Origin of the sequence: Pseudomonas sp. NPDC087697 (assembly GCF_044743155.1) — a bacterium.
Classification (GTDB): domain Bacteria; phylum Pseudomonadota; class Gammaproteobacteria; order Pseudomonadales; family Pseudomonadaceae; genus Aquipseudomonas.
Map to the genome: position 1 here is coordinate 1 of NZ_JBIUVW010000034.1, position 55,867 is coordinate 55,867.

Below are 55,867 nucleotides of genomic sequence, written 5' to 3' on the forward strand. Positions count from 1 at the left end.
GCACTTCGTTTACGGCGTGCTCAAGTCGGGTCAACCCTTTGACCCGAAACTTGCGCTTGCCCGGTGAGGCTCAAGACGGTATCTACGGATTTGCACTGGCCGCTATTGATCTTCAACGTCCTCGGCATCTTCAACAAAGTAGCAATTATTGCGCTTACCGCTTGGGTCGATAATGAACACGCCCTGCCCTTTGCCACACTCAAGCGAGTGGGTGACCGAGTACTGTTTTGTCTTGTCGATCCAGGCATTCAGCTGGGAGATATAGATGCCCATGCCAATGGCGATGCACAGCACCAGCAGTAGGCAAAGAACAAACTGCGTGGCGTAAGGGTCGCTTTCCTTTTCCGAGCGAGCGGGTTGCATGTCGAGGTCCTGTTGTTGAAACACGCCGTCACGATAAGGATCAGCGGGTTAACGTCAGGTGAACATTGTAGTGAAGAAAGGCAACTCCGCTATCCTCTGCCCCACTAGTGAATAACCGTGGGTCTTTCCGTGCATATTCATCTGCTGTTGGTCGAAGACAACATCGACCTGGCGAACACTGTCATCGAGTACCTGGAAATCACCGGGATCGTCTGCGACCACGCGAGCGACGGGCAACGGGGCTTGAACCTGGCGCTTGCTCAGCACTATGACGTGATCTTGCTGGATATCATGCTGCCGCGTCTGGACGGCCAACAGGTGTGCAAGAAACTGCGAGAGCACGGTAATCAGACACCGATTCTGATGCTCACCTCGCTGGATGCCTTGGCCGACAAACTCGCCAGTTTCTCGGTCGGGGCCGACGACTATCTGGTCAAACCCTTCGAACTGCCTGAACTGGTTGCACGGATTCGCGCCCTGAGCCTGCGCCGCAGTGGTCAGGCCAGCCGCTTGCAAGTCGCTGACCTGATCATGGATCTTTCAACCCGCAAGGTCAGTCGCAACGATCAGGAGCTGCACCTGTCACCGACCGGCTGGACGCTGCTCGAATGCCTGATGCGCGCCAGCCCCGCGCCGGTCAATCGCGAGCGTCTGGAAGCGGCGATCTGGGGCGACGAATTGCCGGACAGCAACACACTCAAGGTGCACATGCACCGTCTGCGCAAGGCTGTCGACAAAGATTTCGATGTGGCGTTGATCCAGACGTTGCCCGGTATCGGCGTTCAGTTGGGGGCCACGTGCGCAAAGGACTGAGCCTGAAGTGGGTGATCAGTGGCAGCCTGCTGTTGATCATTGCCGTGGTGCTGATCATCTACAACCAACTGCTGCCGGTGTACACCATGCGCGGGTTCCTGTTTACCGCTAGCGCGATGATGGAAGAGGAAGCGCAATACTTCGCCCGGCATTACCAGCAGGACCCGACGACTCCGCCGCCCGATAACTACTTCGTCAACAGCGCTATCGGCAAGGAAGCCCTGCCGAAAAATATCCGCGACCTGCTCGATACCACGCCAAGCATGGTCTTCGGCGCCGTGCAGTTTTTCGGCGACATGGATTCCGACGACGATGATGACGGCACGGCCATCCTGATTCACCCGTTGTACGACGGTAAAACGCTGTACATGTACGACACCAATCACGACCATGAAGAAGGTGGCGAGGTCGAGACGCCGTTGTCCGATGCCTACCTGGAACACGAGTTGTCGATGGTCAGCCTGATCGGTCTGGCGGTGTTCATTCCCGCGCTGATTATCATCGCCCTGCTGGTCTGGTGGGTGGTCCGGCCGCTCGGTCGGCTGACGCAATGGTCGACTACCCTGGAAAGCGTCGGTGCGGCACCGAATGGCCGACCGCATTTCATCTTTCGGGAGTTCAATGTGCTGGCCGATTCACTGGCCCACAGCGTGCAACAGGTCAAAGCCGCGAGCCTGCGTGAAGAGCGTCTGCTGCGCTACACCAGCCATGAACTGCGGACACCGCTGGCGGTGCTCAAGGCCAATGTGGAATTGCTCGCCGTACAGTCCGGCGGTGAACTGCCGCCGCCCTTGCAGCGGATCGAGCGCTCGGTGCTGAACATGCAGCGGATTGCCGAGACCTTGTTGTGGATGAGCCGCGAGAGCCCGGAAGCGCTGCCGGAAGAAGCGCTCGACATGCGCCAGTTGCTCAATGAACTGATTCAGGAACACCGCTACCTGATCGGCAAACGCGATATCGAGTTGATCCTGCACATCAGTGACGAGCCTTGCCGGTTGCCCCTGACCGCGTGCCGCATTGTCGTCGGTAACTTTCTGCGCAACGCCCTGCAATACGCCGACGAGGGCAGCGTCGAAATCACCTTCGAACAACTGCAACTGCGCATCGTCAACCGGATACGCGACACTCACCAGAGCGAAGAATCGGCCGATTTCGGTTACGGCCTCGGGCTCGAACTGATGCGCCAGCTCTGCGCAAAACTGGGCTGGCACATCGAGGTCGTGCCCGAAAAGAATCGCTTCACGGTCACCCTGAACTTTTCGGTTCAGGAACCGCAGCCACTCCCGGAGGCAACGGACGCCTGAGCCCCCGTCAGTGCGTTTCCTCCAACTCATCGTGCAGCAAGCCGAAGATCTCGCGCTTCATCTCGATGAACGAGCGTTCCATGACCATGTCCAGGGTGCGTGGGCGCTCGATCGGCACGTCGAGAATTTGTTTGATCCGCCCGGGTCTCGCACCCATGACGTAGACCCGGTCGCCGAGCAGAATCGCTTCGTCGATGTCGTGGGTGACGAACAGCACGGTCTTCTTGCTGTTGCCCCAGACCCGTAGCAGCAGTTGCTGCATTTGCAGGCGGGTCTGGCTGTCGAGGGCGCCGAAGGGTTCGTCCATCAGCAGGATTTGCGGATCGTTGGCCAGGGCGCGGGCGATGGCCACGCGCTGCATCATGCCGCCGGAGAGTTGTTTGGCGTAGTTGTCGGCGAAGCCGGTCAGGCCGACTTCGTTGACGTAGTAGTCGACGATTTCCTTACGCTGGGCCGCGGGCATGCCACGGCGCTTGAGACCGAATTCGACGTTCTGCCGCACGGTCAGCCAGGGGAACAGCGTGTAACTCTGGAACACCATGCCGCGATCCGCGCCGGGGCCCTGGACTTGCTGGCCACCGACGTAGATCTCGCCTTCCGTGGGTTCGGCCAGGCCAGCGGTCAGGTACAGCAGGCTGGATTTACCGCAGCCCGACGGCCCGACCAGCACGGCGAATTGCTGGTCCGGCACTTCGAACGAAACCTTCTCCAGTGCGGTGAAGATCCCGCCGTCGGGCTTCTGGTAGCGCAGACTGACCTTGTCCACTTGCAGCCGTGGCGCGGTGTGCACCTGCGCTGCGACGGGAGTGACGAAGCGATGATTGGCAGCGGTTACTGAGCCCATGCGGCGATCCTCAGTCGAAGGAAGCGGAACAGTTGATCGGTGATCAGGCCCAGCAGGCCGATGATCGCGATCGCCAGAAAGATCACATCCACCTGAAAGCCGCGCATGGCCTTGAGGCTCAGGTAGCCGAGGCCACTGGACGCCGCCACCAGTTCGGCGACCACCAGGTACGTCCAGGCCCAGCCCATGGTGACGCGCAAAGTGTCGAGCACACCCGGCAACGACGCCGGGGCGATCACGTGCAACACCGCGTCGCGACGGTTCGAACCGAGGGTGTACGAGGCGTTGATCAGGTCCTTGGAGATGCCTTTGGAGACATCGGCGATCATCACCAGTTGCTGGAAGAACACGCCGAAGATGATCACCGACACCCGTTGCTCCAGACCGATGCCGATCCACAGGATGAACAGCGGCACAAAGGAGGTCACCGGCAGGTAGCGGATGAAGTTGACCATCGGTTCGAGGAACGCCTGAACGATGCGGAAGCTGCCCATCAGCAACCCCAACGGCACCGCCACCAGCGACGAGACGATGAAGCCGACCATCACCACTTCCAGGCTCGCCCAAACGTGGACCCCGAGTGTGCCGTCGCGCGCCAGGCGCAGCGCGGCATCGAGCACCGCGCCGGGTGTCGGCAGAAACATGCCCGGCACCACGCCACCGTAAGACAGCCCGGCCCAAAGGCCGACCAGCAGCACCCAGGCCAGGCCGCTGGCGCTCCAGATCACCTTGACCGGCAAACCGGTCTTGGGCGTGATACAGCGGCTCAACCATGAATTTCGCTTGAACATGGTCACCTCCTAGAGCGGGCTGACGAAGCGGTTATCGACCAGTTCGTCGTGGCTGACGTTGTAGGGTTTGCCTTGCAGTTCGCTGGCGGTTTCGTTGGCGAGTTTGATCAGCGCTGCGCTGTCACCCGGTTTGCCCGGCGAGCCGAGAAGTTTTTCGCTCATGGCTTGATCGTAGAAGCGCACGCCTTTGGCGGCAGCGGCCAGTTCCTTCGGATCGGCGAGGTAACCGCCGACGCCCTTGGCCATGATCGCGTAAGCCTCGTCCGGATGGTCCTGGGTGTACTTCACCGCTTTGTACAATCCGGCGACCAGGGCTTTGACGTCTTCCGGTTGTTTCTCGATGACGTTGCAGTTGAGCGCCACCACGTCGACGATCACGCCGGGGGTGGTGCTGCTGTCGATCAGCACCTTGCCTTGCTTCTTGTCACGGACCATCGACAGATGGGGTTCCCAGGTCACGGCGGCCGGCACACGACCGGCGATGAACGCGGTGGCGGCATCGTCGGCGGTCATGTTCTGTACGGTGATGTCGCTCATTTTCATGCCGTTCTTTTTCAGCAGATAGGAGAGCCAGAACTGCGAGGTCGAGCCTTCGTTCACTGCCACGGCCTTGCCTTTAAGCTCTTGCAGACTCTTGACGTCCTTGCCCACCAACACACCGTCGCCACCATGGCTGTCATCCAGAGCCGCTACCGCTTTGAAGCAGAACTGCGGGCGATACTTGAGCACCTCATCGATGGTCGAGGCCGAGCCGGACAACTGACCCGAGGCCTGAGCGGCCATGTACATCGAGGCTTCTTCTACCACCGGCAGTTCGACGGTCAGGCCGTTCTCCTTGAAGTAACCCATGTCCTGGGCGAGGTAGAGGGTGCCGTAGCCAACCCAGGTGGTGTGGCCGATGGACAGGGTGCCGGCCTGGGCGCTGGTGGCGACCCCGGCAGCGATGGCGGTGATTGCGAGTGGCTGAGCAAAACGCGTTAGCAAGGACTTGATCATGGAGCACTCCCACAGCTGTTGATTTAGTTTTGTCTTGCGGGGCAGTACGGCCAGCGGCCTCGAACAGGTGTTGCGTGCGGTCTCTGAATGGACCTTGAGGTGGTCAGCGTTCGGCTGACTGGCGAGGTTGATGTTGGCCCAAGGAAGGCCATAGGAAAATGAGGAAATATGTCGCCGCGAATGAAGAAAAACCTCGGTAGCGCGCACTGCAAAAGGGCGCCGTGGGCGGGGATGCCCGGGGTGGGTGCAAGGTTGGGAAATGGGTTGAATGGACAATAGCTTTCGCGAGCAAGCCCGCTCCCACAAGGGTTCCGTGTCGACCTCATTAATTGGGTTCAACACAGTTCCATTGTGGGAGCGGGCTTGCTCGCGAAGAGGCCCGCAAGAACGCTACAAGGTTAGAGCCGGTCGTACTCTTGCGCCGTACGATCCACCGCCCGCAAGGTTTTAGCGATCAGTTCATCCACTTCTTCACGCGTGGCAATCAACGCCGGGGCCATGATCATCCGGCCCAGGGTCGAGCGAATAATCACCCCTTCTTCGAAACCAATCGTGCGGCAGCGCCAGGCAATGTCGTTCTCGTTGGCGAAGCGCTTACGGCTGGTTTTGTCCTCGGCCAACTGCAAGGCCGCGACCATCCCCACGCCCTGGATATCACCGACCAACGGGTGATTGCCGAACACTTCGCGCAGGCACTTTTGCAGGTACGGGCCGATGTCATCCTTGACCCGCGTGACCACGCCTTCATCACGCAAGGCCTTGAGGTTGGCGATGGCCACCGCCGCTGCCACCGGGTGCCCGGAATAGGTCAGGCCGTGGGCGAACACCCCGCCCTGCTCCACCAATACCTGGGCCATTTTTTTCGACAGAATCAGCCCGCCCATGGGGATGTAGCCCGAGGTCAGACCTTTGGCGATGGACAAGGTGTCGGGCTCGAAACCGAAGTGCTCATGGGCGAACCATTCACCGGTACGACCGAAGCCACCAATCACTTCATCGGCGCACAGCAGCACGTCGTACTTGCGGCAGATCCGCTGAATTTCCGGCCAGTAACTCTCTGGCGGGAAGATCATCCCGCCAGCGCCCTGAAACGGTTCGGCGATAAACCCGGCGACCTTGTCGGCGCCCAGCTCAAGAATCTTCTCTTCGAGTTGCCGCGCCGCCCGCCGGCCAAATTCGGCCGGCGTGAGGTTGCCTTCGTGGGCGAAAAAGTACGGCTCGTCGATGTGCGCGATGTCCGGAATCATTCCGCCCATCTCGTGCATGAACTTCATCCCGCCCAGCGCCGTGGCGGCCAGGGTCGAGCCGTGGTAACCGTTCCAACGGCCGATCATGACTTTCTTCTCGGGCTTGCCCAGCACCTGCCAGTAACGCCGCACGGTGCGGATCAGCACCTCGTTGGCTTCGGAACCGGAGTTGGTATAAATCGCGTGGCTGTAGTGCCCTGGCAGCAGACTGAACAGCAGCTCGGAGAGCTCGATCACCTGCGGGTGGGTCGTGTGGAAAAACATGTTGTAGTACGGCAACTGCTCCAGTTGCTGGCTCGCGGCGGCGGCCAGATCCTTGCGCCCATAACCGAGGTTGGTGCACCACAGTCCGGACATGCCATCGAGGTAACGCCGGCCATCGTTGTCCCACAAATGCAGGCGGTCGCCACGGACCATCACTCGTGGCCCTTCGTCGTTGAGGGCTTTCTGATCGACGAACGCATGGATGTGGTGCGCAGCATCGGCGGCCTGGTAGTCGCGGGTTTCACGTGGGGTGGTCATCGCCAGTTCTCCGTTTTTATTGTCAGCGCAGTTGAAACCAGGTGGTCTTCAACTGAGTGTATTTATCGAATGAGTGCAGCGACAGGTCACGGCCAAAACCGGACTGCTTGCCGCCGCCAAAAGGCACCGTCACATCGAGCGCATCGACGCTGTTGACCGACACGGTGCCGGCACGCAATTGCCGCGCCACGCGGTGGGCGCGATTGAGGTCGTCGGTCCACAGTGACGCCGCTAAACCATAGACGCTGTCGTTGGCCAATTGCAGTGCGCAGGCTTCGTCATCGAATGCGGTGACCGCCAATACCGGGCCGAACACCTCGTCACGAAACAGCGGCATGTCCGGACTCACGCCAGTGAAAATCGTCGGCTGAATGAAGTTGTCGGAGCCGTTGAAAGTCGACTGCTGACCACCGCACACGCGCTTCGCACCCTGGCGTTCAGCCTGCTGGATGAACGTCATGATTCGCGCCGTTTGACGGCTGTCGACAATCGCCCCGGCGGTGCTCGACGGGTCCAGCGGATCACCCGGCTGCCAGCGTTCGACCTGAGCTTTGAGGCGCTCGACGAACTCGTCATGGATCGAGCGCTCCACCAGCAGCCGCGAGTTGGCGGAGCAAACTTCACCCTGATTGAAGAAGATCCCGAACGCGGCTTTCTGCGCCGCCAGGTCGAGGTCCTGACAATCGGCGAACACCAGATTGGCACTCTTGCCACCGCACTCCAGCCACACCTGTTTGAGGTTCGACTGCGCCGAATACTGCATGAAATATTTGCCGACTTCGGTCGAGCCGGTGAACACCAGACAATCGATATTCGGGTGCAAACCCAGGGCTTTACCGGCCTGTTCACCGAGACCCGGCAGCACGTTCAGCACGCCCGGCGGCAACCCCGCCTCCAGCGCCAGCTCACCGAGACGCAACGCCGAAAACGGCGATTGCTCGGCCGGCTTGAGGATCACCGAATTACCGGCGGCCAGCGCAGGCGCAAGTTTCCATGCGGCCATGTCCAACGGAAAATTCCACGGCACCACGGCCGCCACCACGCCGAGGGCTTCGCGGGTGATGGTCGCCAGCACGTTCTGCGCGCTGGGGGCGACCTGGTCGTAGAGTTTGTCGAGGCTTTCGGCGTACCAGCGAAACACTCCGGCGGCGCCCGGCACGTCGATGGTGTAGGCGTCCATCACCGGTTTGCCCATGTTCAGCGAATCGAGCAGCGCCAGTTCTTCGCGATTGGCCATGATCAACTCGGCCAAACGCAGTAGCACCTGTTTGCGCTCACTGGGCGAACGCGCCGACCAGACGCCCGACTCAAACGCCCGCCGTGCGCTGATCACCGCCGCATCGACCTCTTCATTGCCGCACGCGGCCACGTCGGCCAACACGGCGCCGGTGGCCGGGTTGATCGCGGCAAAGGTCTGGCCGGACTGCGCCGACCGCTGTTTACCGTCGATCAACGCCTGCGTGCGAAACTGCAATGCGGCGGCCTGGCCTTGCCAATATTCAAGCTCGAACACGTTCGGATGCTCCTTGGGCTTTCTAGTGCAGTGGATGGTGGCTCAGGCCCGCGCCAGGGAAAAATAGTAAATATGTGTTCGCAGGCGATGAAAAAACTGGGCAGCCAACCTCCCCACACGCGCGCCATGTGGTTATTGTTCAAGCACAACAAAACCGTCGCCCAAGCGGATAAGGGCGGTGCGCACATTGCTTGGGTTCAACTGTCCAGACGGACGTCGAGCCCATCCACCCCGAGGTTTGCAGTGGCTGCCTACAATCTGCGTCAACTGAAGTACTTCATCACCACCGTCGAATGCGGCAGCGTCGCCGAAGCGTCGCGCAAGCTGTACATCGCCCAGCCGTCTATTTCCACGGCGATCAAGGGCCTGGAAGACAGCTTTGGTGTGCAGTTGCTGATCCGTCACCACGCTCAGGGCGTTTCCCTTACTCCCAGCGGCGCACGCTTTTATCGCAAGGCTCAGGAACTGCTGCGCATGGCCAAGGAGTTCGAACAGAACGCCCTGGCCGACAATGACGTGGTGTCCGGGCAGATCGATATCGGCTGCTTTGAAACGGTCGCGCCGTTGTACCTGCCGCAATTGCTTGCCGGGTTCTCGGCGTTGTATCCGGGGGTGGAAATCCGCATCCGCGATGGCGAGCAGCAAGAGCTGGTGCAGGGTTTGACGTCGGGCGCGTTCGATCTGGCAATCCTTTACGAGCACGATCTGGACGGCACCATCGAAACCGAACCGCTGATGCCGGCGCAACGACCGTACGCGCTGCTGCCGGCCGATCATCGTTTTGCCCAGCAAGCACAGGTATCCTTGCGTGACCTGTGCCTGGAACCGATGATTCTGCTGGATGTGCAGCCGAGCCGAACCTATTTCGTCAGCCTGTTTGAAGAGTTGGGGTTAACGCCAAGAATTGCCTTCAGCTCGCCGTCGATCGAAATGGTGCGCGGGATGGTCGGGCAAGGGTTTGGCTTTTCGATTCTGGTCACCCGGCCGCACTCGGAATGCACCTACGACGGGCAGAAAGTGGTGTGCGTGGACATTGTCGAAGAGGTCACTGGTTCCGGGTTGGTGGCGGCGTGGCTCAAGCGCGGGCAACTGACAAAGCCGGCGCAGTTGTTTGCGGATTATTGTCGGGAGCAGCTCACGGCAAAGGCCCAGAGATCTCTGTGATCTCGAGGGCCTCTTCGCGAGCAAGCCCGCTCCCACATTTGATCTTGGGTGCTCACAAAAAGTGTGTTCACAACAGATCTAGTGTGGGAGCGGGCTTGCTCGCGAAGCTTTTAAAGCGGCATCCGCAACCAATGAGTCAACCGCTCCAACATCCGCTCACACCCCAGCATCTGTTCGACGCTGACAAACTCATCCGGCTTATGCCCCTGCTCCATGCTCCCCGGGCCACAGACTACGGTGGGAATCCCGGCCTGATCGAACAACCCGCCTTCGGTGCCAAACGCCACGGTACCAAACTCATTGCAGCCGCTTAAGCGGGCAATCAGTTCGGCGGCGAAACCATCTGGGTTGGTCGCCAACCCCGGATAGCCACTCAACGGCTGAAAACGAATCGCCGTCTCGGGTTGCACCGCGTGCATCTTCGGCAGCAGTTGCTCTTCGGCAAACGCTTGCAGTTCATCCGCGACCCGCTGCGGATCGAAGCTCGGCAAGGCCCGCACTTCGAAGTCGAACTCGCACTGCGCCGGTACGATGTTGAGCGCTGTGCCGCCGCGAATCACCCCGGTTTGCACGGTCGAGTACGGTGGGTCGAAACGCAGGTCAAGGTCTTCGTTCTGCGCCAGCCCTTCGCCGATCTGCCCGAGCTTGCCGATCAGCCGCGCCGCGTATTCGATGGCGTTGACCCCTTGCGGCGCATACGCCGAATGGCAGGCCGCGCCCTGCACGCAACAGCGCATCGCCAGTTTGCCTTTATGGCCGAGTACCGGACGCAACTCGGTGGGCTCACCGATGATGCAGGCCAGAGGTTTGGGGGCGCGCTGCTGCAGTTCCGCGAGCAGCGAGCGCACGCCGAGGCAGCCGACTTCTTCGTCATAGGAAAACGCCAGGTGCACCGGCACCTGCAACGGCTGCGCGAGCAACGCCGGCACCGCCGCCAGCACACAGGCCAGATAACCTTTCATGTCCGCAGTGCCGCGCCCGTACAGGCGCCCTTCCCGCTCACTCAAGACAAACGGTTCAACCGTCCACGCCTGACCGTCCACCGGCACCACGTCGGTATGCCCGGACAGCACGATGCCACGCTGATCCGTGGGTCCGATGCTGGCGTAGAGGTTGGCCTTGGTCTTTTGCTCGTTGAAGAACAGTTCGCTGACCACGCCAAAATCCGCGAGGTAGTCGCGGATAAATTCGATCAGTGCCAGGTTGGAGTCACGGCTGACGGTATTGAAGCCGACCAGCCGTTCCAGCAGCGCACGACTTTTAAAGGTGCTCATTCATCACCCGGTACGCCGTAGCTCGGGGCCAGCGTCGGGTTCAAGGCACGGATCACGTAATCATCCATTTGCGGACGATAGGCCTGCCACAGCTGACTCAACTGACCAATCGGGTCCTGCTCGGCCCAGTCCACCCGCAGGTCGACCACCGGCCACAACAGATCACTGACCACCGACATCGCCGCCGAATGCACCGGCCCGGCTTCACCGCCAGCGGCCATGGCGGCCTGCATGGCCGCGAGCAAACGGTCGGCCAGCAACTCGCCGGCGCTGGCTTCAAACGCCGTGACCATCGCTTGAATCACTTGTGGATCAGCCAGCAAATTACCGGCAGCCATGCATTGCTCACCGGCCACTGCGTTGTTCACGCCCAGGGCCTGGCTTCCGCTGAAAAATGCCGTGGCGCCATGCTGATCGATCACCGCCACTTGCCGGTACTGGCTGAAGCCGTGTCGGGTCAGGGCTTTGTCGAGCGCGGCTTCAGGGGTTTCCCCGGAACCGAGCAGGTCAAGAATCTCCGGGCCCAGCGCCGGCAAGGTGATGTTCTGGGTCGCCACTGCTCCGGTGCCGGCGCGCAGCCAGGGGCAACGAGCGCCGACGGCAATGCTCGACGAGCTGATGGCGATCCCCAGTTGTCCGGTTTCGGCGCAACGGCCGACGATGGAAAAAGTCATCAGCGCCGCTCCTCATCCGGAATCACTGCAATCACGTCGATTTCCATCAACCATTCCGCCTGACCCAAACCGGCGACCACCAGTCCAGTGGAAATCGGAAACACGCCTTTGAGCCACTTGCCGATTTCCCGATAAACCGGCTCGCGAAAGCGCGGGTCGGTGATGTAGGTGGTGGTTTTGACGATATGACTCAAGTCGCTGCCGGCCTCTTCCAGCAGTTGCTTGAGGTTTTTCATCGCCTGCTCGGCCTGGGCCCGTGGGTCGCCGAGGCCCACCAGTTTGCCCTCGAAGTCGGTGCCGACCTGACCGCGCACGTACACGGTATTGCCGGCAACCACCGCCTGGCAGAGGTCGTTGTCGAGAGTCTGGTTTGGGTAGGTTTCTTTGGTGTTGAACATGCGAATGCGGGTGTGCGTCGGTGTGCTCATGCTGAGAACCTGTGTTCAAAACTGGATATGCCTGACCGCAGACGGTCAGGCGTTCAAAAGGCTCAGGCCTTCAAGGCGATCTTCGGCGCTGGTGCGACGGCAATCGGGGCCTTGGCAGCGCCCATCACCCGGTCGGACAAACCAGCGGACTTGCGCACGAAGTCCAGCGGACCGTCCCAGTCGAAGTTGCGGTACACCGCCGCCAGGTGGGCGAACGGTGGCGACTGGGCGAACAACTGGAACGTCAGGCGGTGCCCGGCATAGTCGGAGTTCATCAGGTCGCGGGCGAAGGCCAGCAGCTTGCGCCGGTCTTCGGCGACCCAGTCGTCGTTGACCGAGTAATACTTGTCCAGCCACTTGCCGGCTTCCGGGTGATTGAACGTCGCCGCGTCCGGGGTCACGCAGATCTGCCCGCCGCACAGTTCGCGAGCGATGTGGGTCATGTTGTGCAATTGCGAAGTCGCCAGCACGCGACCGGTGTAAAGCAGCGACTGGTTCGGCATCAGCAAACCGCCAGGGCTCTTCTCGGCCAGTGCGATGGACGCCGTCAGGTGCGCATTGATGCCTTCGCGGTAGCACGCCAGTTGGGCGAGTTTTTCCTGCACCGCCTGCTGGTTTTCCAGGCCGGTTTGCCGGGCGTTGAACAGCGCCGCGCCGATCAGCATGTCCGCCACTTTCAGGTTGCGCTGAACGAACGCGAAGGCGCTGTAGCGGTGCAAGGTCGAACGAATAAAGGTCGCGGCTTTGGTGTGCTGATAGAACAGCACGTTCTCCCAAGGGATCAGCACGTTGTCGAAAATCACCAGCGCATCGACTTCATCGAAGCGGTTGGCCAACGGGTAGTCGTCGGCGCTGCCACGCCCGGCAAAACCGCTGCGGCAGATGAATTTCAGGCCTGGCGAACTCAGGTCGCAGATGAAGCCGACCGCATAGTTCGACAGCTCGGAGTTGCCCCAGTTGGCGATGGTCGGCTTGGTGAACGCCTGGTTCGAATAGGCTGCGGCGGTTTCGTACTTGGCACCCCGAACGATGATCCCGGCGTCGGTTTCCTTGACCACATGCAGCAGCATGTCCGGGTCCTGGTCTTGCGGGCGTTTGGAGCGGTCACCCTTGGGGTCGGTGTTGGCCGAGACGTGGAAGGTATCGCTGTAGAGCACCTTGTCGATGTGGTTGCGGATGTTCGCCGAGAACTGCGGGTTGACCTCGTTGAGCACGTCCTGGCCGTCGAACAGCGACCACATTTCGCCGACGGTTTCGTCGCCAACACGGGTTACTACACCGCCAATGTCATTGAGCACCGCGTCGGTGGAATTGCGCTTGTCCCACCAGTCCTGTTGGGTGCGCGGCAACTTGAGGCCGATGGCGTGGCTTTCGCCGCGTTCGTCCTGATAGGTCATTTTGCTTTTGGTCGCGGCGTCGTGCTGCATGTCATAGATCCGCGCCCGTACATCTACCAGCGGCTTGAACGCCGGGTGGGACGGCACATCCATTACGCGTTCGCCGTTGATGTAAACCTCACGGCCGTCGCGGATGGAATCGCGGTACTGCTCGCCTGTTCTGATCATTGTGAATCCCCATGATGTGCCAACGGTTCGCGCTGGGCGCTGTGTCTGGGGTCATTCTGTTCATGAGGCCAACCACAAATAAATGAGGTTATTTGTGGTTGTTGCCCAGCTAAAAACTGGGCTTAGGCTTTTTAGCTTCAGCCGCCACAAATTAACTAATTTCGGTATTGCCCGGCCGCTCGCAGAATCGACTCATCAAATCCGAAATGAAGAGGGTGTGTGCGATGAATGGGTCCGTGCGTTTTCAGCAAGACAAAGTCAGCACCTTGAGCCAGCCAACCCCGACGGCCGATCCAGCGCAGTTCATTGCGGCCATGGGCCAATGCGCGACCGGGGTGACGGTGATTACCACCGATGGCAGCGGTGGCCGTTTCGGCGTGACCGTCAGCGCCATGACCTCGGTCTCGGCCGAACCGCCGATGCTGCTGGTCTGCGTGAACCGCAGCAACCTGGCCTCGAAAGCCATCGACCTGAACGGCTGCTTCTGTGTGAACGTCATCGAGACCGAGCAGCGACCGGTGGCTCAGGTGTTTGCCGGGCAGATCAAACTGGAAAACGCCGACCGTTTCACCTGCGCCGACTGGACGCCGCACACCACCGGCGCACCGCTGCTGGACAATGCGCTGGCGAGTTTCGACTGCGAGATCGCCCATCAAATGGACCTGGGTACTCACACGGTGTATGTCGGCAAAGTCGTCGCGGTAAAAAGCCGTGAAGGCGCGCCGCTGGCGTATTCGCAGCGCAAGTTTTGCGGGTTGCAGGCGTTGGAAGGGCTGTAGGAACGATCAACATTCCGGCGACTTGGCCTACGCCAACAACCCCAACTCCTTGGCTCGAGCCACGGCCTGGGTGCGGCGTTCGACGCCGAGTTTGCTGTTGATGTGGCTGGCGTGGGTTTTAACGGTGTGCAACGAGATAAACAGCTGATCGCTGATTTCCTGGTTCGAGCAGCCTTGGGCGATCAATTGCAGTACTGCCTGCTCGCGGGCGCTGAGCGTTTCACTGGGGTGCTGCGGCTCAACCATCTCGCGGGCAGCGGCTTGGGGCAAGCGTTCGATCAGACTCTCACGCAGCGCACCGGCCGGACGTTGCGTCAGTTGCTCACGCAGCCAGTCCGGGCGCTCGCGCAGTAACCATTCAAAGGGTTGCAGGACGCCACCGGACGCCGCCTCGAAGGCCTGCCCAAAGGCCTGACGCGCTTCAGGTTCACGGCCATTTTTCAGCAGCAGCGCAACCTTCTGATTCAACGCCATCACGCTGAGCATCTGCCTTCCGGTCTTCTGCCCATGTTCCAGCAGTGCGTTCAAACGCCCTTCGGCCAACATCGGCTGCCCTTGAATGGACTCCAGCAGCGCTTGTTGCAATTCGATGTGCAGCGGCATTTGCGGATGAAACTCCGGTGGTGCCGCGGCCTGCTCGCCGTTGTAGGTCTGGCCCAGTCGCGCCAGCCAGGCTTCGGCCAGATCGGTGCGGCCCTGAGCCAGCCAAAGCTCGCATTTCACCAAAGTAATCATCGCCAGGTAGTAAATCGGTGGCACGTCCCAGATGTGCATCAGTCGTTCGGCCTCGGCCAGTTCGGCAAAAGCCCCGGCGAACTCGCCGTTGCTGCCTTCAAGCTTGGCGATCACACAGTGACCGATCAGCACGCTGATATCGCGACAGGCCCGCGCTTCGTTCAGCCCCGTCCGCAAACGCGCCAGCCCGTCTTCGGGTTGCATGCGCAGGGTCAGCAGAAAACCTTCATACAAGGTCAGGCGTGCGCGAACCGCGTACAGCCGCTGCGGCGATAAACCCTGCAAACGTTGCTGGCCCTGATGCACTTCGTCCAGCGAACGGAGAATTTCCCCGCGCGCTTGCAGCACGCGTGCGCGGTCGTAATGGGCCAGCGCTTCGAACAGCGGGTTGCCGACCCGTTGCGCCAGTTCCAGCGACTCACGGTTCAAACCCCGGGCGCGCCACAAATCCGCGTCGGCGATCGCCAGGTTGGACAAGGTCGACAGGCACATCAAGCGTTGGCCGTAGCGTTTGTGCGGCAGGCTCTCCAGCGCTTCGGTGCAATACAGATGCGTCAGTTCACGCTGGCCGCGACCACGAGCGATGATCCCGCTCAGCGCCAGCCACTGCGCCAACATGGATTTTTGTGCGGTAGCCGATGGCGCCGGCAGGAAGCGGCTCAAATGGCTTGCCAACTCTTCAGCAGCATCGAGCTGACAGGCCAACCCGAGTGCCCAGCTGTACAACACGATCAACCGTGGGGTGCTGATCAGCAGGCTATCGGGCAAGTCCATTTTCCAGCGCAGCAGCATGCCGACGTTCTGTTCGGCCAGCAGTTGTTCTTCGGAAAGGTTCTGCACCAGGTTCGCCGCTACATCCAGGTGTCCGGCGCGCAATGCCTGCTCCACCGCTTCGTCGAGCAAACCCTGGGCGTTGAACCAGCGGCAGGCGCGCAAGTGCAGGCTGGCGGTGGGCACCATGGCATTGGCGGTCGGCCGGCTGCGCAACAGGTCGGAAAACAGATGGTGATAACGATACCAATGGCCGTGCTCGTCGAGCGGCACCAGGAACACCTGATGCGACAGCAGAAAGCGCAGGATCTCGGCGCTGTCATGGGCTTCACGCACGGCATCGCAGAGTTCGCTGCAAAAGCGCTCTTGCGGCGCAGTGTCGTACAAAAATGACTGCACCTCGGCGGGCAGGCAATCGATGACTTCTTCAAGCAGGTAGTCGCGTATCAAGCCTTCGCCACCGTGCAGCGGCTGCGGCAGCGCGCCGCCATTCCCCGCTTCGGAGGCGGCCAGCAACCAGAAACGCAGCCCCGCGACCCAGCCTTCGCTGCGCTGGATCAGACTCTCCAGCGCCTCGCCACGCAATGAACTGCTGTGTCGATCCAGCAGAGCGAGGGATTCGTCGTGTGTCAGGCGCAGGTCCTGTTCGCTCAGCTCAAGCAATTGCCGCGACAGGCGCAAACGCGCCAGGTGCCAGTCGGGACGCTGGCGACTGGTCACCAGCACCAGCAGGCCATCGGGCAAATGATTGAGGAAAAATTGCAGGCAGCGATCGAGCACCGGGCCCTGGGCCAGATGGTAGTCATCCAGAACCAGCAGCAGCGGCGTGCTCGGTGACAGGTGAGTGGCCAGCTCATCGAGTAGCCCGTCCAGCCATTCTTCGAAGGCGAACGGTTGATGGCGTTGACGCATTTTCAGCAAGCCAAGCGCCTGGCTGCCCAGCTGTGGGAAATAGTTTTGCAGACCTTCAAGCAGCCGTTCGAGGAAGCGCCCGGGATCGTTGTCGCGCGGACTCAACCCCAGCCAGAGGCTTTGCCAATGCGCTGGCAGGCTCTGACAGAACTCCACCGCCAATGAGCTTTTACCGAACCCCGCCGGCGCGCTGACCAGCAGCAATCGCCCCTGCAACCCGGCACTCAGCCGCTCGCACAGACGAGGCCGCAGTACATAGCTGTCGGGCAAGGGTGGCCGGTAAAAACGCCCCTCCAGCACAGGCATTGCCGCGCGGGATGGCCTTTGGATTCGGAACAGGTCAGTCATAGCCAACTCTTGTTGAAGTGCTGTTGTCGGCATTGCAGATGTCCGCAGACTAGCGGTAAACCGGAGCGGATTGAAGGTTCCTGCTACAAATGGCTACAAAAAGACTACGAACCAAAAGATCGCAGCCTTCGGCAGCGCCTACAGGGTGTACGCCGATCCAACGTAGGAGCTGCCGAAGGCTGCGATCTTTTTTGAGGCGAAAAAAAACGCCCCGAACCAGTCGGGGCGTTTTTCGAGGATGCGGCCTCTGTGTTACGACACTTTAGCGAACGCCGTCCTGAGCCAGTGCAGCCGGGGTGAAATCACTGGTAGTCGCGGTGAAGCCGAAGTCATACGCCCGTTTCTCTTCGTTCTTCATCCCCAGCGCCAGATAGCGGCCGGACTGCAGGTCGTAGAGGGCTTCCAAGGCATACCACGGCACTTGTTTGTCGTAGTAGTTCTCGGCATGCGCCTCAGCCACACGCCACAGTTGACCACGACCGTCGTAGTGATCGATGACCGCGGCTTGCCAGGTGTCTTCGTCAATGTAGAAGTCACGCTTGGCGTAAATGTGACGCTGACCTTCCTTCAGGGTTGCAACCACATGCCAGACGCGACGCAACTCGTAACGCGCCAGGTCCTGGTTGATGTGACCGGCCTTGATGATGTCGTCGTACTTGAGCGTCGGCGAGTCGAGTTTGTAACTGTCGGAGGCGATGTACATCTCTTTCTTGCCTTCGAGCTTCCAGTCGTAACGATCCGGTGCACCGTTGTACATGTCCAGGTTATCGGAAGTACGCAGGCCATCGGCAGCCGTACCCGGACCGTCATACGACACTTGCGGGGCACGACGCACACGACGCTGACCGGCGTTGTAGACCCACGCCGAACGCGGTTCCTTCACCTGGTCGAGGGTTTCGTGCACCAGCAGCACACCACCGGCCAGACGTGCCGGCGCGGTCACTTTCTGTTTGAAGTAGAACAGGATGTTGCCCGGGTTTTTCGGGTCGTAATCCTTCATCTTGTCGCGGAACACGAACTGGTCCTGGAAGTACACCAGGCTGTACGAGCCGTTCGGTTGCGGCGTGGCCTGGGTCACCAGACGGGTCACGCTGCCGCCACGATAGCGGGTGATGTGGTTCCAGATGACTTCGACGCCGCTTTTCGGAATCGGGAACGGCACGGCGGTTTCGAAGTTTTCCAGACCGTTGCCGCCGGAAACCAGGTTGGTGTTGGTGGCGTTCTTCTTGATGGCGGTGAACACATCATCCGGCACGGTCGCGCCACGATGAGACGGGTAAACCGGCATTTTGAAGGTGTCCGGGTAACGCTTGAACATCGCGTATTGGCCCGGCGCCAGTTTGTCTTTGTACTTGTCGACGTTTTGCGCGGTGATGGTGAACAGCGGTTGCTCACTGGCATACGGGTTGGACAGGAAACCTTTGCTGTCGACGGTGCCGGCGTTTTTCTCCAAGGGTTTCCAGGCCGGGATCGAGCCATCGGCATTGCCTGCCATTTCCGCGCCCATCGGCGTCAGGCTCTTGCCCAACTTGTCCGCTTCAGCTGCAGGAACCGCCGCCATGACCGCGGTCGCCAGCAGCGAAAGCCCAAGGACACCCGCTTGCAAAAGACTTTTGGTTATTTTCATATTGTTGTTTGTCCTGAAGATGCAGTGCTTAGAAGTTCACGCCGACGCTGAGCGCAACGAAGTCGCGGTCATCCACGGTGCTGTACTTGCCGCCAAAGAAGTTGGTGTACGCGAGGCTCGCGGTATAGGTGTTCTGGTACTCGGCATCGAGCCCCAGGCTGACCGCTTTGCGACCTTCCTCGAAGTTGCCACCAGGGCCTGGCGAGTAACCGCTGACGTCATGCGACCAGGCCACGTTTGGCTTGAGGTTCACACCGGCGAATACGTCCGGGTATTCCCAGATGGCGCGGGCGCGGTAGCCCCACGAGTTGGCGGTGGTGAAACCGTCGTTGTTGCAGTTGGTGCTACGGTTGTTGGCCGACGCACCTGGCCCGGCACCGTTGATGGTGGAGGTGTTAAGGATCTGCGAGCAGGTGTCCAGACCACCCGTGGCGGGCAGTTCGCCTGGGCCGAAGACCGGATCGCGGCCATAACGGACATCGGACGTGCTTTCCAGGCCACCGACGTGGGTCAAGCCGACTTCACCCACCAGGGTCAGACGCTGGGCGCCCATGACCTGATCGAAGAAGTGCGTGAAGGTGGTCTGGATCTGGGTGATTTCCTTGCGGCGATAACCGTGCAGGTCTTCACCCGGTGCGGCACTGAGCAAGGAGGCGTTGGTCAACGCGCCACCCAGCGGCCGAACACCGGCGAACAGGATGTCGGTGGAGTTCAACTGCACCGGCGCATTCGGCCGGTAGCTGATCTCACCACTCCACGCCGTACCGGTAGGCAGGGTGGTGGAGAAGCTCAGACCGTAAAGGCGGATGTCTTCCGGGTACTCGACGAAGTACTGCGAGTTACCCGCGACCACCAGCGGACCCAGCGCCTGGAATGGCCCCGGCAGTGCCTTGACGCCGTTATAGACCGACTGTGGAGCACCAGTGGCGCTGAAAATCGGTGCGCGGCTGTGGTAGTTCATGAAGTAGGCGCCGAACTCGGTGTCCAGCGGATCGAACATGTATTTGAAGGCAGCACCCCACTGGCCACCGTTGCTCGCGTCGCGGTCTGCCGCGCGCCGAACCAGTACACCTTCCTGGTTGATGTCAACACCGTTCGCGGCCAATGGCCCCAACGCGACGGCCGGAATGGTCGAGCGCTTGTTCAGTACGCGCAGGTTATCGGTGCAACCGTTGGCAATGATGTCTGGCTGGGAGAAGAACGTGCCGCAGTTATCGACAACGGTCTGATCCCAGCCGATCTGGTAGAACGCTTGAGCCGACAGGCTCTCGGTCAGACTTTGCGAGATATAGAACATGTTGACCGGGATCAGGCCTTCCTTGATCTCGGCACCGGGACGACGGAATGCGGAAACGTCGATCGGGTTGATCGAGTTGATGCCGCCGCCGATGAAGGTACTTTCACCCCAGTTGACAACCTGTTTGCCCAAGCGCACGGAACCCGGCTCATTGGCAATGGAGTAGTTGTGGTAGACGAAGGCGTCGAGGATTTCCCCACCCGACGACCTGGCGCCTTCCTTGCGTCCGTCGTTGCTGACGTTCTTGAATTCCAGGTCCTGGTTTTGCAGCGCGAAGTCGTACCAGTATTTACCGCGTACGAAGACGCCGGTATCGCCGTATTTCAGTTCAAGGTCATGGATGCCCTTGAAGATCTTCGAAAAGGCTTGCCCGCTCTTGAAGTTCAAGTGACCGTCGTCTGAGGTCTGGGACAGGCCTCTCCCACCGTTGTTGACACCGATCAGGTTCTTGTTCGGCTGCTGGGTGGACACACTCATGCCCAGGGAGAGGGACGAGTCGAATTGACCTTCGATTTCACCGACGTTGAAACTGACGCCGAATGCAGGCCCGGCGAGCGTAGAGGCGAGACTGACCGCCAGAGGCAGTTTCGCCCGGCGCCAGAACTGGTTTACTGATGTCATCGACGCTACTCCATGTGCTTTTATTGTTATGGCAGTGAGCACTTTCAAAAACGCTCTGAAGGACGGAGAGCCATGCGCTCGCGAAGTCATTCAAAGTTGCATCGCCGCTTTCCTGTGCGTTTGCCCCGTTCTTAAAAATCCTTGAGCGGACTATAGCCAGCAGGTGGTACTGCTTGATCCCTCTAAAGTGTGATTTGCAACCCCCGACCACTCTGGAACAGTCCTGTGCCAGCCCGACAGATGTCGGCCCGGCAAGGATGGCTGAAAATTCGGAATAAACAAGCCAAGCGCTTGCTTGGTGGGCTTGCCGGGCCCTTTCGGGCACGGCAATGGACGCTTAAAGCGTCGAAAGGAAGGTGCTGTTGTTAGTCTGCCATTCCGTGATGTCGACGCGGATGCGCTTCTTGTCGAGCTTGCCGACACTGGTCTTGGGAATTTCAGTAACAAGGGCGATCTGGCTCGGAATTGCCCACTTGCTCAGGTGCCCCAACTCAACGAAAGGCTTGAGGTGTTCCTTGAGCTCCCTGGCCCCAATCACATGGCCTTCACGGACCACCAGCAAGGCAAACGGGCGCTCGCCCCACTGCGGATCCGGGATACCGACCACTGCTACTTCGCGTACCGCCACATGGCGGCTGATCAGGTCTTCGAGGTCCAGGGAGGAAATCCACTCGCCACCGGTTTTGATCACGTCCTTGATCCGGTCACGGATGTCGATCACTCCCATGCTGTCCAGGGTCGCCACGTCGCCGGTGTGCAGCCAGCCCCCGGCCCAGAGCTCTGCGCCCTTCTGCGGTTCGTTGAAATAACCTTCGGTGAGCCATGGCGCACGCAGCACCAGTTCGCCCTGAGACTCGCCGTCCGCCGGCAGGAAGTGACCGTCAGCGTCGATGATCGCCGCTTCGACCAAGGGACCTGGTACGCCGGCCTTGATGCGATACGTGGTGCGTTCGTCTTCGGTGCCGGCCATCAGCTCATCATTAAGGTGAGCGCAGGACACCAGCGGACCGGTTTCCGACATGCCATAGGCGGCGGTCAACTGAATGCCCTTGGCCTTGGCCGCTTCGTACAGCGCACGGTTCAGGGCGCTGCCGCCGATGACGATTTTCCAGCCGCCGAAATCCGTGCCTTGCGCGGCCTTGGAGTTGAGGACCATTTGCAGGATGGTCGGCACGCAATGGGAGAAGCTGACCTTCTCCTTGCGCCACAATTCGACCAGGTATTCCGGGTCGTAACGGCCGGGGTAAACCTGCTTGAGCCCAAGCATGGTCGCCACGTATGGCAAGCCCCAGGCATGCACGTGGAACATCGGGGTGATCGGCATGTACACGTCGTTGGTGCCCAGCAGGCGCACGCTGTCGATGCTGCCCATGATCGTCGACACGCCCATGGTGTGCAGCACCAGTTGCCGATGGGTGAAATACACGCCTTTGGGATTACCGGTGGTGCCGGTGGTGTAGAAGGTGGTGGCCACCGAGTTTTCGTCGAAATCTTCGAAAGTGTACTGCGGGCTCGCGGCGGCCAGCAGTTGCTCGTACTCGCCCACCAGGTTGGGCAGATCGGCGGTTTTTTCCGGCAAGTCGGTGAGCAGCAGGGTTTTCTCGACGGTGGTCAGGTGCCCGGCAATCGCCTGGTACAGCCCGACGAACTCGCTGTTGACCAGCACAAAGCGGTCCTCGGCGTGGTTCATGGTGTAGAGGATTTGCTCGGGCGACAGGCGCACGTTGATGGTGTGGATCACCGCACCGATCATCGGGATGGCAAACATGCACTCCAGGTAGCGATGGCTGTCCCAATCCATCACCGCCACGGTATCACCGGCCTTGACCCCGGCGGCCGTGAGCACGTTGGCCAATCGCGCCACACGCTCGATGAGGGTCGGATAGCTGTAGCGTAACTGGTCGCGGTAGACGATCTCGCGGGTTTTCTCGTAGCGGCTGCCGGACATCAGCAACCGCTTGATCAACAGGGGGTATTGATAAGCGCCTTTGGCTGGCGGAATAACGCGAGTCTGCAACATAAGCATCCCTTTATCTGACTGCACGGTCTGGGCTGAAAGATATGCACTTTAGTCAGCCTGAGCGCCAGCTAAATCAGCCAAAGGGATGATTTGCAGAGCCGTACAAATGCTAGCTTTGCGCCAGCACTTATCCCGACACTGCAATCAATGCATCTCGGTAAACGCCAGTTTCACACCGATAGCGATCAGCACCACGCCCATCGTGCGGTCGAACCAATGCCCCATGCGGGCAAAACCGGCCCGTACGCGCTGTTGGCTGAACAGCATCGCCACCAGGCAGAACCAGATAGCGGTGGCTGCCGCCAGGTAAACGCCGTAACCGGCCTGAATCGCCAGTGGCGTGTGCGGGTTGATCACCACGGTGAACAGCGACAGGAAGAACAGTGTGGCTTTCGGGTTCAGGCCATTGGTCACGAAACCCGAGGTAAACGCGCCGCGGGCGGTGCGCTCGCCGGCTTCCTTGTGCAGGTCTTCGGTCGCAGGTTTCGCCGGTTGCGCGCGCAGGGCCTTGAAGCCGATGTACAGCAGGTAGGCGGCCGCCAACCATTTCAGCGCGTTGAACAGCATGATCGACTGCGAGACGATCAGGCCGATACCGAGCAACGAGTAGCCCACGTGCAGGAAGATCGCAGAGCCGACGCCCAGCGCCGTCCAGGTCCCGGCGCGACGACCGTGGGTCACGGCCTCACGCACCACCACGGCAAAGTCCGGGCCTGGGCTTGCCACGGCAAGCAGGTGAATCAGGGCGACGGTCAAAAACTCTGTCCAGTACATGGGGGGGCTCCTTTAGGTCAGGTCGATCAATTGAAGATTTCTGGGTCAAACATCATACCCGTGGCGAGGGAGCTTGCTCCCGCTGGGTTGCGAAGCAGCCCTGAACCCTGCAACCGCGTTTCGTCAGGTGTACCGAGTTGACGGCTTTGCGACTGCTGCGCACTCGAGCGGGAGCAAGCTCCCTCGCCACAGTTCATCTGGTAGGCTCGGCAGATTACGCCTTCAGACTCACGCGCAAAAGGTACAGTTAATGACGAACAATCGCCGCGCCGTATTCCTCGACCACAGTTCTCTGGACCTCGGCGACCTCGACCTCAGTGGATTGCAGCAGTGCTTCGATGACTTGCAGCTGCGCTCACTGACCACGCCTGACAACATCGTCGAACGGCTGCAAGGCGCCAGCGTGGCAATCAGCAACAAAGTCCTGCTGAACGCCGAAACCCTTGCCGCCTGCCCCGAACTGAAGCTGATCCTGATCGCCGCCACGGGCACCAACAATGTCGACCTGGCCGCCGCCCGCACCCAGGGGATTACCGTGAGCAACTGCCAGGGTTACGGCACGCCGTCGGTGGCACAGCACACGATCATGTTGCTGCTCAACCTCGCCACCCGTCTGAGCGACTATCAGAAAGCCGTTGGTGAAGGTCGCTGGCAGCAGGCCAAACAGTTCTGCCTGCTGGATTTCCCGATCGTTGAGCTCGAAGGCAAAACCCTTGGCCTGCTCGGTCATGGTGAATTGGGTGGCGCCGTTGCGCGGCTGGCCGAAGCCTTTGGCATGCGCGTGTTGCTCGGCCAACTGCCTGGGCGCCCGGCCCGCGCCGACCGCTTGCCGCTGGATGAACTGCTGCCGCAAATCGACGCGCTGACCCTGCATTGCCCGCTCAACGAACATACCCGCAACTTCATCGGCGCCCGCGAACTGGCGCTGCTCAAACCCGGCGCATTTGTGGTCAACACCGCTCGCGGTGGCTTGATCGATGAACAAGCCTTGGCCGATGCCTTGCGCAGTGGTCATCTGGGCGGTGCGGCGACCGACGTCTTGAGTGTCGAGCCACCCACCGCCGGCAATCCACTGTTGGTCGGCGACATTCCACGCTTGATCGTCACCCCGCACAACGCCTGGGGCAGCCGCGAGGCGCGGCAACGGATCGTCGGTCAGTTGACCGAAAACACCCAAGGCTTCTTCAGCGGTACAGCGCTGCGGGTCGTCAGTTGATAAACTGCCGCACTTTTTTTCAAGGAGCAGAGTATGGATCCTCGCAGTGAAGTACTGCTTCGTCAGGCTGAGTTGTTTCAAGGTGAGTTGCTGCTGGCCGGCTTGCCCGCTGATGACTTGCTGGGCAAATTGCCCAACGCTCACGGCTGGTGCTGGCATGCAGGCGACCAAGCGGCGCTGGATGCACGCTTTGCCGAGCGCAGCCACTTTGGCGTGAATGCTCCGAGCCGTGAATTTGAAACAGCCGTGGTGTTCCTGCCCAAATCCAGGGATTTGACCGACTACATCCTCAACGCCCTCGCCTCGCGCCTGGCCGGTCGTGAGCTGTACCTGGTGGGTGAAAAACGCAGCGGCATCGAAGGCGCGGCCAAACAGCTGAACCCCTTCGGCAAACCGCGCAAGCTCGACAACGCACGGCACTGCCAGCTCTGGCAGGTGACCGTGGCCAATGCACCCGAAGCCAAATCACTGGAAAGCCTGGCGCAGGAATACGAGCTGCCGTTGGCTGAAGGTCCACTGAAAGTCATCAGCTTGCCGGGCGTGTTCAGTCACGGTCGGCTGGATCGCGGCAGTGCCCTGCTGCTCGAACACCTGGACAAGCTGCCAAGCGGTCACTTGCTGGACTTCGGTTGTGGTGCCGGCGTTTTGGGCGCAGCGGTGAAACGGCGTTATCCGCACAACACCGTCACCCTGCTCGACGTTGATGCGTTCGCCGCCGCCAGCAGTCGCCTGACGTTGGCCGCCAACGGTCTGGAAGCCGAAGTGCTGACCGGCGATGGCATCGACGCCGCGCCAATGGGATTGAGCGCGATTCTGAGCAACCCGCCGTTCCATGTCGGGGTCCATACCGATTATCACGCCACGGAGAATTTGCTGCGAAAAGCAGCAAAACATCTGAAAAACGGTGGCGAACTTCGCCTGGTGGCCAACAGTTTCCTGAAGTATCAGCCACTGATCGAGGAACATCTCGGTGTGTGTGCAATCAAGGCCGAAGGTCAGGGTTTTCGAATCTACCGGGCCAAACGCGGCTAGAAATTAGCACTTGCCGAATGGATTCTGCCTAGGCAGAATCCGCTCCGTCCTAGGGGAGTAGTCTCCCACGAGCGCCATGCTCGTCCGGCATACGTCAACATACTTGGTCCTCAGACCATGGCGTATGCGACCCAAGCGTCCGCACAGACGGATTGCAGGGTTTGACAAGACCTATGACACGAACACCTTACCCGGGGCGGGAAGGCTGTACGTGTCATAGCCGTGTCGACCCGCCCCCTTAGGAAAACCCTGATGCTGGATTCTCTGCTCGTTCCTACCGCAGTCGTTGCCTTGGCCGAAATCGGCGACAAGACGCAATTGCTCGCCCTCATTCTCGCCGCGCGCTTTCGCAAACCCTGGCCGATCATCGCCGGTATCGTCGCTGCAACCCTGGCCAACCACGCCGCTGCGGGTGCTGTCGGTGCCTGGTTCGGGAGTTTCTTCTCGGATGCGACACTGCACTGGATCCTCGCCGCGAGCTTTACCGCGACGGCGCTGTGGACCCTGGTGCCGGACAAGATGGATGACGACGAAGCCAGCACCGCACGCAAATTCGGGCCGTTCCTGACCACGCTGATTGCGTTCTTCCTCGCGGAAATCGGTGACAAGACCCAGATCGCCACCGTGATGCTTGCCGCTCAGTACCCTGAGCTGTGGTTGGTGATCATCGGCACCACGCTCGGCATGCTGATTGCCAACGTGCCCGTGGTACTGGCCGGTAACTTCGCGGCAGACAAACTCCCCCTGACCCTGATCCGTCGCCTGGCAGCGTCGGCGTTCTTCATCCTTGCCATCGTTGCGGTGTACAAGGCGATGCAGAGTAGTGGGTGGATCTGACGTGGTAGGTCGGTAGACCGCGTTATCGTTCATCGCGAGCAAGCTCGCTCCCACACTGGTCCCGTGTACACCAAAGATCAAATGTGGGAGCGAGCTTGCTCGCGATGAGGCCATTACTGACGATATAAAACCATCAGGATTTTTTGGCCTGCTGGTAAAGCGGCATGACTTTCGGAATCGCTGCCTGTAGCGACGCAACCCGGCTGCTGGAGGCCGGGTGAGTGCTCATGAACTCAGGTGGCGAACCTTCGGAAGCCTTGCTCATTTTGTCCCAAAGGGTGATCGCCGCGTTCGGGTCGTAACCGGCGCGGGCGGCCAGCTCCAGGCCAATCAGGTCGGCTTCGTTTTCATTGGCGCGGCTGTTGGGCAAGGTCATGCCGTAGTTGGCCACGGTGTCAGCCAGTGCCAGCGTGTCCTGCCCCAACCCGAGCAAGGCACCCGCGCCCTGCTTGGCCATTTCGATGCCATAGGCCTTGGACATCGCTTCACGACCATGCTCGCGCAAGGCGTGGGCGATTTCATGGCCCATGACCGCAGCGATTTCATCATCGGTGAGCTTCAGGCTGTCGATCAGCCCGGTGTAGAAAATGATCTTGCCGCCAGGACCACAGTTGGCGTTGAGTTCGTCACTCTTGATCAAGTTGACTTCCCACTGCCATTGCGCCGAATCCGGCCGAAAAACCGGTGCCTGAGCAATCAGCCGATTGGCAATTGCCTGAACCCGTTTGGCCTCGTTACTGCTTTTGTCCAGCACACCCTGGTTGCTCGCCTCACCGACAGTCTTTTGGTAGGACTGGGCATACATCTGGTTGACCTCATCGGTCGACAGCATGCTGAACATGTACTGCTTGCGTTCCACACCCACCGCGCCGCCGTTGGTGGTGTTGACCGACTGGCAACCACTGAGCAGCAGACTTGCGCCCAGCGCACACAAAACCAATGTTTTATTCATGAACAAGCTCCCTGAAAACATGCCGCGTATCCTAGGCGGTGCAATGTATCGGCGCCAGATACAACAGACGTGCAGCACAGCATTTACCGATACATTCCATTTCACTGTCGCAATAAATTCATAAAACCCCGCTGACCCGAAAACACACAGGCCTGACACCTGTCTCTATGCGACCTGCACAGATCAAAAACAGTCATTGGCAAAAAACCCACTCATGGACCGCCCCACGTGCGCCGATACAGCTCGGCAGACGTCATCTTGCGTCCGGAGCCTTTATGAAATTCAAGTCGATCCAGTTTTCCGTCGCCGCGCTTGCCGGCGCCATCGTGCTCAGTGTGGTTGCCGCACTGGTGCTGTACGCGCTGTTTTCCGGCGCGCGAACCCAGGAAATGGTCCAGGAGCGGACCCAGGCGCAATTTGAACAAGTCATCGAGCAACGTCTGCGTGGACTGGCGCAAACCCAGGTCAGCCAGATCCAGCGCGAACTCGAAGCGCCCCTGCTGATCGCCGGCGGACTGGTGCGGGTCAACGCCTTGATTGGCGCTCAGGATGCCGATGGCAAACCATCGCTTGCCCTCAGCCGTGAGCAGCTGATCAACCTGATCAAGGAAAACGTCGCGAAGAATCCGAAGATTCTCGGGACCTACATCGGCTGGGAACCGAATGCGCTGGATCACAACGACGCGGCCTACATCGGCAGTAAAACCGTCGGCATCGACGCCACCACCGGGCGCTTTCTGCCGTGGTGGTTCCGCAACGACGACGGCAGCCTGGGCGTCGACAAGCTGGCAGACGTCAACGACCGCACCGTGCTGTCCACCGGTGTGCGTGCCAGTGAGTACTACCTGTGCTCCCAGGAAAGCAAAAAATCCTGCGTGATCGATCCGGCGCCTTACAAGGTCGGCGACAAGATCGTCATGCTCGCCTCCTTTATTGAACCGATCATGCTCAACGGCACCTTTCAGGGCATCGTCGGCGCTGACTTGTCGGTGAACTTCATTCAGGAAATGCTCCTGGCTGCGAACCAGAAGCTTTATAACGGTGCCGGTGAAATGGCGCTGATCGGCGGCAACCAGCGTCTGGTGGCTTATACCAAGGACCCGAGCAAGTTCGGTGAAAAGGTCAGCGACATCCTCGACGCCACTCAGGTTGCCAACCTGGGCAAACTCAATCGCGGCGAAGTGACCTATAACGTCGACAAGGCCAATGGCAAGATCGAGCTGTACCTGCCGTTCGGCATCGGCCAGACCGATGCGCGCTGGACCTTGCTGCTGCAACTGCCGCTGAACGCGGTCATGGCCGATTTGCACCAACTCCAGGGCGACCTGAACACCCAACGCAAGGCTGACACCTTTGGCATGGCCATGGTCGGCCTGGTGATTGCCGGCCTGGGCTTGCTGGTGATCTGGCTGGTGGGCCACGGCATCGCCCGCCCGCTGAAACAGATGGTCGCGATGCTCGATGACATCGCCCAGGGCGAAGGTGACCTGACGCGCCGCCTGACCAGCGACCGTGCCGACGAACTCGGCTCGATCGCCAAGGGCTTCAATACCTTCCTCGCCAAGTTGCAGGCGATGATCACCCAAGTGGTGACCTCGGTGCAGAGCGTCAGCGATTCGTCCGAACATACCGCCGACATTGCGATTCGCACCAACCTCGGCGTGCACAAGCAAATGGCCGAAATCGATCAGGTTGCCACCGCGGTGCAGGAGATGACCGCCACCGCCCAGGACGTAGCGCGCAACGCGACCCAGGCTGCACAAGCCGCCAGCCACGCCGATCAGGCAGCCGCCCAAGGCATGCAGATCGTGCGCGACACCTCGACCTCGATTGGCGTCCTCGCGGTGGAAATCGGCAAAGCGGTCGGTGTGGTGCAAACCCTGGCCAAGGACAGCGAGAACATTAACGCGATCCTGATCGCCATTCGCGGGATTGCCGAGCAGACCAACCTGTTGGCGTTGAACGCCGCCATCGAGGCCGCTCGGGCTGGTGAACAAGGCCGGGGCTTTGCGGTGGTGGCCGATGAAGTGCGCAACCTGGCACAGAAAACCCAGCAGGCGACTGAAGAAATCCAGTCGATGATTCAGCAGTTGCAGCAAGGCACACGCGACGTGGTGCGTGTGATGGAGGACAGCCAGAACAAGACCGACGAAAGCGTGCAACACGCGGCCAAAGCCGCGCAGGCACTGGAGACCATCACTCAGGCGGTGTCGGTGATCAACGACATGAACACCCAGATCGCCAGCGCCGCCGAAGAGCAAAGCGCGGTCGCCGATGACATCAACCGTAACGTGATCAACATCGGTCAGGTGGCCAATGAAGTCGCAGGCGGCGCGGATGAGTCGAGCGCGGCCAGTGCGGACCTGACCAAACTGGCCGAGCAGCAGCGGCGGTTGATCAATCAGTTCAAGGTCTAGAAATCGCCGGAAGGTCCTGCGGACCTTATCGCGGGCAAGCCTTGCTCCTACAGGATTATGGTCGTACACGCAACGTATGTACGACCATAATCCTGTAGGAGCAAGGCTTGCCCGCGATGCTTTTCGAGGCGACTCAACCCGGCGTCAGACATTCCGGCGCATTGAGCTTCGGATCATTTACCAGGTTCGCCAACACCCGCTCGCGCAATGCGGCAGGTTCGCTGGCGAGCAACGCCTGCAAGGTATGCAGCGGGGTTTCGGGGTTGAGCCAGGCTTCCTGACCAGCAGCATCGAGAATCAACGGACGACGCTGATTCGAGGCGGCCTGAGTCACTACCGCGGTGCTCAGCCACACCTGTTCCTGCACCGGATACGCTTCCCAGATTGCCGCAAAAAACAGCGACGAGCCCTCACCCGGCGTCAGCCAGTACGGGCGCTTGCGGGTGCCGCCGCGCCATTCGTAGAAACCGTTGGCCGGTAACAGGCAACGGCGCAGACGGAAAGCCTCACGAAACATCGGCTGCTCGGCGATAGTCTCTGCCCGAGCATGGGCCGGGGTCTTCGACAGGTCGGTCAGCCACGGCGGCGTCAGCCCCCAACGCGCGCGGGCAAGTGTGCGCTGGCCCGCTTCGGCGCGCAGGATCAGCACCGAATCATTGGGCGAAATATTCCACTGCGCCTGCTGATCAGCCGGGAAGCCGGGCAAGGCCGCGAATGCGGGGTTCCAACGAAACAGGGCAAAACGTCCACACATGGGGCAACACGACTCTGAGCGAAAACGGACGCCAGCCTAACAGACCAGGACGTCGGGAAAGCTATCCGGCTCGTCACCGGGCATCGGCAACGCGGCATTGTATGCGGCGATCAACTCACGTGCGTATTGCGCCTGATCGTTATCCACCGCCAACCCCAGCAGCCCAAACACCGGCAATTCACCCGCGCCACCCAGCAGATCACGCCCGACCAGATGCGCCTCGACCCCTTCACTGGCCAGCATGCCTTGCAACAACTCGCCTTCCATCAGATTTTCCGGTTCGTAGATGCGCTGCATAGAAGCCACCCTTCACTCGTTTTCGCTGTGAACTTCGAGCATCCATTCCTGACCGTCGGTCTGCAGAATAAATTTGATAGGCCGACAACACACGGGGCAGTCCTCGATATACGTCTGATCCCCTCCAGACAAATCCAGAACGGCCTCAGACTCTTCACCACAATAAGGACATTCGTAACGCTCGGTTTCCAGCATCGCGGTCTCCCAAGTGACTTGTGCGTATAATCGCCGGTCTATTTGCAGGGCTATTTTTGTTTGAGCTTACTTTTCAGACCGTGCCCTGCGTGTAATCGATCTAATCCATTACTTACCCTAGCCGTTTCTAACAAGAGAGCATGATGGGCGAATTCGATGCCATCCGACCTTACGACGACAGCGAAGTCCCAGCAGTGCTGGCACGGTTGCTCGGCGACAAGGCGTTTCTAGATATCCTCACCCACTTCCGCTTCCCGCGCTTTGCCGGTGCCTTCGGCTGGATGCTCAAACCACTTATAGCTTATCGGCTGCGCCGTGAGTTTGCCGGTATCAGTTCGGTTGCGACCCTGCAGGACAAGGTCGAGTTTTATGTCGACCACACCATCGAGCGTGCCACCGACGGCGTGACCTATACCGGCGTCGAACAATTCAAGTCCGGCAGTGCTTATCTGTTCCTGGCCAACCACCGCGACATCGTGATGGACCCGGCCTTCGTCAACTACGCGATCTACCACGCCGGTCTGCCGACGCCACGCATCGCGATTGGTGACAACCTGCTGCAAAAGCCTTTCGTCAGCGATCTGATGCGCCTGAACAAGAGCTTTATCGTGCACCGCTCCATCAGCGGTCGTCGAGAGAAGATGGCGGCATATCAGCTGCTGTCAGCCTACATCAATCATTCGATTCGCACTGATTGCCAGTCGATCTGGATCGCCCAGGCCGAAGGCCGCGCCAAGGACGGTGACGACCGTACCGAGTCGGCGATCCTCAAGATGTTCCACATGAGCCGCAAGGACGAGCCGTTTGGCGAGGTGATCCAGTCGCTGAACCTGACGCCGGTGTCGATCAGCTACGAGTACGACCCGTGCGATCAGGCCAAGGCCCGCGAGTTGTACATCCGCGCCACCACCGGCAGCTACTCCAAGGTGCCCGGCGAGGATGATGCGAGCATCGCCAAAGGCATCACCGGCTACAAAGGCCGGGTCCACGTGAACTTCGCCGCACCGATCAGCGAGCTGTTCGAAGACACCAAGCAATTGGCAATCGAGATGGACCGGCAGATCCTCGGCGGATACCGGTTGTTCCCGGTGCACTATCTGGCGTACGCCCAATGGAGCAACGCCGACCCGCAACTGCAAGTGCCAAGCGCTGCCCAGTTGTTCTCGGCCGAGGAACTGGTCAAGGCCCAGCAAGAATGGCAAAGCCGCCTCGATGCTTGCCCCGAGGAACACCGGCCATTTCTGGTATTGCAATACGCAACACCAGTGCGTAACCAGTACCGGGTCAAAGCGGGTTTGCCGCTGTAAGGTTTGGAGTGGATATGAGAACGGCGCCTTCGGGCGCCGTTTTTGATTGCGCGCTGAACCTGTGGCGAGCCATTGACTGATTAATTTCCGCTGTCACCTGAACGTCACCTTAACAAGCCAGTCTGTCGCCCCTCGAAACCGACACGGAGCCTGTCATGCTTCACGCAGAAAACCAGGATCGTCTCTACCTGATCACCCCCAGCGACGAACAACAAAACCTCGTCGGCAGCCTCGCCTTCAACGTCCAGGACCGCCACTGGCTCGTCTACTGCGCCCTGGGCGGCCACCAACACGCCGACCTGCCGGAAACCGACCTGCTGACCGGCGTGAGCATGCTGGATTTTTATGTAGAGGCAGCCTAGAAGCAGCGACAAGCTTTTGCTTTGGATTTCGATCTTGACCCACCCGCCCTTTCGGCAGGCTGAGTGGAGGTGTTTATCAGTCGCGGTTACCGCAGCAACGGATATGTACACCGTCAAAAAGCCAGGATCAAAAGATCGCAGCCTGCGGCAGCTCCTACAGATATCACCCCCCACAATGAAGTGGCGCTCCCCCACCACTCAACAGGCCGAGCGTTAGCTCGCCTGCCGCTGTTGATCTTGATCCACCCGCCCCTTCGGAAGGCCGAGCGCAGGTGTTCATCAGGGGGTTGGCGCGCAGCGCCATTCGGCGAAGCCGAATACATCGAGAGGAGGTCGTCGCGAAGCAGACCGTAGGCGATGCCCCCTGATGGACACCGAAGCGAGGGAACCCCGAGCCCCGGCGAGGGGCCGTACGCTCGGGGCGAAGACCTTTGCTTCCTTTGGGGCGTTTGCCAAAGGGAGTCGCCGTAAGGGCGAAACCCTAAGCGGCCGTTACCGCAGAAACGGATATGTACACCTGCAAGAGATTGGTCGGCTGTCAGGCCGCCATCGCGAGCAAGCTCGGCTCCCACAGTAGATCTATGTATATCCGCATGAGATTGGTCGGCTGTCAGGCCGCCTTCGCGAGCAAGCCCGCTCCCACAGAAAGCCCACACAAAAGTCCGACAGACACAAAAAACCCGGTGCCATCACTGACACCGGGCTTCTTGAATACAGCGAACCGTTATTCGCCGAGCATCTGACCAACCGTCGGATCCTTGAACAACCGGGTCAACGCATCACTCAACACATCGCTCACCAGCTTGGTGTTGGTTTCCTGATTCGGCGCCATACCAAAACGCTGATTCAGCGACGCAGCATAACGGCCACTGTAACGATGGTTGGCATTCTGCACATCAGAGCGGAAAGCCGCGCCAATAGTCGCCTCAGTCACATACATGCCTTCTTTGGGCGACTGATAACTCAGCTCTGCCAGCGTCACCGTCAACTGCGGCGCGTTGTAAGCGTTGGGCGTCGGGGTGAACCCCAACAGACGCACAGCCGCCTCGGCCTGAGCCTGCAACTTCGGCAGAATCTGCGCACCTTGCACCGTGATTGCGCTCGTTTCAGGGTAAAGGCCACCACGGGTGCCCAACGTTGGCGACGGACGGCCATCGACCACCCTCACCACCACCGGCTGACCATGCCCGACCGGCGCCAGCTGAGTCGTGAGCTTAGGCTCCGGGGCTAGTTGCTGCGGGCTGTTGGCGCAGCCAACCAGGGTCAAACTGGTCACAGTGATCAAACCGAACAACAGGCGTTGCAACATGCGCTACTCTCCAGATACAAATACGAACTGATCGGCAGTATAGCGGCCGGCACGCGCTTCAAACCAGCAACCCTGAAGACTTGTGCAAAGTCTGCGCTTGCGGGCGCTCGGTAACCTCAGTGTCATGCCGTACTGCTAACTTCTGTGTGGAAATCGAAGAAATTCGTCTCAACTGGTTGCACCAGCCGCTACCGGCCGGTGCCCGTCTGAGCCCACACACTCCTGACGCACAGTGCAGACGGTTTAGTCCATCTGACCGAACGGCTAATAAAAGTCATTAAACACGACCATTTCCCTGCGTTTCTTCGCTACAATCTCCCCCCGATTATAAGGACGTCTCCTGATCGGGCCTCGCAGCATCGCTGATACGCGAGTATTAGCTCCCCCGCACCGCCCACAGAGAGCCGCCCACACAGATCGAGTGAAGCTGGCGAGCTTGCTGTTTATCCTGCAAATCACCACTTTTCGCGAATCTGCAGAGCTGTCATTACGCTCGGTCACTGAGCTGTTTGCCCGTTTTGCCTGCCCTGTATCCCAGGGCGGCAATCCATCCGGGCACGGTGCCAGGCTGGGACAGCCCTTTTTTGAGGTTCACGTCTTCAAAAGAGCGTGAAAAAAACGGGTTTTCACAACTTCACAAGAGTGTGGCGAGCAAATGAATAGTTTTGCGTCTGAACATGCACCATTAGCGTCTACAACAGCCCAACGACACAGGACCGAGTACTCCTCAAGAACTGGAGCCTGAAGCCTGTCCACTACGGATTTGGTTGCACAAACGGACGTATCGGCCATAAGTCGAATTGCCTCCCGCGCGCTGAAGTGAGTTCATAGGAACCCTGAGCCCGGTAGGTAGCGTCTGTCGAAGTTGCGAAAAATTGCGAAGATTCGGACATGGCGATCCTGGCCATGGGTACCCGGGGCTCTACAGAGCATGCCCCGTAACTCCTGGCAGCTATGCCGACAATTTGGTGCTGCAGATTTTGGAGACGCGTTAAATGGCGCATAACGAAGCAGTCGACGTAGTACTGGTTGGGGCCGGCATCATGAGTGCCACCCTGGCTGTATTGCTCAAAGAGCTCGACCCCGCGATCAAGCTGGAAGTCGTCGAGCTGATGGATTCCGGTGCCGCGGAGAGTTCCAACCCGTGGAACAACGCCGGTACCGGTCACGCCGGGCTGTGTGAGCTGAACTACACGCCACAGGCCGCTGACGGCAGCGTCGACATCAAGAAAGCCGTGCACATCAACACCCAGTTCGAGGTGTCGAAGCAGTTCTGGTCCTACCTGACCCGAAAAGGCACCTTCGGCTCGTCGAAATACTTCATCAGCCCGGTTCCGCACCTGAGCTTCGTGCAAGGTGACGCTGGCGTTTCGTTCCTCAAGGAACGTTTCAAGGTGCTGAGCAAGCACCACGCCTTTGCCGACATGGAATACACCGAAGACAAGGCAAAAATGGCTGACTGGATGCCATTGATGATGCCTGGTCGTCCGGCCGACGAAGTCATCGCCGCGACCCGCGTAATGAACGGCACCGACGTCAACTTCGGCGCCCTGACCAATCAACTGCTCAAGCACCTGACCAGCGCACCCGATGCCCAGGTCAAGTACTGCAAGCGCGTGACCGGTCTCAAGCGTAACGGCGATGGCTGGACCGTCAGCATCAAGGACGTCAACAGCGGCAACAGCCGTGATGTCGATGCCAAGTTTGTCTTCCTCGGTGCTGGCGGTGCGGCATTGCCGTTGTTGCAGGCTTCGGGCATCGAAGAAAGCAAAGGTTTCGGCGGTTTCCCGATCAGCGGCCAATGGCTGCGTTGCGACAACCCGGAAGTGGTCAAACACCACCAGGCCAAGGTTTACAGCCAGGCAGCGGTGGGTTCGCCACCGATGTCAGTGCCGCACCTGGACACCCGTGTCGTCGATGGCCAGAAGTCCCTGCTGTTCGGACCTTACGCTGGTTTCACCACCAAGTTCCTCAAACACGGTTCGTTCATGGACCTGCCGATGTCGGTTCGCGCCGGCAACATCGGCCCGATGCTGGCCGTGGCCAAAAACAACATGGACCTGACCAAGTACCTGGTCAGCGAAGTGATGCAGTCGATGGAACAACGTCTGGAATCGCTGCGCCGCTTCTACCCTGAAGCCAAGGCCGAAGACTGGCGTCTGGAAGTCGCTGGCCAGCGCGTGCAGATCATCAAGAAAGACCCGAAAAAAGGCGGCATTCTGCAGTTCGGTACCGAACTGGTTGCCGCCAAGGACGGTTCCCTTGCGGCACTGCTCGGTGCATCGCCTGGCGCTTCGGTCACGGTGTCGATCATGCTTGAGCTGATCGAAAAATGCTTCCCGAACAAAGCCAAGGGTGAATGGGCAGCCAAGCTGGCGGAAATCTTCCCGGCTCGGGAAAAAGTCCTGGAAACCGACGCTGCGCTGTATCGCAAGATCAATACGCAGAACAACGTCGCTCTGGAACTGGTTGAAGAAAGCAGCGAGACCCCAAGCTTCGCTTGATGCTCGCGCATAAAAAAACGCCCCGTTCTCGTTGAGAGCGGGGCGTTTTTTTATGGCCACTTGTAGGAGCACGGCTTGCCGGCGATGGCGATCTCAAGGACGCCATCGCCGGCAAGCCGTGCTCCTACAGGTACAGGTCAGCCGCGAGCCTTGTTGATCAGCTCGATGTACTCGGCGGCGTTGCGTTGATCCTTGATCACATCAATGAAGGTCTGACCGTGTTCGTCCTTGCCGTCCAGGTCCAGGCCTGCCTCGACAAAGAACACCAGGAAACGCTCGAAATCGTCGATACGCAGGCCGCGGTAAGCCTTGATCAGCTTGTGCAGGGACGGCGAAGTCGCGTCGATCGGTTCAAAATCGAGGAACAATTTGATCTGCGCATCGCCGATCTCGTCACCAATCACCTGTTTCTTATCTTTACGCATTGCCGACTCCAGCTCGCAGACATTTCACGGGGCGGGCAGTTTACCCCTGCCCCGACCCAAGCCTCAACGACCAGCGTTCACTCGGAAAAGCGCTTGGCGCCCTGACGTGCTCGTATACAATATCCGCAATCACGCCTGCCGGGACTCATTCAAGTGCCTCTACCCAGCTTCAACGCCCCTAATCTGGGGATTGCGCCCTCGGCTTCGGAAGTTATCGCCAAACACCTGCGCGAGGCAATCATCGGTGGCCACTTCGCCGAAGACGAGCCGATCCGTCAGGACGACATCGCCCGCCTGTTCAACGTCAGCAAGATTCCCGTGCGCGAGGCGCTCAAACGTCTTGAGGCGGAAGGCCTGGTGCAGTTTCAGCGCAACAAGGGCGCGGTGGTGACGAAGATTTCCGAGCCCGAGCTGGCGCAGATCTTTGAAGTCCGGGTGCTGCTGGAGGTCCAGGCGATTCGCCTGGCGGTGCCGAACATGACTGAAGCCACGTTTGCCCGCGCCGAAAGTATCTGTGCCGAGTTCATCGACGAAAACAACATCGGCCGCTGGGCCGAATTGAACTGGGCGCTGCACGCGTGCCTGTACGAGCCGGCGCAGCGGCCGTTCCTGCTCAACCTGATCCGCTCGATTCACGACAAGGTCGAACGCTACCTGCGCATGCAGATGAGCTTTTCCGAAGGCAAGGACCGTGCGGACCACGAGCACCGCGACATTCTCGCCGCCTGCCGGGCCGGCGATGCCGACAAAGCCGCCGAACTGATCGAGCAGCACATCATTGGCGTGTGCCGCACGCTCTACGAACACCTGCCGAACGCACCCGCGCGGATCTGATCGACTGTGCCGATTTCGTCATCGGTAACGGTTAAATCCCTCAAGCCATCCCGCGCCTCAAACGCCAGTCTTGCACAGACATTTCCTGTGCAAGGTGGCGCCCTTCATGAAACGTATTCACGTCCTCGACTCTCACACTGGCGGTGAACCGACACGCCTGGTCATCGCCGGCTTCCCGGAACTGGGCGTAGGCTCGATGGCCGAACGTAAGCGCCGCCTCGCCGAGGAGCACGACCACTGGCGCGCCGCCACGGTGCTTGAGCCTCGCGGCAACGATGTGCTGGTCGGTGCCCTGCTCTGCGAGCCGCAAGATCCCGGTGCTTGTGCCGGGGTTATTTTCTTCAACAACAGCGGCTACCTCGGCATGTGCGGTCACGGCACCATTGGCCTGGTGGCCTCGCTGGCGTATCTCAAACGCATCGAGCCCGGCGTGCACCGGATTGAAACCCCAGTCGGCACGGTCGAAGCGACCTTGCACGAGGATCGCTCAGTCAGCGTGCGCAATGTCCCGGCCTATCGCTACCGCAAGGCCGTGCAGCTGACGCTACCGGGTTACGGCGCGGTCAGCGGTGACATCGCCTGGGGCGGCAATTGGTTTTTCCTGATCGCCGAACACGGCCAACGCATCGCCAGCGACAACCTCGAAGCCCTGACCGCTTACACCTGGGCGGTCCGCGAAGCGCTGGAAAGCCAGGGCATTCGCGGCGAAGACGGCGGCGAAATCGATCACATCGAGCTGTTTGCCGACGACCCTGTGGCCGACAGCCGCAATTTTGTCCTCTGCCCCGGCAAAGCCTACGACCGCTCGCCCTGCGGCACCGGCACCAGCGCCAAGCTGGCGTGCCTGGCCGCGGACGGCAAATTGCAGCCCGGTGAAGTCTGGCGCCAGGCCAGCGTGATCGGCAGCCAGTTCGAAGCCAGCTACGAGCGGCTCGACGAGCAACGCATCATTCCGACCATCCGTGGTCGCGCCCACATGAGTGGCGAGAGCCAATTGTTGCTGGAGGAAGACGACCCGTTCGTGTGGGGCATCGGTTCATGAATGCCGACGTCATCGTCATCGGCGCCGGTATCGTTGGCAGTGCCTGTGCCCATGAACTGGCGCAACGCGGGCTCGACGTGCTGGTGCTCGACAGCCAGCGCGGCGGCGCCACGGCTGTCGGTATGGGCCACTTGGTGGCGATGGATGACAACCCGGCCGAACTGGCGCTGAGCCAATACTCCATCGAGCTCTGGCGGCAATGGGCACCGCGCCTGGCCCCCGATTGCGCCTACAGCAATTGCGGCACGTTATGGCTGGCCGCCAATGACGAGGAAATGGCCGGTGCCGAACACAAACGCCAAACACTCAAGGCTCAGGGCATTGCCTGCGAGATGCTCGACCCACGCGCACTGTACGCGACCGAACCGATGCTGCGTCCCGGCCTGAGCGGTGCGCTGAAAGTCTGCGGCGACGGCATTCTCTACGCGCCGAATGCTGCTCACTGGCTGCTTAACCAAAGCGCCGGGAGGATCACTCGGCGCACGGTCGAAGTCACGCAAGTCGACGGCAATCAGCTGCGATTGGCTTCTGGCGAGCGATTACGCGCCGAGGCGGTGGTACTGGCCAACGGCATTCACGTCACCGAACTGTGCCCCGACCTGCCGATTCGCCCGAAGAAAGGCCATCTGCTGATCACCGACCGTTACCCCGGCAAGATCCATCACCAGTTAGTCGAGTTGGGCTATGTCACCAGTGCTCACGCCAGTGAAGGCACCTCGGTTGCCTTCAATGCCCAGCCACGGCCAACCGGGCAAATCTTCCTCGGCTCATCGCGCCAGTTCGACAGCACCGACCTGAGCGTCGAGCCAGAAGTGTTGGCGCGCATGCTGCGTCGGGCAATCGACTATTTGCCGGCGCTGGCCGGAATGAACGCCATCCGCAGCTGGACCGGCCTGCGTGCCGCCACGCCTGATGGCTTGCCGCTGATCGGTGAACATCCACAGCAAGCGGGTTTGTGGCTGGCCGCCGGACACGAGGGACTGGGCGTGACCACAGCTCCCGGCAGTGCGCAGTTGCTGGCCGCGCAGCTGTGCAAAACCACTCCGGCCATCGACCCGACGCCTTATCTGCCAGGGCGTTTCCTGTCCACCGCACAAGGGTTACGCGCATGATTGAATTGAGTCTCGACGGCCGCACGGTAGCGGTCGACGCCGGTACAACGGTTGCGGCGCTGCTCTACCTGGCAGGCGACGGCTGCAGTCGAACCTCGGTCAGCGGTCAGCGCCGGGCGCCTTTTTGCGGGATGGGCGTTTGTCAGGAGTGTCGGGTGAGTATCGACGGCCAACGCCGTCTCGCTTGCCAGACGGCGTGCCGCGCAGGTATGTGCGTGGAGACCCGGGCATGAAAGTCGATCTGCTGATTATCGGCGCAGGGCCGGCGGGCATGGCGGCAGCATTGGCCGCCGCACCGAGCACGGCACGCATCGCCGTCATCGATGACAACCCGGCACCCGGCGGGCAAATCTGGCGCGACGGGGTCAATGCGCACTTGCCGAACAATGCCCGGGTTCATCGTCAGAAACTGGCAGCCGCGAGCAACGTGCAGGTGTTCAATTCGACGCGTGTGGTGGCGCTGGCCGGGCCGAGGAAGCTGTTACTGGAAGACCCCGAACAGGGTTGGAGCATCGAGTACGAGCAACTGATTCTGTGCACCGGCGCCCGTGAATTGCTGCTGCCGTTTCCCGGCTGGACCTTGCCCGGTGTCACTGGCGCGGGCGGGCTGCAAGCACTGATCAAGGGCGGCATGCCGGTGGCCGGCGAGCGGCTGGTGATTGCCGGCACTGGTCCGTTGCTGCTGGCCAGCGCCGCCACCGCGAAAAAAGCCGGCGCCCAGGTACTGCAAATCGCCGAACAAGCGCCGCTGAGAGCCGTCGCAGGATTTGCCCTGCAACTGCCAAGATGGCCAGCCAAGTGGCTGCAAGCCTTGCAGTTGTTTGATCGTCACTACCGCAGAGACAGCCATGTCCTCGAAGCGTATGGCGACAGCCACCTGCAAGGCGTACGCCTGAAATGCCAGGGCCGGATCGTCGAGATTCCCTGCGAGCGACTGGCCTGCGGATTCGGCCTGATCCCCAATACCCAACTGGCCCAAGCGCTTGGTTGTGAATTGAACAACGATGCTATCGCCGTCGACGCGTACCAGCTCAGTAGCCTGGACGGACACTATGCGGCGGGCGAATGCACAGGTTTCGGCGGCAGTGAGCTGGCATTGGTTGAAGGTGCCATCGCAGGATTGATGGCCATCGGTGACGTACAGCAAGCCCGCGCACTCTGGCCGCAACGGCAACGCTGGCAAGCTTTCGCCGATCAGTTACGGCGCACCTTTGCCTTGCGTGATGAACTCAAACACCTGGCCACGCCCGACACGCTGATCTGCCGTTGTGAAGACGTGGCGCTGTCAGCGCTCAAGGCCTGCACCGGCTGGAACCAGGCCAAACTGCACACGCGTTGCGGCATGGGCGCCTGCCAAGGGCGAGTCTGTGGCGCGGCGACCCGTTACCTGTTCGACTGGCCACAACCGGCGCCACGTCCACCGTTTTCCCCGACGCGCATCGATACGCTGTTGCAGCTTACCGAGCTTCCCAATCCCGCGTCCGTCACCGTAGAGTAAGGCCCTCTTCCCTGCGGATCGCCACCGGATGACGTTCCCCTTGCCACTGCCCTGCCCCCGCGACCTGCCCGAGCTGCTGGGCAGTTTGCAACTGATCACACCGTTGCTTGATGCCATGCCCGGCGTGGTGTTCTTCGTCAAGGACACCGCCGCTCGCTACGTGCTGATCAATCGGACCCTGGCCCAACGCTGTGGCGCCAAAGACGCCAACGCGCTTCTCGGCAAGACGGCTGAACAGGTGTTTCCCTCGCGCTTCGGCCCGCATTACACCGAGCAAGACCTGCGGGTGCTGAGTGACGGCAGCCAGTTGAGCGATCAGCTTGAACTGCACCTTTACCCTGGCCACGAACCTGGCTGGTGCCTGACCCACAAACTGGCGCTGCGCGATGCACGGGGCGACATCATCGGCATGGCGGGGATTTCCTACGACCTGCTCGCGCCCCAGTCCAGTCATCCGGCCTATGAAAAACTCGCGGCGGTCGACGGGCATATCCGCGAGCATTACGCGCAACACATCGCGCTGAGTGAGCTGACGGCCCTCAGCGGTTTTTCCGTGGCGCAACTGGAGCGCCTGTGCAAACGGATCTTCCAACTGACGCCACGCCAGATGATTCACAAGGCACGCCTGGGCGCTGCCACGCAGTTGCTGTCAGGCGAGCTGCCAATCACCGAGATCGCCCTGCGCTGCGGTTACACCGACCACAGCGCGTTCAGCCGTCAATTCAAGGCACTCACCGGCGTGTCCCCTTCGCAGTACCGCGACAACCATCGCTGACTGTTACCCGTTACTGAGCACCCCGCCAAACCCTGCTCCCTTTTGTGACACGACGCCCGCCTTCAGGGCATTCGTCCTCGCGGCGTATTTCCTTGACCGGAATTTGCACTGCTGGCTGCTGGCGTCTGTTTCGGGCCTCGTAGCCCGTCAAGGATTTAACCCGATGAGGGCTTCGGTTTTTTGGCACAGCCAGTGCATATCAAATATCGTATACGAAATTCTAAATACCAATTTGATAAGAACTGCCCAACGCTCGACACCATCCGACAACGAGGCCCCTTATGAAAAATCCTGCATCCGCCGTCTTCATCACCGCCCTGCTGAGTAGCGCGTTCATCGCCCAGGCCCAGGCCGACAAACTCGACGACATCATCGAGTCCGGCAGCTTGCGTTGCGCGGTCACCCTGGACTTCCCGCCCATGGGCTTTCGCGATGAGAAAAACACCCCGGCCGGATTCGACGTCGACTACTGCAACGACCTGGCAAAAACCCTCGGGGTCAAAGCCGAGATTGTTGAGACACCGTTCCCGGACCGAATTCCGGCACTGGTTTCCGGCCGCGCAGACGTGATCGTCGCCTCCACCTCCGACACGCTGGAACGGGCCAAGACCGTGGGCATGACCATTCCCTACTTCGCCTTTCAGATGGTGGTGCTGACCCGCAACGATGCCGGGATCAAGGCCTACGCCGACCTCAAGGGCCACTCGGTGGGCGGCCCGGCCGGCACGTTTGAAGCCATCGCGCTGGAAAACGACGTGAAGAAATGGGGCGACACCAAAGGTGCTTTCCATGCCTACCAGTCGCTGGCTGATGCGGTACTTGCCCTGAGCCAGGGGCAGATCGACGCGACCACCGTGACCTCGACGGTCGCCTCGTCACTGATCAAATCCGGCAAGTACAAAAACCTCAGCGTCGCCGGCACCGCGCCCTATGACATCGACTACGTATCCCTGGGCGCCAAGCGCAATGAGTTCGGCCTGATCAACTACCTCAACCTGTTCGTCAATCATCAGGTGCGCTCCGGGCGGTATCAGGAGTTGTTCGCGCAATGGGTCGGCGGCACGGCGCCACAGCTGACGGCCAGCGGCGTGTATCGCTAAAACCCAAAAGATCGCAGCCTGCGGCAGCTCCTACAAATTTGCGTACACCCGGTAGGAGCTGCCGCAGGCTGCGATCTTGGCGATCTTAAAACCAAGGAACTCCTTTGATGTTCGACTACACCTTCCATTGGCGCGCCGCCTTCCAGGCGTTGCCGGACATGCTCGACGGCGCCCGGGTCACCCTGGAAATCGCGGTGCTGTCGATGCTCGCCGGCACCCTGATTGCGATGTTCCTCGCCCTCGGCCAGCAGTCCGACAAGCGCCTGTTCCGGGCGATTGCCGCCAGCTGGGTGTCGATCGCCCGCAACACGCCGGCACTGTTTCAGGTGTACATCCTGTACTTCGGCCTCGGTGCCTTTGGTATTCACATGGGCTCATGGCTGGCGTTGCTGATCGGCATCACCTTCAACAACGCCGGCTATCTGGCCGAGACATTTCGCGGCGGCCTCAACGCCGTGCCTGAAACCCAATTGCGCGCGGCCCGCTCGCTGGGTATGAGCGCACCGAAGGCCTATCGGCTGGTGGTCCTGCCGCAATTGCTGCGTGTGGTGTTTTACCCGCTGACCAATCAAATGGTCTGGGCCTTGTTGATGACGTCTTTGGGGGTGGTGGTCGGCCTGACCAGCGACCTCACCGGCGTGACCCAGGCGCTGAACGTGAAGACCTTTCGCACCTTCGAGTTCTTCGCCATCGCCGCCGTTCTCTACTTCGTCCTGGCCAAGCTGGTGGTGTTGATCGCCCGCCTGCTGGCTTGGCGCTTGTTCCGGTACTAGGAGGCCTGCATGTACACCTCAAGTTTTACCTCGGGCGACTTCATCTACCTGCTGCAAGGCGCCGGCACCACGCTGTTGCTGACGTTCTGGGCGATGTTGATCGGCACCTTGCTGGGTGTCGCCTGTGGCCTGCTCCGGGCTTTGCTGCCGCGTTTGAGCCTGCCGCTGGCCTGGGTACTGGACGTGTTTCGCAGCGTGCCGCTGCTGATTCAGTTTGTGCTGCTCAACTCGTTCAAGTCGATTGTCGGCCTGAACTGGAGCGCGTTCACCGTGGCCTGCGTGATCCTCGGTGCCTACTCCACCGCGTACTGCGCGGAAATCGTCCGTGGCGGTGTGCTGTCGGTGCCCTTGAGCACGCGGCGGGCCGCCCGCTCGCTGGGCCTCAGTCACCGCCAGGACTTGCTGCACATTGTCTTGCCGATGGCCACGCGGGTGGCGTTTCCGGGCTGGATCAACCTGACGCTGGCCGTCATGAAAGACACCTCGCTGGTGCTCTGGATCGGCATCGTCGAACTGCTGCGCGCCTCGCAAACCATCGTCACCCGGCTCCAGGAACCGTTGTTCGTCCTGGCCCTGGCCGGCCTTATCTACTACGTCATGAGTCTGGTGATCGCTCGTCTGGGTGTGCGGCTCGAACAGAGGTGGCAGGAAAATGATTGAGATCGAGAACGTTCGTAAATCCTTCGGCAACCTGGAAGTGGTCAAGGGTGTCGACCTGACGGTGAACAAAGGTGAAGTGGTGTCGATCATCGGTGGCTCGGGCTCGGGCAAGTCGACCTTGCTGATGTGCATCAACGGCCTGGAAGCCATTCAGGGCGGGCAGATCCGCGTTGACGGCACGCCGGTGCATGCCAGCGGCACCGACCTGAACAAGTTGCGGCAGAAAATCGGCATCGTCTTCCAGCAATGGAACGCCTTCCCGCACCTCACGGTGATGGAGAACGTGATGCTCGCACCGCGCAAGGTGCTCGGCAAAAGCCGTCAGGAAGCGGAAGAAATCGCCGTGCGGCAACTGACCCACGTGGGCCTCGGCGACAAGCTCAAGGTGTTTCCGAGCAAGCTCTCCGGCGGTCAGCAACAACGCATGGCGATTGCCCGGGCGCTGGCCATGTCGCCGGATTACATGCTGTTCGACGAAGCCACCTCGGCCCTCGACCCGCAACTGGTGGGCGAGGTGCTGGACACCATGCGCCTGCTCGCCGAGGAAGGCATGACCATGGTCCTGGTGACTCACGAAATCCGCTTTGCCCGCGATGTTTCGGATCGGGTGGCGTTCTTTCGCGACGGCAAGATCCACGAAATCGGTTCACCGGACCAGGTGATCGGCCAACCGCAACGAGCGGAAACCGCCGACTTCCTGAAGTCGGTGTTGTAACCCACAGACAGGCCTCAGGAGACAGTCATGCGTTCGAGCAAGATCATTCATGTGGTGAGTTGCCACGCCGAAGGTGAAGTCGGTGACGTTATCGTCGGCGGTGTCGCGCCACCGCCCGGCGCGACCCTGTGGGAACAGTCGCGCTGGATTGCCGAGGACCAGACCCTGCGCAACTTCGTGCTGAACGAGCCACGCGGCGGGGTGTTTCGCCACGTCAATCTGCTGGTGCCGGCCAAGAACCCGCTCGCCGACATGGCGTGGATCATCATGGAACCGGCTGACACGCCACCGATGTCCGGCTCCAACTCGCTGTGCGTGGCCACGGTGCTGCTCGACAGCGGTATTTTGCCGATGACCGAACCGCTGACCCGCCTGGTGCTCGAAGCCCCCGGCGGCTTGATCGAGGTGACCGCCCAATGCCATAACGGCAAGGCCGAGCGGGTCGAGGTGCGGAACGTGGTGTCGTTTGCCGACAAGCTTGATGCCTGGATCGAAGTCGAAGGCCTCGGTTCGCTGCAGGTCGATACCGCCTATGGCGGCGACAGTTTTGCGATTGTCGATGCCCAGCGTCTGGGTTTCTCACTGACCGCCGATGAAGCCGCGGACCTGGTCGCTACCGGTCTTAAGATCACTCAGGCGGCCAACGAACAATTGGGCTTCGTGCACCCGCTGAACCCGGACTGGAAACATATTTCGTTCTGCCAGATCGCCGCGCCGCTCGACCGCGCCAATGGCGTGGCCAGTGCCGCCAACGCGGTGGTGATCCGCCCCGGAAAAATCGACCGTTCACCCTGCGGCACCGGTTGTTCGGCGCGCATGGCGGTGCTGCATGCCAAAGGCCAGCTGGCGGTGGGCGAAGTGTTCATCGGACGCTCGATCATCGGTTCCGAGTTTCATTGCCGGATCGACAGCACCACTGAAATAGCCGGACGCCCGGCCATCATTCCCTGCCTGTCCGGGCGCGCCTGGATCACCGGCACCCACCAGCATATGCTCGACCCAAGCGATCCTTGGCCGGGCGGCTATCGACTGTCCGACACCTGGCCGGTCGACCTGACTATTTGAAGCACCGTACCTGGCAAACCCCTTTGAACCCCCATGGCACTTTCAGTGCTCAACTTAAACGTATACGAAATACCAAACAGTCATTATCGGAGGCAACATGAGCAAGCACGTTAACTGGAGCGGCGTTTTCCCTGCGGTCACTACCCAGTTCAACCCGGACTTTTCCATCGACTACGAAGACACGCACAAGGTCATCAGCGGGCTGGTGCGCGACGGTGTTTCGGGGCTGGTGATCTGCGGCACCGTCGGCGAGAACACCTCGCTAAGCACCGAGGAAAAAATCAGCCTGGTGGAAGTCGCCAGGGACGCCGCAGCAGGTCGGGTACCGGTGATCTCCGGTGTCGCCGAATTCACCAGCGCCAACGCCAGCAAGGTCGCCAAGGAAATCCAGCGCGTGGGCGCCGACGGCATCATGCTGATGCCGGCGCTGGTCTACTCCTCGAAACCCTTCGAGACCGCCGCGCATTTCCGTAGCGTCGCCGCCAGCATCGACCTGCCGGTGATGGTCTACAACAACCCGCCAATCTATAAAAACGACGTGACCCCGGACATCCTGATTTCCCTCGCCGACTGCGACAACGTCGTCTGCTTCAAGGATTCCTCAGGCGATACCCGGCGTTTCATCGACGTGCGCAATGAAGTCGGCGACCGCTTTGTACTGTTCGCCGGGCTCGATGACGTGGTGCTCGAAAGCATTGCCGTTGGCGCGGTGGGCTGGGTTTCCGGGATGTCCAATGCCTTCCCGAAAGAAGGCGAGACGTTGTTCCGCCTGGCGCGCGATGGTCGCTTCAAAGAAGCCATGCCGATCTACGAATGGTTCATGCCACTGCTGCACCTCGATGCCCGCCCGGACCTGGTGCAGTGCATCAAGCTCTGTGAAGAACTGATGGGCCGCGGCACGGCGCTGACCCGTCCACCTCGCCTGGCTCTGCTTGACCACGAACGCAACGAGGTCGAAACGCTGGTCAAGGCCGCGCTCGCCAACCGCCCGACCTTGCCCGACGTCGGTCTATAACAGCCCCTCCCACTGCCGCGCTCTTGATTGAGCGCGGCCACGCCGAGCATTTTTTATGTCAGCCATTATCGGCCACAACTTTATCGGCTTCGGCCGCAGCGCCGCAGGTGAGCAGATCCTGCACAGCATCGACGCCCACAGCGGTGAACCTCTGCCCTATGGATTCAGCCAGGCCAACGCGGAGGAAATCGACAACGCCGCACACTTCGCCGCCAAGGCCTACCCCATTTATCGCAACCTGCCGGCCAGTGTCCGCGCTGGTTTTCTCGAGACTATCGCCGAAGAAATTGACGCCCTGAGCGATGACTTCATCGCCATCGTCTGTCGCGAGACGGCCCTGCCCGCTGCGCGGATTCAGGGCGAACGGGCGCGAACCAGCGGCCAGTTGCGGCTGTTCGCCCGAGTGCTGCGTCAAGGCGATTTCCTCGGCGCACGGATCGACCGAGCCATGCCTGCACGCCAGCCATTGCCACGGCCAGACCTGCGTCAATGGCGTATCGGCCTGGGCCCGGTGGCGGTGTTCGGTGCGAGCAACTTTCCGCTGGCGTTTTCCACCGCCGGTGGCGATACCGCCGCAGCCCTGGCCGCCGGTTGCCCGGTGGTGTTCAAGGCCCACAGTGGGCATATGGCAACCGCCGAGCTGGTTGCGGCAGCGATCATTCGCGCGGCTCAGCGCAGCGGCATGCCCGAGGGCGTGTTCAACATGATTTATGGCGCGGGCGTCGGCGAGGCGCTGGTCAAACACCCCGCGATCCAGGCCGTAGGATTCACCGGCTCACTCAAAGGTGGTCGTGCCCTGTGCGACATGGCCGCCGCCAGGCCGCAACCGATACCGGTGTTCGCCGAAATGTCGAGCATCAACCCGGTACTGCTGCTACCCGCCGCCCTGACGGCCCGCAGCGACACCATCGCCAGCGAACTGAGCGCCTCGATCGTCCTGGGTGGCGGCCAGTTCTGTACCAATCCGGGTTTGATCATCGGCCTGCGCTCGGCGGCGTTCAGCGCCCTCATTGAACAACTCACCGCGCAGATGAACAAAAAACCGCCACACACCCTGCTCAACAGCGGTACCTGGCGTAGTTATGAAGCCGGTGTGCAGCGCTTGCTGGAGCATCCACGGGTGACGCGTCTGAGCGGCGAGCATGCGCCAGGCAATCAGGTGCAACCACAGCTGTTCAAAGCTGACGTCAGCCTGTTGCTTGAAGGGGATGAGGTGCTGCAAGAAGAAGTGTTCGGCCCGGCCAGCATTGTGCTGGAGGTGGCCGACGAGCAAGAGCTCAGGTTGGCGCTGCATGCATTGCACGGGCAGTTGACCGCCACGCTGATCGCCGAACCGGCAGACCTTGAGCTGTGCTCGCAACTGATACCGATCCTTGAGCAGAAAGCCGGACGCCTGCTGCTCAACGGTTATCCGACCGGTGTCGAAGTCTGCGATGCAATGGTCCACGGCGGACCGTATCCAGCGACGTCGGATGCCCGCGGCACCTCGGTTGGCAGCCTGGCGATCGAGCGCTTCCTGCGGCCGGTGTGTTATCAGAACTGTCCGGACGGATTACTGCCGGACGCGCTGAAGAACGCCAATCCATTGGGGATTCTGCGTCTGGTCGATGGGGTGAACACCCGCGAGGAACTGAATCAAGCGGGCTGACGCCCGCTGTGCACCGTCAATCGAACTGCGCGCGCATCCAGGCCTGATATTCGGCAACGCCGGGCTCACCTTCGCGGGGTGCCCAATGCGCATGCTCGCCTTCGCCCACCGGACGATACGGTCCGGCCTTGCATTCGAACATCACGCTGTCCGCTTCAAGCACGACCAGACCGTGGTAAACACCCGCCGGAAGGTCGATCCCCAGCGTATCGCCGCCGCACTCCAGGACTCGCTTGGCAACCACCTGGCCCGCTTCGTCGAAAACCAGTACGCCCAGACGCCCCTTGAGGATCAGTATCGTTTCAGCCTTGTCTTCGCTCAAATGCCGATGTGGCGGAACGTACGTCGATGGCTGCAAGCCCACCGCCATGCGGTGGCATGGCTCGTCCATCTGGTGGAAGTTGTGATGCTGGCGACCACGAGGATTGGCCGCAGACTTCTCGGCCAGCTCGCTGAACAACGTTTGATCAAGAAAGCTCGGCGTCGCCATGTTTTACATTCCCTTAACGGCGTAGATTCCGGCGGCGTTGCGCCAGTAGCCTTTGTAGTCCATGCCGTAACCGAAGATGTAGCGGTCGATGCACGGCAGACCGACGTAATCGGCTTTCAGGTCCGGGCGAGCCTTGCGGTCGTGGTCCTTGTCGATCAGTACGGCGGTGTGCACGGCGCGGGCGCCAGCATGTTTGCAGAAGTCGATGATCGCGCCCAGGGTGTGACCTTCGTCAAGGATGTCGTCGATGATCAGCACATCACGGTCGATGAACGAGACTTCCGGCTTGGCTTTCCAGAACAGGTCGCCGCCGCTGGTTTCGTTGCGATAGCGGGTAGCGTGCAGGTAGGACGCTTCCAGCGGGAAATTCAGATAGGTGAGCAGCTTGCCGGAGAAAATCAGCCCGCCGTTCATCACGCAGAACACCACCGGATTGCTGTCAGCCAGTTGTTCGTTGATTTGCGCACCGACGCGGGCGATGGCCGCCTCGACTTCAGCTTCGGTGTACAGGCAGTCAGCCTCTCGCATGATTTGACGGATATGCTCGAGATCAGCGGACATGGTGCTCTCCAAGGGGGTGGCGGATTCGGAAAAGCGAGCAAAGGTACGCATCCCGCCGGGTCAGATCAAGCGTTTCTGGACTAACGTACTGTATGTCTATAGGACAACACCCCCGGATAGATTAATCTAGGCCGGTTTTTTTGCCCGCCGCCGGAGCCTTTCCCTATGCCCATACGTGAGATCCGCCATCCGCTGATCCGACACAAACTTGGCCTTATGCGCCGCGCAGACATTAGCACGAAGAATTTCCGCGAGCTCGCTCAGGAAGTCGGTGCCCTGCTGACCTACGAGGCCACCAAAGACCTGCCCCTTGAAACCTACGATATCGAAGGCTGGTGCGGCACTGTTTCGGTCGAAAAGATCGCCGGCAAGAAAATTACCGTCGTGCCGATCCTGCGCGCCGGCATCGGCATGCTCGAAGGCGTGCTCAGCCTGATCCCGGGCGCCAAAGTCAGCGCGGTGGGCGTGGCCCGCAACGAGGAAACCCTCGAAGCCCATACGTATCTGGAAAAACTGGTTCCGGAAATCGACGAACGTCTGGCGATGATCATCGACCCGATGCTCGCCACTGGCGGTTCGATGGTTGCCACCATCGACCTGCTGAAGAAGGCCGGTTGCAAGGATATCCGCGCGATGGTTCTGGTTGCCGCCCCGGAAGGTATCGCAGCGGTCGAAAAGGCTCACCCGGACGTGATCATCTACACCGCATCCATTGATCAAAAACTCAACGAACACGGCTACATCATTCCGGGTCTGGGCGATGCCGGTGACAAGATCTTCGGCACCAAGCAGAAGGACGCGTGAGCATGCAGGATGAGTTCAACGACCCGCTCTGGCGCACGGTGCTGTCTGGCGCGCAGATGCTGTTCGTGGCGTTTGGCGCGTTGGTGTTGATGCCGCTGATTACCGGCCTCGACCCGAATGTCGCGCTGTTCACGGCGGGCCTCGGGACTCTGCTGTTCCAGGTGGTCACCGGGCGGCAAGTGCCGGTGTTCCTGGCGTCGAGTTTTGCCTTCATCACCCCGATCATTCTCGCCAAGGGTCAGTTCGGCCTCGCGGCGACCATGGGCGGGGTGATGGCGGCCGGTTTCGTTTATACCTTTCTCGGCGTGGCCGTGAAGATCAAGGGCACCGGTTTCATCGACCGTTTGCTGCCACCCGTGGTGATTGGTCCGGTGATCATTTCGATCGGCCTGGCGATGGCGCCGATTGCCGCAAACATGGCGATGGGCAAGGCCGGTGACGGTAGCGAGCTGATTCATTACCAGACAGCAATGATGATCTCCATGCCAGCGCTGCTGACGACGCTGATCGTGGCGGTGTTCGGCAAAGGTATCTTCCGTCTGGTGCCGATCATCTCCGGCGTACTGGTCGGGTTTGGCATGGCGTTCTTCTTCGGCGTCGTCGACACCGCGAAGATCGCTGCCGCGCCGTGGTTTGCGTTGCCGCACTTCACCGCTCCGGAATTCAATTGGCAGGCGATTCTGTTCATTGTCCCGGTGGCGCTGGCCCCGGCCATCGAACACATCGGCGGTGTGATCGCGGTCGGCAGCGTGACCGGGCGTGATTACCTGAAAAAACCCGGCCTGCACCGCACGCTGTTTGGCGACGGCATCGCAACCACCGCAGCCGGGCTGCTCGGCGGTCCACCCAACACCACCTACGCCGAAGTGACGGGCGCAGTGATGCTGACCAAGAACTACAACCCGAAAATCATGACCTGGGCGGCAATCTTTGCCATCAGCCTGGCGTTTATCGGCAAGTTCGGTGCGCTGCTGCAAAGCATTCCGGTGCCGGTAATGGGCGGGATTCTCTGCCTGTTGTTCGGATCGATTGCGGCGGTGGGCATGAACACCATGATCCGCCACAAGATCGACCTGAGCGAAGCGCGCAATCTGGTGATTGTCTCGGTCACGCTGGTATTCGGGATTGGCGGTATGCTGATCGGCACCGGTACCGGCGCGCAGGACTTCGGCCTCAAGGGCATCGCGCTGTGCGCCGTCGTGGCGATTGCGCTGAACCTGATTCTGCCGGGCAATGACAGCTGGAAGCACAAGAAGGCGGATGAGCCGCTGTTGTAAACAAACTTCAGGTTTTTTGCTGCCTGAAAGAATGTCATCGCGGGCAAGCCTTGCTCCTACAGGGTTGAGTCGATTCACCATGGTGTGTTCGACACAACTCCCGTAGGAGCAAGGCTTGCCCGCGATGCTTTTGGGGATTTACAACGCGAACGGCGCTCGCTCGCACAAGGTTTTCAACGCCTGCGCCCAGTGCGGGTCGTCGTTGAGACACGGCACCAGCACCAACTCCTCGCCCCCCGCCTCGCGGAACTGCTCGAGCCCACGGTCACCGATCTCTTCCAGGGTTTCGATGCAGTCGGCCACGAATGCCGGGCACATCACCAGAATCTTCTTCACGCCTTGCCTGGCCAACGCGTCGAGACGCGCTTCGGTGTAGGGTTCGATCCATTTGGCGCGGCCCAGCCGTGACTGGAAAGACACCGACCATTTGCCATCCGGCAAACCCATGCGCTTGGCAAACGCCGCGGCGGTGCGCAGGCACTGACCGCGATAACAGGTCGCGACCACTTCCGGCGGCGCGCCGGCGCAGCAATCACCGCCCCCGTCAAAGTTATGGCCAGGGTTGAGTTTCTTCAGGTGCCGCTCCGGCAATCCATGAAAGCTCAGCAGCAGGTGATCGTAATCCTGTTCAAGGTACGGCTTGGCGCTGGCGACCAAGGCATCGAGGTATTCCGGCTGATCGTAAAACGGCTGGAGAATCGAAAACTGCACACTCAGTTTCTTCTCGCGCACCACACGTTTGGCTTCTTCAATCACCGTGGTCACGGTGCTGTCGGCGAACTGTGGATAAAGCGGTGCGAGCGTGACCTTTTTGATCCCTTGAGCGGCCATGCGGGTCAACACCGACTCAATCGACGGCTCGCCGTAACGCATGGCCAACTCGACCGGCCCTTGGGTCCACTGTGCGGTCATCGCTTGCTGCAAGCGGCGACTGAGCACCACCAGCGGCGAGCCCTCGTCCCACCAGATCGAGGCATAGGCGTGAGCCGATTGCTCAGGGCGCTTGATCAGAATCAGCGAGACCAGCAAACGTCGTACCGGCCACGGCAAGTCGATGACGTAAGGGTCCATCAGAAATTGATTGAGGTAGCTGCGCACGTCCGCCACCTGTGTGGAAGCGGGCGAACCCAAATTGACCAGAAGCAACGCGTTATTGGTCATGCAACGTCCTATTTCAAAGGCGGCTGGACACGTCGTCCAGAGCCGCGCGCAAATCAGTGAACCGGAAAGTGAAACCCGCCGTCAGCAAGCGCGTCGGCGTCGCCCGCTGGCCGCCCAGCAGCAACAGCGACAACTCGCCAAGACCGATCCGCAACGCAAAAGCGGGCATCGGCATGAACGCCGGCCGGTGCAAAATGCTGGCGAGGGTCTTGGCAAACTCGCGATTACGTACCGGTTTTGGTGCGCACGCATTATAAGGACCGCTGGCGTCTTTCTGATGCAGAAGAAAATCAATCAGGCCGATTTGATCATTGATATGGATCCACGGCATCCACTGCCGACCATTGCCGATCGGCCCGCCCAGCCCCACTTTGAACGGCAATAACAGCCGCGACAAAAAGCCGCCCTCCGCCGACAGCACCAACCCGGTACGCACCAGCACCACACGTATCCCCAGCGCCTCGGCGCGCTGCGCGGTCTCCTCCCAGGCGATGCACAACTGACTGGCGAAGTCTTCGCTGACCGGCGGCGATTTCTCGGTCAACTCACGCTCGCCGCCGTCGCCGTACCAGCCGACTGCAGAGCCCGAAATCAACAGCTGCGGTTTCTGCTCGCGGCTTTCAAGCCACGCCAACAGGGTTTCGGTGAGCCTGATCCGGCTGTTCCAGAGCAGCGCCTTGCGTCGATGAGTCCAGAGACGATCGGCAATCGGTGCACCCGCGAGATTGATCACCGCGTCCACCGGCTGTTGGCCAATGTCTTCCAGATGCCCAACGCCACGTACCTGAGTGCCACATAATTTGGCCACCTTTTCGGGCCTGCGACTCCACACCGTCAGGCTGTGACCCTGGCTCAACCAGTGTCGGCAGAGTTGACGTCCTATCAAACCAGTACCGCCGGTCAGCAATATGTGCATGACATCTTCCTCGCGTGGCGTTTTACCCCAATCACTAGTCTATTTTTATAAGCAGGGATGTTTCGGATCGGACAGGCTCTGTGTTTAACAATAGGCCAACCTGCCAGAACGAGAACGCTTAAAGTTATACCAGAAAACAATATTGTATAGGTTTAACCCGAAGCGTAGCCTGTACAGAGAGGTAAACGAGGCCCCTATGACTGTACCCATCGCAATCATCGGCACCGGCATCGCCGGACTTTCGGCAGCCCAAGCCCTGCAAGAGGCCGGGTACGTCGTTCAATTGTTCGATAAAAGCCGTGGCAGCGGCGGTCGCATGTCGAGCAAACGCAGCGACGCCGGCGCACTGGACATGGGCGCACAATATTTCACCGCCCGCGATCGCCGTTTCGTCATTGAAGTCCAGCGCTGGCAAGCCAATGGCTGGGTCGCTGAATGGACGCCGCAGCTCTATAACTATCATGGCGGCATACTCAGCCCGTCGCCGGACGAACAGACCCGCTGGGTTGGCACCCCGCGCATGAGCGCCATCACCCGCGCGCTGATCGGCGACACAGAAGTGCATTTCGCTTGCCGGATTACCGAGGTCTATCGTGGCGAAGAACATTGGCATTTGCAGGATGCCGAAGGCTTCACCCACGGTCCCTTCAGCCATGTCGTCATCGCCACGCCGGCGCCACAGGCCACTGCCCTGCTGGCTGCCGCACCGAAACTCGCCGGGGTCGCCGCCGGGGTAAAAATGGACCCGACCTGGGCCATTGCACTGGCCTTCGAAAAACCGCTGGAAACGCCAATGGAAGGCTGCTTCGTTCAGGACAGCCCGCTCGACTGGCTGGCTCGCAACCGCAGCAAACCGGGGCGCGACACGACCCTCGACACCTGGGTATTGCATGCCAATAGCAACTGGAGCCGACAACACATCGACCTGCCTAAAGAGGCGGTGATCGAGCAACTACACGGCGCCTTTGCCGAGTTGCTGCACGACTCCATGCCCGCGCCGATCTTCAGTCTTGCCCATCGCTGGCTCTACGCGCGCCCGTCCAGCAGCCATGAATGGGGCGTATTGGCCGACGCCGACCTGGGCTTGTACGTGTGTGGCGATTGGTGCCTGTCCGGGCGTGTCGAAGGGGCCTGGATGAGCGGTCAGGAAGCGGCTCGTCGCCTGCACGAACACCTGCAATAAAGAAAGCGCATCAACCGATGGGGTGGGCGTAGGAGCTGCCGCAGGCTGCGATCTTTTGATCCTGATTGACGGCATCTGCGGCGCAACCATCAAGAAGATCGCAGCCTGTGGCAACTCCTACAGGGGTTTTGCCCTCAAGAAAAACCTATACAAACAATTTGACTTGTACACCTTTGGTTCTATGATCAAACCGTGTTGTACAGCGCGAACAGCCTGTACAGATATAGATCCGAGGTGCCTCCATGCCCC

53 protein-coding genes, 1 pseudogene and 1 riboswitch (1 of these 55 cut by a window edge) are annotated in these 55,867 nt (G+C 60.4%); of the genes and pseudogenes, 29 read left to right on the forward strand and 25 right to left on the reverse strand.

The features are described from left to right. Nucleotides 1–102: 102 nt before the first annotated feature. The gene (locus tag ACIPIN_RS20595) at nucleotides 103–363 is read right to left on the reverse strand and encodes a hypothetical protein (RefSeq protein ID WP_401121484.1); all 261 of its coding nucleotides are present in this window, start codon (nucleotides 361–363) and stop codon (nucleotides 103–105) included. A gap of 129 nt (nucleotides 364–492) precedes the next feature. On the opposite strand from ACIPIN_RS20595, the gene ACIPIN_RS20600 reads away from it, so the two are divergent. Beyond that, the gene (locus tag ACIPIN_RS20600) at nucleotides 493–1,176 is read left to right on the forward strand and encodes a response regulator transcription factor (protein ID WP_401121613.1); all 684 of its coding nucleotides are present in this window, start codon (nucleotides 493–495) and stop codon (nucleotides 1,174–1,176) included. Then, nucleotides 1,161–2,480 (forward strand): sensor histidine kinase, encoded by a 1,320-nt coding sequence (locus ACIPIN_RS20605; protein ID WP_401121487.1) that lies wholly within the window; start codon nucleotides 1,161–1,163, stop codon nucleotides 2,478–2,480. The genes ACIPIN_RS20600 and ACIPIN_RS20605 overlap by 16 nt, the downstream gene beginning before the upstream one ends. A 7-nt stretch (nucleotides 2,481–2,487) precedes the next feature. Here the strand turns inward: ACIPIN_RS20605 and ACIPIN_RS20610 are convergent, their stop codons facing one another. The 5 genes from ACIPIN_RS20610 to ACIPIN_RS20630 form a co-directional block, all read right to left on the reverse strand. Next, nucleotides 2,488–3,324 (reverse strand): ABC transporter ATP-binding protein, encoded by an 837-nt coding sequence (locus ACIPIN_RS20610; protein WP_401121489.1) that lies wholly within the window; start codon nucleotides 3,322–3,324, stop codon nucleotides 2,488–2,490. Beyond that, the gene (locus tag ACIPIN_RS20615; protein ID WP_262115926.1) at nucleotides 3,312–4,115 is read right to left on the reverse strand and encodes an ABC transporter permease; all 804 of its coding nucleotides are present in this window, start codon (nucleotides 4,113–4,115) and stop codon (nucleotides 3,312–3,314) included. The genes ACIPIN_RS20610 and ACIPIN_RS20615 overlap by 13 nt, the downstream gene beginning before the upstream one ends. 9 nt (nucleotides 4,116–4,124) lie before the next feature. Further along, a complete protein-coding gene (locus tag ACIPIN_RS20620) occupies nucleotides 4,125–5,111 on the reverse strand; it encodes an ABC transporter substrate-binding protein (RefSeq protein WP_401121492.1) in 987 nt (328 codons plus the stop codon). Nucleotides 5,112–5,509: 398 nt separating this feature from the next. Further along, nucleotides 5,510–6,880, reverse strand: coding sequence for an aspartate aminotransferase family protein (locus ACIPIN_RS20625; protein ID WP_401121494.1), 1,371 nt, complete (start codon nucleotides 6,878–6,880; stop codon nucleotides 5,510–5,512). Nucleotides 6,881–6,902: 22 nt separating this feature from the next. Next, a complete protein-coding gene (locus tag ACIPIN_RS20630; protein ID WP_401121496.1) occupies nucleotides 6,903–8,393 on the reverse strand; it encodes an aldehyde dehydrogenase in 1,491 nt (496 codons plus the stop codon). A gap of 243 nt (nucleotides 8,394–8,636) precedes the next feature. Between ACIPIN_RS20630 and ACIPIN_RS20635 the strand changes: the two genes are divergently transcribed. Next, a complete protein-coding gene (locus tag ACIPIN_RS20635; RefSeq protein ID WP_401121497.1) occupies nucleotides 8,637–9,557 on the forward strand; it encodes a LysR family transcriptional regulator in 921 nt (306 codons plus the stop codon). A 110-nt stretch (nucleotides 9,558–9,667) separates the two neighbouring features. Here the strand turns inward: ACIPIN_RS20635 and argE are convergent, their stop codons facing one another. From argE to ACIPIN_RS20655, 4 genes are all read right to left on the reverse strand, one after another. Then, nucleotides 9,668–10,831: an acetylornithine deacetylase gene (gene argE, locus ACIPIN_RS20640; protein WP_401121499.1), complete on the reverse strand. Its 1,164-nt coding sequence runs from the start codon at nucleotides 10,829–10,831 to the stop codon at nucleotides 9,668–9,670. After that, complete coding sequence (locus tag ACIPIN_RS20645) at nucleotides 10,828–11,505, reverse strand: DUF1028 domain-containing protein (protein WP_401121501.1); 678 nt, start codon at nucleotides 11,503–11,505, stop codon at nucleotides 10,828–10,830. The genes argE and ACIPIN_RS20645 overlap by 4 nt, the downstream gene beginning before the upstream one ends. After that, nucleotides 11,505–11,933, reverse strand: coding sequence for a RidA family protein (locus ACIPIN_RS20650; protein WP_401121503.1), 429 nt, complete (start codon nucleotides 11,931–11,933; stop codon nucleotides 11,505–11,507). Before ACIPIN_RS20650 ends, ACIPIN_RS20645 begins: the two co-directional genes overlap by 1 nt. A 62-nt stretch (nucleotides 11,934–11,995) precedes the next feature. Beyond that, a complete protein-coding gene (locus tag ACIPIN_RS20655) occupies nucleotides 11,996–13,498 on the reverse strand; it encodes a 4-hydroxyphenylacetate 3-hydroxylase family protein (RefSeq protein WP_401121505.1) in 1,503 nt (500 codons plus the stop codon). 224 nt (nucleotides 13,499–13,722) lie between these two features. Between ACIPIN_RS20655 and ACIPIN_RS20660 the strand changes: the two genes are divergently transcribed. Beyond that, complete coding sequence (locus ACIPIN_RS20660) at nucleotides 13,723–14,277, forward strand: flavin reductase family protein (protein ID WP_401121507.1); 555 nt, start codon at nucleotides 13,723–13,725, stop codon at nucleotides 14,275–14,277. Nucleotides 14,278–14,304: 27 nt separating this feature from the next. Here the strand turns inward: ACIPIN_RS20660 and ACIPIN_RS20665 are convergent, their stop codons facing one another. From ACIPIN_RS20665 to ACIPIN_RS20685, 5 genes are all read right to left on the reverse strand, one after another. Further along, the gene (locus ACIPIN_RS20665) at nucleotides 14,305–17,043 is read right to left on the reverse strand and encodes a LuxR C-terminal-related transcriptional regulator (protein WP_401121510.1); all 2,739 of its coding nucleotides are present in this window, start codon (nucleotides 17,041–17,043) and stop codon (nucleotides 14,305–14,307) included. A 262-nt stretch (nucleotides 17,044–17,305) separates the two neighbouring features. After that, nucleotides 17,306–18,670, reverse strand: coding sequence for a DUF1329 domain-containing protein (locus tag ACIPIN_RS20670; RefSeq protein WP_401121513.1), 1,365 nt, complete (start codon nucleotides 18,668–18,670; stop codon nucleotides 17,306–17,308). A gap of 28 nt (nucleotides 18,671–18,698) precedes the next feature. Then, nucleotides 18,699–20,588, reverse strand: coding sequence for a DUF1302 domain-containing protein (locus tag ACIPIN_RS20675; protein ID WP_401121516.1), 1,890 nt, complete (start codon nucleotides 20,586–20,588; stop codon nucleotides 18,699–18,701). Nucleotides 20,589–20,925: 337 nt separating this feature from the next. Further along, complete coding sequence (locus ACIPIN_RS20680; protein WP_401121518.1) at nucleotides 20,926–22,608, reverse strand: fatty acid--CoA ligase; 1,683 nt, start codon at nucleotides 22,606–22,608, stop codon at nucleotides 20,926–20,928. Nucleotides 22,609–22,752: 144 nt separating this feature from the next. Then, complete coding sequence (locus ACIPIN_RS20685; RefSeq protein ID WP_401121521.1) at nucleotides 22,753–23,382, reverse strand: LysE family translocator; 630 nt, start codon at nucleotides 23,380–23,382, stop codon at nucleotides 22,753–22,755. A 250-nt stretch (nucleotides 23,383–23,632) separates the two neighbouring features. Between ACIPIN_RS20685 and ACIPIN_RS20690 the strand changes: the two genes are divergently transcribed. From ACIPIN_RS20690 to ACIPIN_RS20700, 3 genes are all read left to right on the forward strand, one after another. Then, entirely contained in the window at nucleotides 23,633–24,598 is a 966-nt protein-coding gene (locus tag ACIPIN_RS20690) for a 2-hydroxyacid dehydrogenase (protein WP_401121523.1), read from the forward strand. A 33-nt stretch (nucleotides 24,599–24,631) separates the two neighbouring features. Further along, complete coding sequence (locus ACIPIN_RS20695) at nucleotides 24,632–25,630, forward strand: methyltransferase (protein ID WP_401121526.1); 999 nt, start codon at nucleotides 24,632–24,634, stop codon at nucleotides 25,628–25,630. 40 nt (nucleotides 25,631–25,670) lie between these two features. Further along, nucleotides 25,671–25,792, forward strand: a riboswitch (yybP-ykoY riboswitch). A 90-nt stretch (nucleotides 25,793–25,882) separates the two neighbouring features. Then, nucleotides 25,883–26,467, forward strand: a complete 585-nt coding sequence (locus ACIPIN_RS20700; protein ID WP_401121528.1) for a TMEM165/GDT1 family protein — start codon at nucleotides 25,883–25,885, stop codon at nucleotides 26,465–26,467. 133 nt (nucleotides 26,468–26,600) lie between these two features. Here the strand turns inward: ACIPIN_RS20700 and ACIPIN_RS20705 are convergent, their stop codons facing one another. Then, nucleotides 26,601–27,419 carry a M48 family metallopeptidase gene (locus ACIPIN_RS20705; protein ID WP_401121530.1) on the reverse strand — a complete coding sequence of 273 codons (819 nt, stop codon included), beginning with the start codon at nucleotides 27,417–27,419 and terminating at the stop codon, nucleotides 26,601–26,603. A 1,364-nt stretch (nucleotides 27,420–28,783) separates the two neighbouring features. On the opposite strand from ACIPIN_RS20705, the pseudogene ACIPIN_RS20710 reads away from it, so the two are divergent. Then, a pseudogene (locus tag ACIPIN_RS20710) lies at nucleotides 28,784–28,981 on the forward strand (HAMP domain-containing protein); the annotation flags it as partial. Between the two features lie 111 nt (nucleotides 28,982–29,092). Next, a complete protein-coding gene (locus tag ACIPIN_RS20715) occupies nucleotides 29,093–29,836 on the forward strand; it encodes a methyl-accepting chemotaxis protein (protein WP_371917635.1) in 744 nt (247 codons plus the stop codon). A gap of 133 nt (nucleotides 29,837–29,969) precedes the next feature. On the opposite strand, the gene ACIPIN_RS20720 is transcribed toward ACIPIN_RS20715, so the two are convergent. From ACIPIN_RS20720 to ACIPIN_RS20730, 3 genes are read right to left on the reverse strand one after another with little or no spacing between them, the layout of a single operon-like run. Beyond that, complete coding sequence (locus ACIPIN_RS20720; protein WP_401121532.1) at nucleotides 29,970–30,590, reverse strand: SOS response-associated peptidase; 621 nt, start codon at nucleotides 30,588–30,590, stop codon at nucleotides 29,970–29,972. Nucleotides 30,591–30,626: 36 nt separating this feature from the next. Next, the gene (locus ACIPIN_RS20725; protein WP_054595657.1) at nucleotides 30,627–30,887 is read right to left on the reverse strand and encodes a putative signal transducing protein; all 261 of its coding nucleotides are present in this window, start codon (nucleotides 30,885–30,887) and stop codon (nucleotides 30,627–30,629) included. 12 nt (nucleotides 30,888–30,899) lie between these two features. After that, the gene (locus ACIPIN_RS20730; protein ID WP_401121535.1) at nucleotides 30,900–31,082 is read right to left on the reverse strand and encodes a CPXCG motif-containing cysteine-rich protein; all 183 of its coding nucleotides are present in this window, start codon (nucleotides 31,080–31,082) and stop codon (nucleotides 30,900–30,902) included. Between the two features lie 140 nt (nucleotides 31,083–31,222). On the opposite strand from ACIPIN_RS20730, the gene ACIPIN_RS20735 reads away from it, so the two are divergent. Both ACIPIN_RS20735 and ACIPIN_RS20740 read left to right on the forward strand, forming a co-directional pair. Further along, entirely contained in the window at nucleotides 31,223–32,389 is a 1,167-nt protein-coding gene (locus ACIPIN_RS20735; protein WP_401121537.1) for a 1-acyl-sn-glycerol-3-phosphate acyltransferase, read from the forward strand. A 155-nt stretch (nucleotides 32,390–32,544) separates the two neighbouring features. Continuing rightward, nucleotides 32,545–32,751 carry a hypothetical protein gene (locus tag ACIPIN_RS20740; RefSeq protein WP_071553371.1) on the forward strand — a complete coding sequence of 69 codons (207 nt, stop codon included), beginning with the start codon at nucleotides 32,545–32,547 and terminating at the stop codon, nucleotides 32,749–32,751. A gap of 724 nt (nucleotides 32,752–33,475) precedes the next feature. Here ACIPIN_RS20740 and ACIPIN_RS20745 read toward each other — a convergent pair. After that, complete coding sequence (locus ACIPIN_RS20745) at nucleotides 33,476–34,060, reverse strand: YajG family lipoprotein (RefSeq protein ID WP_401121540.1); 585 nt, start codon at nucleotides 34,058–34,060, stop codon at nucleotides 33,476–33,478. Between the two features lie 995 nt (nucleotides 34,061–35,055). On the opposite strand from ACIPIN_RS20745, the gene mqo reads away from it, so the two are divergent. Further along, entirely contained in the window at nucleotides 35,056–36,564 is a 1,509-nt protein-coding gene (gene mqo, locus ACIPIN_RS20750) for a malate dehydrogenase (quinone) (RefSeq protein ID WP_401121543.1), read from the forward strand. 137 nt (nucleotides 36,565–36,701) lie between these two features. Here the strand turns inward: mqo and ACIPIN_RS20755 are convergent, their stop codons facing one another. Beyond that, complete coding sequence (locus ACIPIN_RS20755; protein WP_401121545.1) at nucleotides 36,702–36,989, reverse strand: PA4642 family protein; 288 nt, start codon at nucleotides 36,987–36,989, stop codon at nucleotides 36,702–36,704. A 153-nt stretch (nucleotides 36,990–37,142) separates the two neighbouring features. Here ACIPIN_RS20755 and ACIPIN_RS20760 point away from each other — a divergent pair, with 153 nt between their 5' ends. The 13 genes from ACIPIN_RS20760 (at nucleotide 37,143) to ACIPIN_RS20820 (ending at nucleotide 49,226) form a co-directional block, all read left to right on the forward strand. After that, the gene (locus tag ACIPIN_RS20760) at nucleotides 37,143–37,823 is read left to right on the forward strand and encodes a GntR family transcriptional regulator (RefSeq protein ID WP_401121546.1); all 681 of its coding nucleotides are present in this window, start codon (nucleotides 37,143–37,145) and stop codon (nucleotides 37,821–37,823) included. Nucleotides 37,824–37,929: 106 nt separating this feature from the next. Continuing rightward, nucleotides 37,930–38,865, forward strand: a complete 936-nt coding sequence (locus ACIPIN_RS20765; protein ID WP_401121549.1) for a 4-hydroxyproline epimerase — start codon at nucleotides 37,930–37,932, stop codon at nucleotides 38,863–38,865. Further along, nucleotides 38,862–39,977, forward strand: a complete 1,116-nt coding sequence (locus ACIPIN_RS20770) for an NAD(P)/FAD-dependent oxidoreductase (RefSeq protein ID WP_401121550.1) — start codon at nucleotides 38,862–38,864, stop codon at nucleotides 39,975–39,977. Before ACIPIN_RS20765 ends, ACIPIN_RS20770 begins: the two co-directional genes overlap by 4 nt. After that, complete coding sequence (locus ACIPIN_RS20775) at nucleotides 39,974–40,210, forward strand: (2Fe-2S)-binding protein (protein ID WP_401121553.1); 237 nt, start codon at nucleotides 39,974–39,976, stop codon at nucleotides 40,208–40,210. The genes ACIPIN_RS20770 and ACIPIN_RS20775 overlap by 4 nt, the downstream gene beginning before the upstream one ends. Further along, entirely contained in the window at nucleotides 40,207–41,475 is a 1,269-nt protein-coding gene (locus ACIPIN_RS20780; RefSeq protein WP_401121554.1) for an FAD-dependent oxidoreductase, read from the forward strand. Before ACIPIN_RS20775 ends, ACIPIN_RS20780 begins: the two co-directional genes overlap by 4 nt. A gap of 28 nt (nucleotides 41,476–41,503) precedes the next feature. Beyond that, nucleotides 41,504–42,250 (forward strand): helix-turn-helix domain-containing protein, encoded by a 747-nt coding sequence (locus ACIPIN_RS20785; protein ID WP_401121556.1) that lies wholly within the window; start codon nucleotides 41,504–41,506, stop codon nucleotides 42,248–42,250. A 281-nt stretch (nucleotides 42,251–42,531) separates the two neighbouring features. Further along, nucleotides 42,532–43,350, forward strand: coding sequence for a transporter substrate-binding domain-containing protein (locus ACIPIN_RS20790; protein WP_401121557.1), 819 nt, complete (start codon nucleotides 42,532–42,534; stop codon nucleotides 43,348–43,350). Nucleotides 43,351–43,457: 107 nt separating this feature from the next. After that, entirely contained in the window at nucleotides 43,458–44,123 is a 666-nt protein-coding gene (locus ACIPIN_RS20795) for an amino acid ABC transporter permease (protein WP_401121559.1), read from the forward strand. 9 nt (nucleotides 44,124–44,132) lie between these two features. Further along, nucleotides 44,133–44,783, forward strand: a complete 651-nt coding sequence (locus ACIPIN_RS20800; protein ID WP_401121561.1) for an amino acid ABC transporter permease — start codon at nucleotides 44,133–44,135, stop codon at nucleotides 44,781–44,783. Further along, nucleotides 44,776–45,498 carry an amino acid ABC transporter ATP-binding protein gene (locus ACIPIN_RS20805; RefSeq protein ID WP_071553359.1) on the forward strand — a complete coding sequence of 241 codons (723 nt, stop codon included), beginning with the start codon at nucleotides 44,776–44,778 and terminating at the stop codon, nucleotides 45,496–45,498. The genes ACIPIN_RS20800 and ACIPIN_RS20805 overlap by 8 nt, the downstream gene beginning before the upstream one ends. A gap of 27 nt (nucleotides 45,499–45,525) precedes the next feature. After that, a complete protein-coding gene (locus tag ACIPIN_RS20810) occupies nucleotides 45,526–46,563 on the forward strand; it encodes a proline racemase family protein (protein ID WP_401121563.1) in 1,038 nt (345 codons plus the stop codon). A 97-nt stretch (nucleotides 46,564–46,660) separates the two neighbouring features. Next, a complete protein-coding gene (locus ACIPIN_RS20815; protein ID WP_401121566.1) occupies nucleotides 46,661–47,578 on the forward strand; it encodes a dihydrodipicolinate synthase family protein in 918 nt (305 codons plus the stop codon). A 55-nt stretch (nucleotides 47,579–47,633) separates the two neighbouring features. After that, nucleotides 47,634–49,226: an aldehyde dehydrogenase (NADP(+)) gene (locus ACIPIN_RS20820; RefSeq protein ID WP_401121568.1), complete on the forward strand. Its 1,593-nt coding sequence runs from the start codon at nucleotides 47,634–47,636 to the stop codon at nucleotides 49,224–49,226. Between the two features lie 16 nt (nucleotides 49,227–49,242). On the opposite strand, the gene ACIPIN_RS20825 is transcribed toward ACIPIN_RS20820, so the two are convergent. Both ACIPIN_RS20825 and ACIPIN_RS20830 read right to left on the reverse strand, forming a co-directional pair. Beyond that, nucleotides 49,243–49,716 (reverse strand): WbuC family cupin fold metalloprotein, encoded by a 474-nt coding sequence (locus ACIPIN_RS20825; RefSeq protein WP_401121570.1) that lies wholly within the window; start codon nucleotides 49,714–49,716, stop codon nucleotides 49,243–49,245. A 3-nt stretch (nucleotides 49,717–49,719) separates the two neighbouring features. Next, nucleotides 49,720–50,277, reverse strand: coding sequence for a hypoxanthine-guanine phosphoribosyltransferase (locus ACIPIN_RS20830; protein WP_401121572.1), 558 nt, complete (start codon nucleotides 50,275–50,277; stop codon nucleotides 49,720–49,722). Between the two features lie 165 nt (nucleotides 50,278–50,442). Between ACIPIN_RS20830 and upp the strand changes: the two genes are divergently transcribed. Both upp and ACIPIN_RS20840 read left to right on the forward strand, forming a co-directional pair. Beyond that, nucleotides 50,443–51,081 carry a uracil phosphoribosyltransferase gene (upp, locus tag ACIPIN_RS20835; RefSeq protein WP_145019802.1) on the forward strand — a complete coding sequence of 213 codons (639 nt, stop codon included), beginning with the start codon at nucleotides 50,443–50,445 and terminating at the stop codon, nucleotides 51,079–51,081. A 2-nt stretch (nucleotides 51,082–51,083) separates the two neighbouring features. Beyond that, complete coding sequence (locus tag ACIPIN_RS20840) at nucleotides 51,084–52,358, forward strand: uracil-xanthine permease family protein (RefSeq protein ID WP_071553352.1); 1,275 nt, start codon at nucleotides 51,084–51,086, stop codon at nucleotides 52,356–52,358. A 138-nt stretch (nucleotides 52,359–52,496) separates the two neighbouring features. Here ACIPIN_RS20840 and hemH read toward each other — a convergent pair whose 3' ends face one another. Together hemH and ACIPIN_RS20850 are read right to left on the reverse strand one after the other, a co-directional pair. Next, nucleotides 52,497–53,519 carry a ferrochelatase gene (hemH, locus tag ACIPIN_RS20845; RefSeq protein WP_401121576.1) on the reverse strand — a complete coding sequence of 341 codons (1,023 nt, stop codon included), beginning with the start codon at nucleotides 53,517–53,519 and terminating at the stop codon, nucleotides 52,497–52,499. A 13-nt stretch (nucleotides 53,520–53,532) separates the two neighbouring features. Next, nucleotides 53,533–54,435, reverse strand: a complete 903-nt coding sequence (locus ACIPIN_RS20850; RefSeq protein WP_401121578.1) for a TIGR01777 family oxidoreductase — start codon at nucleotides 54,433–54,435, stop codon at nucleotides 53,533–53,535. Nucleotides 54,436–54,631: 196 nt separating this feature from the next. Between ACIPIN_RS20850 and ACIPIN_RS20855 the strand changes: the two genes are divergently transcribed. After that, nucleotides 54,632–55,618 carry an NAD(P)/FAD-dependent oxidoreductase gene (locus ACIPIN_RS20855; RefSeq protein ID WP_401121580.1) on the forward strand — a complete coding sequence of 329 codons (987 nt, stop codon included), beginning with the start codon at nucleotides 54,632–54,634 and terminating at the stop codon, nucleotides 55,616–55,618. 242 nt (nucleotides 55,619–55,860) lie between these two features. Continuing rightward, a protein-coding gene (locus tag ACIPIN_RS20860; RefSeq protein WP_401121583.1) for a MerR family transcriptional regulator crosses the window boundary here: on the forward strand, nucleotides 55,861–55,867 show its 5' portion. Its footprint extends 956 nt past the window's final position; 7 of the gene's 963 nt are visible here — the first part of the coding sequence; its start codon is at nucleotides 55,861–55,863; the stop codon falls past the right edge of the window.

Excerpts from the sequence above, each read along its gene's own strand:
- ACIPIN_RS20825 (WP_401121570.1), bottom strand. The coding sequence starts at position 49,716 with ATGGCGACGCCGAGCTTTCTTGATCAAACGTTGTTCAGCGAGCTGGCC.
- ACIPIN_RS20705 (WP_401121530.1), bottom strand. The coding sequence starts at position 27,419 with ATGAATAAAACATTGGTTTTGTGTGCGCTGGGCGCAAGTCTGCTGCTC.
- ACIPIN_RS20810 (WP_401121563.1), top strand. The coding sequence starts at position 45,526 with ATGCGTTCGAGCAAGATCATTCATGTGGTGAGTTGCCACGCCGAAGGT.
- ACIPIN_RS20715 (WP_371917635.1), top strand. The coding sequence starts at position 29,093 with ATGGCCGAAATCGATCAGGTTGCCACCGCGGTGCAGGAGATGACCGCC.
- ACIPIN_RS20850 (WP_401121578.1), bottom strand. The coding sequence starts at position 54,435 with ATGCACATATTGCTGACCGGCGGTACTGGTTTGATAGGACGTCAACTC.
- ACIPIN_RS20765 (WP_401121549.1), top strand. The coding sequence starts at position 37,930 with ATGAAACGTATTCACGTCCTCGACTCTCACACTGGCGGTGAACCGACA.
- ACIPIN_RS20665 (WP_401121510.1), bottom strand. The coding sequence starts at position 17,043 with ATGACTGACCTGTTCCGAATCCAAAGGCCATCCCGCGCGGCAATGCCT.
- ACIPIN_RS20595 (WP_401121484.1), bottom strand. The coding sequence starts at position 363 with ATGCAACCCGCTCGCTCGGAAAAGGAAAGCGACCCTTACGCCACGCAG.
- ACIPIN_RS20675 (WP_401121516.1), bottom strand. The coding sequence starts at position 20,588 with ATGACATCAGTAAACCAGTTCTGGCGCCGGGCGAAACTGCCTCTGGCG.
- ACIPIN_RS20740 (WP_071553371.1), top strand. The coding sequence starts at position 32,545 with ATGCTTCACGCAGAAAACCAGGATCGTCTCTACCTGATCACCCCCAGC.
- ACIPIN_RS20820 (WP_401121568.1), top strand. The coding sequence starts at position 47,634 with ATGTCAGCCATTATCGGCCACAACTTTATCGGCTTCGGCCGCAGCGCC.
- ACIPIN_RS20785 (WP_401121556.1), top strand. The coding sequence starts at position 41,504 with ATGACGTTCCCCTTGCCACTGCCCTGCCCCCGCGACCTGCCCGAGCTG.
- ACIPIN_RS20725 (WP_054595657.1), bottom strand. The coding sequence starts at position 30,887 with ATGCAGCGCATCTACGAACCGGAAAATCTGATGGAAGGCGAGTTGTTG.
- ACIPIN_RS20650 (WP_401121503.1), bottom strand. The coding sequence starts at position 11,933 with ATGAGCACACCGACGCACACCCGCATTCGCATGTTCAACACCAAAGAA.
- ACIPIN_RS20670 (WP_401121513.1), bottom strand. The coding sequence starts at position 18,670 with ATGAAAATAACCAAAAGTCTTTTGCAAGCGGGTGTCCTTGGGCTTTCG.
- ACIPIN_RS20620 (WP_401121492.1), bottom strand. The coding sequence starts at position 5,111 with ATGATCAAGTCCTTGCTAACGCGTTTTGCTCAGCCACTCGCAATCACC.
- ACIPIN_RS20615 (WP_262115926.1), bottom strand. The coding sequence starts at position 4,115 with ATGTTCAAGCGAAATTCATGGTTGAGCCGCTGTATCACGCCCAAGACC.
- ACIPIN_RS20755 (WP_401121545.1), bottom strand. The coding sequence starts at position 36,989 with ATGCGTAAAGATAAGAAACAGGTGATTGGTGACGAGATCGGCGATGCG.
- ACIPIN_RS20795 (WP_401121559.1), top strand. The coding sequence starts at position 43,458 with ATGTTCGACTACACCTTCCATTGGCGCGCCGCCTTCCAGGCGTTGCCG.
- ACIPIN_RS20780 (WP_401121554.1), top strand. The coding sequence starts at position 40,207 with ATGAAAGTCGATCTGCTGATTATCGGCGCAGGGCCGGCGGGCATGGCG.
- ACIPIN_RS20735 (WP_401121537.1), top strand. The coding sequence starts at position 31,223 with ATGATGGGCGAATTCGATGCCATCCGACCTTACGACGACAGCGAAGTC.
- ACIPIN_RS20655 (WP_401121505.1), bottom strand. The coding sequence starts at position 13,498 with ATGATCAGAACAGGCGAGCAGTACCGCGATTCCATCCGCGACGGCCGT.
- ACIPIN_RS20610 (WP_401121489.1), bottom strand. The coding sequence starts at position 3,324 with ATGGGCTCAGTAACCGCTGCCAATCATCGCTTCGTCACTCCCGTCGCA.
- ACIPIN_RS20840 (WP_071553352.1), top strand. The coding sequence starts at position 51,084 with ATGCAGGATGAGTTCAACGACCCGCTCTGGCGCACGGTGCTGTCTGGC.
- ACIPIN_RS20720 (WP_401121532.1), bottom strand. The coding sequence starts at position 30,590 with ATGTGTGGACGTTTTGCCCTGTTTCGTTGGAACCCCGCATTCGCGGCC.
- ACIPIN_RS20660 (WP_401121507.1), top strand. The coding sequence starts at position 13,723 with ATGAATGGGTCCGTGCGTTTTCAGCAAGACAAAGTCAGCACCTTGAGC.
- ACIPIN_RS20645 (WP_401121501.1), bottom strand. The coding sequence starts at position 11,505 with ATGACTTTTTCCATCGTCGGCCGTTGCGCCGAAACCGGACAACTGGGG.
- ACIPIN_RS20695 (WP_401121526.1), top strand. The coding sequence starts at position 24,632 with ATGGATCCTCGCAGTGAAGTACTGCTTCGTCAGGCTGAGTTGTTTCAA.
- ACIPIN_RS20855 (WP_401121580.1), top strand. The coding sequence starts at position 54,632 with ATGACTGTACCCATCGCAATCATCGGCACCGGCATCGCCGGACTTTCG.
- ACIPIN_RS20745 (WP_401121540.1), bottom strand. The coding sequence starts at position 34,060 with ATGTTGCAACGCCTGTTGTTCGGTTTGATCACTGTGACCAGTTTGACC.
- ACIPIN_RS20690 (WP_401121523.1), top strand. The coding sequence starts at position 23,633 with ATGACGAACAATCGCCGCGCCGTATTCCTCGACCACAGTTCTCTGGAC.
- ACIPIN_RS20800 (WP_401121561.1), top strand. The coding sequence starts at position 44,133 with ATGTACACCTCAAGTTTTACCTCGGGCGACTTCATCTACCTGCTGCAA.
- ACIPIN_RS20830 (WP_401121572.1), bottom strand. The coding sequence starts at position 50,277 with ATGTCCGCTGATCTCGAGCATATCCGTCAAATCATGCGAGAGGCTGAC.
- upp (WP_145019802.1), top strand. The coding sequence starts at position 50,443 with ATGCCCATACGTGAGATCCGCCATCCGCTGATCCGACACAAACTTGGC.
- ACIPIN_RS20700 (WP_401121528.1), top strand. The coding sequence starts at position 25,883 with ATGCTGGATTCTCTGCTCGTTCCTACCGCAGTCGTTGCCTTGGCCGAA.
- ACIPIN_RS20730 (WP_401121535.1), bottom strand. The coding sequence starts at position 31,082 with ATGCTGGAAACCGAGCGTTACGAATGTCCTTATTGTGGTGAAGAGTCT.
- ACIPIN_RS20625 (WP_401121494.1), bottom strand. The coding sequence starts at position 6,880 with ATGACCACCCCACGTGAAACCCGCGACTACCAGGCCGCCGATGCTGCG.
- ACIPIN_RS20775 (WP_401121553.1), top strand. The coding sequence starts at position 39,974 with ATGATTGAATTGAGTCTCGACGGCCGCACGGTAGCGGTCGACGCCGGT.
- hemH (WP_401121576.1), bottom strand. The coding sequence starts at position 53,519 with ATGACCAATAACGCGTTGCTTCTGGTCAATTTGGGTTCGCCCGCTTCC.
- ACIPIN_RS20685 (WP_401121521.1), bottom strand. The coding sequence starts at position 23,382 with ATGTACTGGACAGAGTTTTTGACCGTCGCCCTGATTCACCTGCTTGCC.
- ACIPIN_RS20790 (WP_401121557.1), top strand. The coding sequence starts at position 42,532 with ATGAAAAATCCTGCATCCGCCGTCTTCATCACCGCCCTGCTGAGTAGC.
- ACIPIN_RS20770 (WP_401121550.1), top strand. The coding sequence starts at position 38,862 with ATGAATGCCGACGTCATCGTCATCGGCGCCGGTATCGTTGGCAGTGCC.
- ACIPIN_RS20805 (WP_071553359.1), top strand. The coding sequence starts at position 44,776 with ATGATTGAGATCGAGAACGTTCGTAAATCCTTCGGCAACCTGGAAGTG.
- mqo (WP_401121543.1), top strand. The coding sequence starts at position 35,056 with ATGGCGCATAACGAAGCAGTCGACGTAGTACTGGTTGGGGCCGGCATC.
- ACIPIN_RS20815 (WP_401121566.1), top strand. The coding sequence starts at position 46,661 with ATGAGCAAGCACGTTAACTGGAGCGGCGTTTTCCCTGCGGTCACTACC.
- argE (WP_401121499.1), bottom strand. The coding sequence starts at position 10,831 with ATGAGCACCTTTAAAAGTCGTGCGCTGCTGGAACGGCTGGTCGGCTTC.
- ACIPIN_RS20680 (WP_401121518.1), bottom strand. The coding sequence starts at position 22,608 with ATGTTGCAGACTCGCGTTATTCCGCCAGCCAAAGGCGCTTATCAATAC.